At 60.2% G+C, this 54,144-nt stretch carries 62 protein-coding genes and 8 pseudogenes (1 of these 70 only partly in view); 31 read left to right on the plus strand and 39 right to left on the minus strand.

What is annotated here, in order from left to right; all coding sequences use genetic code 11:
• On the plus strand, positions 1-1,398 hold a 1,398-nt coding region (locus NKI38_RS20040; protein ID WP_352659918.1), incomplete at its 5' end, for an autotransporter outer membrane beta-barrel domain-containing protein.
• A gap of 1,318 nt (positions 1,399-2,716) precedes the next feature.
• On the opposite strand, the gene NKI38_RS20045 is transcribed toward NKI38_RS20040, so the two are convergent.
• Entirely contained in the window at positions 2,717-3,199 is a 483-nt protein-coding gene (locus NKI38_RS20045; protein WP_352659919.1) for a hypothetical protein, read from the minus strand.
• 468 nt (positions 3,200-3,667) lie between these two features.
• Between NKI38_RS20045 and NKI38_RS20050 the strand changes: the two genes are divergently transcribed.
• Positions 3,668-4,804, plus strand: coding sequence for an SEL1-like repeat protein (locus NKI38_RS20050; RefSeq protein WP_352659920.1), 1,137 nt, complete (start codon positions 3,668-3,670; stop codon positions 4,802-4,804).
• A complete protein-coding gene (locus NKI38_RS20055) occupies positions 4,805-6,160 on the plus strand; it encodes an adenylate/guanylate cyclase domain-containing protein (RefSeq protein ID WP_352659921.1) in 1,356 nt (451 codons plus the stop codon).
• 198 nt (positions 6,161-6,358) lie between these two features.
• On the opposite strand, the gene tnpA is transcribed toward NKI38_RS20055, so the two are convergent.
• Together tnpA and NKI38_RS20065 are read right to left on the minus strand one after the other, a co-directional pair.
• Positions 6,359-7,168 carry an IS66-like element accessory protein TnpA gene (gene tnpA, locus NKI38_RS20060; protein ID WP_352659922.1) on the minus strand — a complete coding sequence of 270 codons (810 nt, stop codon included), beginning with the start codon at positions 7,166-7,168 and terminating at the stop codon, positions 6,359-6,361.
• Between the two features lie 2,134 nt (positions 7,169-9,302).
• A pseudogene (locus NKI38_RS20065) lies at positions 9,303-9,650 on the minus strand (ATP-binding protein); the annotation flags it as partial.
• Positions 9,651-9,954: 304 nt separating this feature from the next.
• Between NKI38_RS20065 and NKI38_RS20070 the strand changes: the two are divergent.
• Together NKI38_RS20070 and NKI38_RS20075 are read left to right on the plus strand one after the other, a co-directional pair.
• Positions 9,955-10,683: pseudogene (locus tag NKI38_RS20070) on the plus strand (sensor histidine kinase); the annotation flags it as partial.
• Positions 10,684-10,688: 5 nt separating this feature from the next.
• The gene (locus NKI38_RS20075) at positions 10,689-12,587 is read left to right on the plus strand and encodes an AI-2E family transporter (RefSeq protein ID WP_352660002.1); all 1,899 of its coding nucleotides are present in this window, start codon (positions 10,689-10,691) and stop codon (positions 12,585-12,587) included.
• Here NKI38_RS20075 and NKI38_RS20080 read toward each other — a convergent pair.
• Together NKI38_RS20080 and NKI38_RS20085 are read right to left on the minus strand one after the other, a co-directional pair.
• Positions 12,511-13,109 (minus strand): annotated as a pseudogene (locus NKI38_RS20080) (poly-gamma-glutamate hydrolase family protein). The gene NKI38_RS20075 and the pseudogene NKI38_RS20080 sit on opposite strands and share 77 nt — an antisense overlap.
• Before the next feature lie 338 nt (positions 13,110-13,447).
• Complete coding sequence (locus NKI38_RS20085) at positions 13,448-13,780, minus strand: conjugal transfer protein TraD (protein ID WP_352659923.1); 333 nt, start codon at positions 13,778-13,780, stop codon at positions 13,448-13,450.
• A gap of 348 nt (positions 13,781-14,128) precedes the next feature.
• Here NKI38_RS20085 and NKI38_RS20095 point away from each other — a divergent pair, with 348 nt between their 5' ends.
• Positions 14,129-14,332, plus strand: a complete 204-nt coding sequence (locus NKI38_RS20095; RefSeq protein ID WP_352659924.1) for a hypothetical protein — start codon at positions 14,129-14,131, stop codon at positions 14,330-14,332.
• A gap of 391 nt (positions 14,333-14,723) precedes the next feature.
• On the opposite strand, the gene NKI38_RS20100 is transcribed toward NKI38_RS20095, so the two are convergent.
• The 4 genes from NKI38_RS20100 to NKI38_RS20115 all read right to left on the minus strand — a co-directional run bounded on the left by NKI38_RS20100 (position 14,724) and on the right by NKI38_RS20115 (position 16,402).
• On the minus strand, positions 14,724-14,936 hold the full coding sequence (locus NKI38_RS20100) for a hypothetical protein (protein ID WP_352659925.1): 213 nt from the start codon (positions 14,934-14,936) through the stop codon (positions 14,724-14,726).
• A 99-nt stretch (positions 14,937-15,035) separates the two neighbouring features.
• Positions 15,036-15,239: a hypothetical protein gene (locus NKI38_RS20105; protein WP_352659926.1), complete on the minus strand. Its 204-nt coding sequence runs from the start codon at positions 15,237-15,239 to the stop codon at positions 15,036-15,038.
• A gap of 63 nt (positions 15,240-15,302) precedes the next feature.
• Positions 15,303-15,716, minus strand: a complete 414-nt coding sequence (locus NKI38_RS20110; protein ID WP_352659927.1) for a hypothetical protein — start codon at positions 15,714-15,716, stop codon at positions 15,303-15,305.
• Positions 15,717-15,739: 23 nt separating this feature from the next.
• The gene (locus NKI38_RS20115) at positions 15,740-16,402 is read right to left on the minus strand and encodes a hypothetical protein (protein WP_352659928.1); all 663 of its coding nucleotides are present in this window, start codon (positions 16,400-16,402) and stop codon (positions 15,740-15,742) included.
• A 284-nt stretch (positions 16,403-16,686) separates the two neighbouring features.
• Between NKI38_RS20115 and NKI38_RS20120 the strand changes: the two genes are divergently transcribed.
• A complete protein-coding gene (locus NKI38_RS20120; RefSeq protein ID WP_352659929.1) occupies positions 16,687-17,166 on the plus strand; it encodes a DUF3102 domain-containing protein in 480 nt (159 codons plus the stop codon).
• Between the two features lie 27 nt (positions 17,167-17,193).
• Here the strand turns inward: NKI38_RS20120 and NKI38_RS20125 are convergent, their stop codons facing one another.
• Positions 17,194-17,421 carry a hypothetical protein gene (locus tag NKI38_RS20125; RefSeq protein WP_352659930.1) on the minus strand — a complete coding sequence of 76 codons (228 nt, stop codon included), beginning with the start codon at positions 17,419-17,421 and terminating at the stop codon, positions 17,194-17,196.
• A gap of 288 nt (positions 17,422-17,709) precedes the next feature.
• On the opposite strand from NKI38_RS20125, the pseudogene NKI38_RS20130 reads away from it, so the two are divergent.
• Together NKI38_RS20130 and NKI38_RS20135 are read left to right on the plus strand one after the other, a co-directional pair.
• A pseudogene (locus tag NKI38_RS20130) lies at positions 17,710-17,871 on the plus strand (KTSC domain-containing protein); the annotation flags it as partial.
• Between the two features lie 241 nt (positions 17,872-18,112).
• Positions 18,113-18,550: a hypothetical protein gene (locus NKI38_RS20135; RefSeq protein WP_352660010.1), complete on the plus strand. Its 438-nt coding sequence runs from the start codon at positions 18,113-18,115 to the stop codon at positions 18,548-18,550.
• A gap of 62 nt (positions 18,551-18,612) precedes the next feature.
• Here NKI38_RS20135 and NKI38_RS20140 read toward each other — a convergent pair whose 3' ends face one another.
• Positions 18,613-18,756, minus strand: a complete 144-nt coding sequence (locus NKI38_RS20140) for a hypothetical protein (RefSeq protein ID WP_352659931.1) — start codon at positions 18,754-18,756, stop codon at positions 18,613-18,615.
• A 13-nt stretch (positions 18,757-18,769) separates the two neighbouring features.
• Positions 18,770-18,949, minus strand: coding sequence for a hypothetical protein (locus NKI38_RS20145; protein ID WP_352659932.1), 180 nt, complete (start codon positions 18,947-18,949; stop codon positions 18,770-18,772).
• Between the two features lie 60 nt (positions 18,950-19,009).
• Here NKI38_RS20145 and NKI38_RS20150 point away from each other — a divergent pair, with 60 nt between their 5' ends.
• The 4 genes from NKI38_RS20150 to NKI38_RS20165 are packed head-to-tail and all read left to right on the plus strand — an operon-like array spanning position 19,010 to position 20,284.
• A complete protein-coding gene (locus NKI38_RS20150) occupies positions 19,010-19,435 on the plus strand; it encodes a hypothetical protein (RefSeq protein WP_352659933.1) in 426 nt (141 codons plus the stop codon).
• On the plus strand, positions 19,432-19,773 hold the full coding sequence (locus NKI38_RS20155; RefSeq protein ID WP_352659934.1) for a hypothetical protein: 342 nt from the start codon (positions 19,432-19,434) through the stop codon (positions 19,771-19,773). Before NKI38_RS20150 ends, NKI38_RS20155 begins: the two co-directional genes overlap by 4 nt.
• Entirely contained in the window at positions 19,770-20,084 is a 315-nt protein-coding gene (locus tag NKI38_RS20160) for a hypothetical protein (RefSeq protein WP_352659935.1), read from the plus strand. Before NKI38_RS20155 ends, NKI38_RS20160 begins: the two co-directional genes overlap by 4 nt.
• Positions 20,081-20,284: a hypothetical protein gene (locus tag NKI38_RS20165; protein WP_352659936.1), complete on the plus strand. Its 204-nt coding sequence runs from the start codon at positions 20,081-20,083 to the stop codon at positions 20,282-20,284. The genes NKI38_RS20160 and NKI38_RS20165 overlap by 4 nt, the downstream gene beginning before the upstream one ends.
• Positions 20,285-20,316: 32 nt before the next feature.
• On the opposite strand, the gene NKI38_RS20170 is transcribed toward NKI38_RS20165, so the two are convergent.
• Positions 20,317-20,712 carry a hypothetical protein gene (locus NKI38_RS20170; protein ID WP_352659937.1) on the minus strand — a complete coding sequence of 132 codons (396 nt, stop codon included), beginning with the start codon at positions 20,710-20,712 and terminating at the stop codon, positions 20,317-20,319.
• A 665-nt stretch (positions 20,713-21,377) separates the two neighbouring features.
• Complete coding sequence (locus NKI38_RS20175) at positions 21,378-22,259, minus strand: sterol desaturase family protein (protein ID WP_352659938.1); 882 nt, start codon at positions 22,257-22,259, stop codon at positions 21,378-21,380.
• Between the two features lie 76 nt (positions 22,260-22,335).
• On the opposite strand from NKI38_RS20175, the gene NKI38_RS20180 reads away from it, so the two are divergent.
• Positions 22,336-22,875, plus strand: coding sequence for a TetR/AcrR family transcriptional regulator (locus NKI38_RS20180; protein WP_352659939.1), 540 nt, complete (start codon positions 22,336-22,338; stop codon positions 22,873-22,875).
• Between the two features lie 578 nt (positions 22,876-23,453).
• On the plus strand, positions 23,454-23,933 hold the full coding sequence (locus tag NKI38_RS20185) for an SgcJ/EcaC family oxidoreductase (RefSeq protein ID WP_352659940.1): 480 nt from the start codon (positions 23,454-23,456) through the stop codon (positions 23,931-23,933).
• A gap of 552 nt (positions 23,934-24,485) precedes the next feature.
• On the opposite strand, the gene NKI38_RS20190 is transcribed toward NKI38_RS20185, so the two are convergent.
• The 8 genes from NKI38_RS20190 to NKI38_RS20225 form a co-directional block, all read right to left on the minus strand.
• Positions 24,486-25,217 carry an ABC transporter permease gene (locus tag NKI38_RS20190; RefSeq protein ID WP_352660004.1) on the minus strand — a complete coding sequence of 244 codons (732 nt, stop codon included), beginning with the start codon at positions 25,215-25,217 and terminating at the stop codon, positions 24,486-24,488.
• A gap of 4 nt (positions 25,218-25,221) precedes the next feature.
• Positions 25,222-25,929 carry an ABC transporter permease gene (locus tag NKI38_RS20195; protein WP_352659941.1) on the minus strand — a complete coding sequence of 236 codons (708 nt, stop codon included), beginning with the start codon at positions 25,927-25,929 and terminating at the stop codon, positions 25,222-25,224.
• Positions 25,930-26,007: 78 nt separating this feature from the next.
• Complete coding sequence (locus tag NKI38_RS20200; RefSeq protein ID WP_352659942.1) at positions 26,008-26,805, minus strand: transporter substrate-binding domain-containing protein; 798 nt, start codon at positions 26,803-26,805, stop codon at positions 26,008-26,010.
• Between the two features lie 75 nt (positions 26,806-26,880).
• Positions 26,881-28,896 carry a DUF2817 domain-containing protein gene (locus tag NKI38_RS20205; protein WP_352659943.1) on the minus strand — a complete coding sequence of 672 codons (2,016 nt, stop codon included), beginning with the start codon at positions 28,894-28,896 and terminating at the stop codon, positions 26,881-26,883.
• A gap of 22 nt (positions 28,897-28,918) precedes the next feature.
• Positions 28,919-30,445, minus strand: coding sequence for an FAD-binding oxidoreductase (locus NKI38_RS20210; protein ID WP_352659944.1), 1,527 nt, complete (start codon positions 30,443-30,445; stop codon positions 28,919-28,921).
• Positions 30,442-31,560, minus strand: coding sequence for an aminotransferase class I/II-fold pyridoxal phosphate-dependent enzyme (locus NKI38_RS20215; RefSeq protein WP_352659945.1), 1,119 nt, complete (start codon positions 31,558-31,560; stop codon positions 30,442-30,444). Before NKI38_RS20215 ends, NKI38_RS20210 begins: the two co-directional genes overlap by 4 nt.
• 47 nt (positions 31,561-31,607) lie before the next feature.
• Positions 31,608-32,678: a 2Fe-2S iron-sulfur cluster-binding protein gene (locus NKI38_RS20220; protein WP_352659946.1), complete on the minus strand. Its 1,071-nt coding sequence runs from the start codon at positions 32,676-32,678 to the stop codon at positions 31,608-31,610.
• A gap of 53 nt (positions 32,679-32,731) precedes the next feature.
• A complete protein-coding gene (locus NKI38_RS20225) occupies positions 32,732-33,772 on the minus strand; it encodes an aromatic ring-hydroxylating dioxygenase subunit alpha (protein ID WP_352659947.1) in 1,041 nt (346 codons plus the stop codon).
• Between the two features lie 123 nt (positions 33,773-33,895).
• On the opposite strand from NKI38_RS20225, the gene NKI38_RS20230 reads away from it, so the two are divergent.
• A complete protein-coding gene (locus NKI38_RS20230; protein WP_352660005.1) occupies positions 33,896-34,813 on the plus strand; it encodes a LysR substrate-binding domain-containing protein in 918 nt (305 codons plus the stop codon).
• A 428-nt stretch (positions 34,814-35,241) separates the two neighbouring features.
• Here the strand turns inward: NKI38_RS20230 and NKI38_RS20235 are convergent, their stop codons facing one another.
• A complete protein-coding gene (locus tag NKI38_RS20235) occupies positions 35,242-35,571 on the minus strand; it encodes a helix-turn-helix domain-containing protein (RefSeq protein WP_502899341.1) in 330 nt (109 codons plus the stop codon).
• A 44-nt stretch (positions 35,572-35,615) separates the two neighbouring features.
• Between NKI38_RS20235 and NKI38_RS20240 the strand changes: the two genes are divergently transcribed.
• The gene (locus NKI38_RS20240) at positions 35,616-36,329 is read left to right on the plus strand and encodes a hypothetical protein (RefSeq protein ID WP_352659948.1); all 714 of its coding nucleotides are present in this window, start codon (positions 35,616-35,618) and stop codon (positions 36,327-36,329) included.
• Positions 36,330-36,432: 103 nt separating this feature from the next.
• On the opposite strand, the pseudogene NKI38_RS33535 reads toward NKI38_RS20240, so the two are convergent.
• Together NKI38_RS33535 and NKI38_RS20245 are read right to left on the minus strand one after the other, a co-directional pair.
• Positions 36,433-36,594: pseudogene (locus NKI38_RS33535) on the minus strand (IS30 family transposase); the annotation flags it as partial.
• Positions 36,568-36,753: pseudogene (locus NKI38_RS20245) on the minus strand (IS3 family transposase); the annotation flags it as partial. The pseudogenes NKI38_RS33535 and NKI38_RS20245, both read right to left, overlap by 27 nt.
• Positions 36,754-36,755: 2 nt before the next feature.
• On the opposite strand from NKI38_RS20245, the pseudogene NKI38_RS20250 reads away from it, so the two are divergent.
• Together NKI38_RS20250 and NKI38_RS20255 are read left to right on the plus strand one after the other, a co-directional pair.
• Positions 36,756-36,926, plus strand: a pseudogene (locus NKI38_RS20250) (IS3 family transposase); the annotation flags it as partial.
• A gap of 120 nt (positions 36,927-37,046) precedes the next feature.
• Positions 37,047-37,301 (plus strand): hypothetical protein, encoded by a 255-nt coding sequence (locus NKI38_RS20255; RefSeq protein ID WP_352659949.1) that lies wholly within the window; start codon positions 37,047-37,049, stop codon positions 37,299-37,301.
• A gap of 260 nt (positions 37,302-37,561) precedes the next feature.
• On the opposite strand, the gene NKI38_RS20260 is transcribed toward NKI38_RS20255, so the two are convergent.
• Positions 37,562-37,756: a hypothetical protein gene (locus NKI38_RS20260; RefSeq protein WP_352659950.1), complete on the minus strand. Its 195-nt coding sequence runs from the start codon at positions 37,754-37,756 to the stop codon at positions 37,562-37,564.
• Positions 37,757-37,966: 210 nt separating this feature from the next.
• Positions 37,967-38,272: a hypothetical protein gene (locus NKI38_RS20265; RefSeq protein ID WP_352659951.1), complete on the minus strand. Its 306-nt coding sequence runs from the start codon at positions 38,270-38,272 to the stop codon at positions 37,967-37,969.
• 432 nt (positions 38,273-38,704) lie between these two features.
• On the opposite strand from NKI38_RS20265, the gene NKI38_RS20270 reads away from it, so the two are divergent.
• A complete protein-coding gene (locus tag NKI38_RS20270) occupies positions 38,705-38,905 on the plus strand; it encodes a KTSC domain-containing protein (RefSeq protein WP_352659952.1) in 201 nt (66 codons plus the stop codon).
• Here the strand turns inward: NKI38_RS20270 and NKI38_RS20275 are convergent.
• Positions 38,881-39,084 carry a hypothetical protein gene (locus NKI38_RS20275; RefSeq protein ID WP_352659953.1) on the minus strand — a complete coding sequence of 68 codons (204 nt, stop codon included), beginning with the start codon at positions 39,082-39,084 and terminating at the stop codon, positions 38,881-38,883. The genes NKI38_RS20270 and NKI38_RS20275 overlap by 25 nt on opposite strands.
• On the minus strand, positions 39,081-39,263 hold the full coding sequence (locus tag NKI38_RS20280; protein WP_352659954.1) for a DUF3606 domain-containing protein: 183 nt from the start codon (positions 39,261-39,263) through the stop codon (positions 39,081-39,083). The genes NKI38_RS20275 and NKI38_RS20280 overlap by 4 nt, the downstream gene beginning before the upstream one ends.
• A 297-nt stretch (positions 39,264-39,560) precedes the next feature.
• Between NKI38_RS20280 and NKI38_RS20285 the strand changes: the two are divergent.
• Positions 39,561-39,695 (plus strand): annotated as a pseudogene (locus NKI38_RS20285) (ATP-dependent DNA ligase); the annotation flags it as partial.
• A gap of 250 nt (positions 39,696-39,945) precedes the next feature.
• On the opposite strand, the gene NKI38_RS20290 reads toward NKI38_RS20285, so the two are convergent.
• Positions 39,946-40,140, minus strand: coding sequence for a hypothetical protein (locus NKI38_RS20290; protein WP_352659955.1), 195 nt, complete (start codon positions 40,138-40,140; stop codon positions 39,946-39,948).
• Positions 40,141-40,644: 504 nt separating this feature from the next.
• On the opposite strand from NKI38_RS20290, the gene NKI38_RS20295 reads away from it, so the two are divergent.
• Together NKI38_RS20295 and NKI38_RS20300 are read left to right on the plus strand one after the other, a co-directional pair.
• The gene (locus NKI38_RS20295) at positions 40,645-41,292 is read left to right on the plus strand and encodes a GGDEF domain-containing protein (RefSeq protein WP_352660008.1); all 648 of its coding nucleotides are present in this window, start codon (positions 40,645-40,647) and stop codon (positions 41,290-41,292) included.
• Positions 41,293-41,533: 241 nt separating this feature from the next.
• Positions 41,534-41,719: a hypothetical protein gene (locus NKI38_RS20300; protein WP_352659956.1), complete on the plus strand. Its 186-nt coding sequence runs from the start codon at positions 41,534-41,536 to the stop codon at positions 41,717-41,719.
• 332 nt (positions 41,720-42,051) lie between these two features.
• Here the strand turns inward: NKI38_RS20300 and NKI38_RS20305 are convergent, their stop codons facing one another.
• A complete protein-coding gene (locus NKI38_RS20305; protein ID WP_502899342.1) occupies positions 42,052-42,195 on the minus strand; it encodes a ribbon-helix-helix domain-containing protein in 144 nt (47 codons plus the stop codon).
• 292 nt (positions 42,196-42,487) lie between these two features.
• Here NKI38_RS20305 and NKI38_RS20310 point away from each other — a divergent pair, with 292 nt between their 5' ends.
• Both NKI38_RS20310 and NKI38_RS20315 read left to right on the plus strand, forming a co-directional pair.
• Positions 42,488-42,670: a hypothetical protein gene (locus tag NKI38_RS20310; RefSeq protein ID WP_352659957.1), complete on the plus strand. Its 183-nt coding sequence runs from the start codon at positions 42,488-42,490 to the stop codon at positions 42,668-42,670.
• 377 nt (positions 42,671-43,047) lie between these two features.
• Positions 43,048-43,404 carry a hypothetical protein gene (locus tag NKI38_RS20315; protein ID WP_352659958.1) on the plus strand — a complete coding sequence of 119 codons (357 nt, stop codon included), beginning with the start codon at positions 43,048-43,050 and terminating at the stop codon, positions 43,402-43,404.
• 356 nt (positions 43,405-43,760) lie between these two features.
• Here NKI38_RS20315 and NKI38_RS20320 read toward each other — a convergent pair whose 3' ends face one another.
• On the minus strand, positions 43,761-44,822 hold the full coding sequence (locus tag NKI38_RS20320; protein WP_352659959.1) for a site-specific integrase: 1,062 nt from the start codon (positions 44,820-44,822) through the stop codon (positions 43,761-43,763).
• Positions 44,823-44,937: 115 nt separating this feature from the next.
• Between NKI38_RS20320 and dusA the strand changes: the two genes are divergently transcribed.
• Positions 44,938-45,936 (plus strand): tRNA dihydrouridine(20/20a) synthase DusA, encoded by a 999-nt coding sequence (gene dusA / locus NKI38_RS20325; protein ID WP_352659960.1) that lies wholly within the window; start codon positions 44,938-44,940, stop codon positions 45,934-45,936.
• Between the two features lie 16 nt (positions 45,937-45,952).
• Here dusA and NKI38_RS20330 read toward each other — a convergent pair whose 3' ends face one another.
• A complete protein-coding gene (locus NKI38_RS20330) occupies positions 45,953-46,657 on the minus strand; it encodes a TIGR02281 family clan AA aspartic protease (protein WP_352659961.1) in 705 nt (234 codons plus the stop codon).
• A 7-nt stretch (positions 46,658-46,664) separates the two neighbouring features.
• Positions 46,665-46,898: a DUF1289 domain-containing protein gene (locus NKI38_RS20335; protein ID WP_024503316.1), complete on the minus strand. Its 234-nt coding sequence runs from the start codon at positions 46,896-46,898 to the stop codon at positions 46,665-46,667.
• A 197-nt stretch (positions 46,899-47,095) separates the two neighbouring features.
• Between NKI38_RS20335 and NKI38_RS20340 the strand changes: the two genes are divergently transcribed.
• On the plus strand, positions 47,096-48,094 hold the full coding sequence (locus NKI38_RS20340; protein WP_352660009.1) for a nicotinate-nucleotide--dimethylbenzimidazole phosphoribosyltransferase: 999 nt from the start codon (positions 47,096-47,098) through the stop codon (positions 48,092-48,094).
• A gap of 32 nt (positions 48,095-48,126) precedes the next feature.
• Here NKI38_RS20340 and NKI38_RS20345 read toward each other — a convergent pair whose 3' ends face one another.
• Positions 48,127-49,647: a sensor histidine kinase gene (locus tag NKI38_RS20345; RefSeq protein WP_352659962.1), complete on the minus strand. Its 1,521-nt coding sequence runs from the start codon at positions 49,645-49,647 to the stop codon at positions 48,127-48,129.
• 75 nt (positions 49,648-49,722) lie between these two features.
• Between NKI38_RS20345 and NKI38_RS20350 the strand changes: the two genes are divergently transcribed.
• The 4 genes from NKI38_RS20350 to NKI38_RS20365 all read left to right on the plus strand — a co-directional run bounded on the left by NKI38_RS20350 (position 49,723) and on the right by NKI38_RS20365 (position 52,216).
• Positions 49,723-50,343, plus strand: coding sequence for a thermonuclease family protein (locus tag NKI38_RS20350; RefSeq protein ID WP_352659963.1), 621 nt, complete (start codon positions 49,723-49,725; stop codon positions 50,341-50,343).
• Between the two features lie 43 nt (positions 50,344-50,386).
• Positions 50,387-50,998, plus strand: coding sequence for a glutathione S-transferase (locus NKI38_RS20355; RefSeq protein WP_352659965.1), 612 nt, complete (start codon positions 50,387-50,389; stop codon positions 50,996-50,998).
• A gap of 1 nt (position 50,999) precedes the next feature.
• Positions 51,000-51,617 carry a uracil-DNA glycosylase family protein gene (locus NKI38_RS20360; protein ID WP_352659967.1) on the plus strand — a complete coding sequence of 206 codons (618 nt, stop codon included), beginning with the start codon at positions 51,000-51,002 and terminating at the stop codon, positions 51,615-51,617.
• Between the two features lie 107 nt (positions 51,618-51,724).
• Entirely contained in the window at positions 51,725-52,216 is a 492-nt protein-coding gene (locus NKI38_RS20365) for an Lrp/AsnC family transcriptional regulator (RefSeq protein WP_006205209.1), read from the plus strand.
• Positions 52,217-52,244: 28 nt separating this feature from the next.
• Here the strand turns inward: NKI38_RS20365 and NKI38_RS20370 are convergent, their stop codons facing one another.
• The 4 genes in view from NKI38_RS20370 to NKI38_RS20385 are tightly spaced (at most 47 nt apart) and all read right to left on the minus strand, a layout consistent with a single transcriptional unit that may run on beyond the window.
• The gene (locus NKI38_RS20370) at positions 52,245-52,814 is read right to left on the minus strand and encodes a DUF3299 domain-containing protein (protein WP_352659969.1); all 570 of its coding nucleotides are present in this window, start codon (positions 52,812-52,814) and stop codon (positions 52,245-52,247) included.
• Between the two features lie 47 nt (positions 52,815-52,861).
• Positions 52,862-53,380: a GNAT family N-acetyltransferase gene (locus NKI38_RS20375; protein WP_352659970.1), complete on the minus strand. Its 519-nt coding sequence runs from the start codon at positions 53,378-53,380 to the stop codon at positions 52,862-52,864.
• Between the two features lie 25 nt (positions 53,381-53,405).
• Complete coding sequence (locus NKI38_RS20380; RefSeq protein WP_352659972.1) at positions 53,406-54,110, minus strand: DNA alkylation repair protein; 705 nt, start codon at positions 54,108-54,110, stop codon at positions 53,406-53,408.
• Between the two features lie 9 nt (positions 54,111-54,119).
• Positions 54,120-54,144, minus strand: partial view of an NAD(P)-dependent oxidoreductase gene (locus NKI38_RS20385; protein ID WP_352659973.1) — the 3' portion only. It continues 845 nt past the right edge of the window; the window shows 25 of its 870 coding nt (coding positions 846-870); its start codon lies beyond the right edge, outside the window — the gene reads right to left on this strand; its stop codon occupies positions 54,120-54,122.

The raw sequence follows: 54,144 nt of genomic DNA on the forward strand, positions 1-54,144 counted from the left end.
TCGACGCTGTTCATCAACGGCAACGTCACCATGCCGGGTTCGATAATCGCGACGAATTCGCTGATCGACATGACGGATGGTGTCGTCGGCGATGTGTTGACGCTCGGCGGGCTCACCCTCAACGGTGCCAGCATCGGCCTCGACATCAACCAGCAGACACTTCAGTCGGATGAGCTCGTTGCCAACGCGTTTTCGGCAACCGGCGCCAACACCATCATCGTCAATCTGCTCGGCACACCGCAATTCACCCAGCCGACCGATATCCCGCTCATTGTTTCGACCAACGGTCCGGTCAGCGGGACGTTCAGCGTCGCAGGTGTTCCCGGCACACCGGGTTCGCTTTTCACCTACCAGGTCGTAACCGGCCCGAATGGCGGCTTGTTCCTGCGTGCCACGCCGGCCAATTTCGGCATTGCGGCGGCGCCGACCAGTGCCACCAACGCCGGCGCGGTCACGGCGGCAATCGACGCTCTCTACGGCATAAACCGCGACGCGCTCGACGCTGACCTCAACCTCTCGCCCGCATCCGGATCTGGAATGGTGCCGGTTTCGGAGAGCTTCGGGGTCTTTGCCTCCGGCCAGTTCGCCCATACCGAGCATGACGGCTACAACATCAGCGGCGGCGGCTTGAATGGCCCCGGCCCGAGCTTCGATGCCAATGATTTTTCGGCCGCCATCAGCCTGGATTTCAATGCCGCCAAACACTTCCAGTTCGACAATGAGTATGGCCTGAACATCGGCGTTTTCGCCGGCTACGCCTCGACCGACGTCAACCTCGGCGGGTTTCGGGGATTTGATGCCATAGGCGAAGGTACCAACAAGGCCGGCCTGTTCGGCGGCTACGCGCTGTTTCGCAAGGACTACAATTACGCGCTGGTCTCGGCCTCCGGCTTCATCGGTGGAAGCGATGTGACGAACGGCGTGCTCGGCACCACCGGCAGCTATGATACCAAGGGCTATGCGGTGACGGCATCGGTCGGCCATATCTTCAAGCTGGGCGAGCGCACCCGTTTCGATCTGCGTGGCGGCCTGCTTGGCGTTTCGTTCCGTGGCGATCCCTACACCGACAGCGGCGGCAACGAGTTCGGCAAGAGCAAGCTTTCTTTTGGCGCGATCAAGCTCGAGCCCGGCATCTATGGCGATTACACGCTAAGCAACGGCATGGTGATCAGCCCCTATGCGCGGGGCGAATTGCAGCAGCGTTTCGGCTACAAGAACACCACCGAAATCGACACCAGGGAGATCGACTTCGACGATGCCGATTTTTCCGCCGCGCTGTCGACCGGCTTTAACCTGAAGATGTCGGACTCGACCACCGTCAACGGCGAAGTCCGTGGCAAGGCGTCTTCAGACAGTTCCACCATCGGCGCCAAGCTCGGACTGAAGATCGCCTTCTAGCTGGAGCAATTCCAGGAAAAGTGCGAACGATGTTCCGTCCCGAATCTTATGGCGTTTCATTCGGTCCTCCGAGAATCGCTAAAGCTTCAGCAACTTCAGCTTCCTCGCTGAGGACCCGAATGAACGACCTATTGAAACTCACAGAGAAAGCGGCGGTCTTTCATGTGAGTCCATATCCTGCGGCTGTGATGTAGTTTCTGCATTCTGTTGGAGAGAGAAGAGATCGCAGAGGCCTGCCACAGGGTGTCGATGGTTCGCATGGCCTTTGGGCGCAGATGTGCCTTGAGCTTGGACGATGAGTAACCTCATTGCCACTCTCAGGGGTGACGGTAAATTTTATATTTAGGCTTTATTCGTCGATAAGCCGAATTTGGGTAAAGGCCATGATATTGCTTGAAATCGGAGATCCACTCTCTGCCGTCATAGATAGCCATGTGCCCAGCGGGATGTCCATCTATTGGCTGTATAACAACAACGTCGCCAGCTATTGGCATGATTGGATTTGTTTCAAGAAATCCGGCGCTTGTTAGACTCCCTCCATAATCTTTAGCGTAACCAGTTGGGATTAATTTTACTCCACCACTTTCTATTGCCTCTCTTACAGACCTTGCACAATTACCGGTGCTATGCAAAGCACGGCTTTGGGCAGTTGAAATAGCCCTATTTCTATCCCAAGGCATAATCATACTCCCGGGCCGAACGGCATGAGCTAGCGAAGCAATTTACCCCAATACCGGCCCTTTGAAAACCGGAGACATGCAGGGCGATGTTTCCGCCGTCGGGCCATTGATCGCCGAAGTACCTTGCGTGTTTTGTATGCGCCAGCCAACAAAAAGTCTGTGCAACCATCTCCGAGCCATCATCGTCGCACTTCTTCAGCTGTTGCCGCCGAAGTGGAGAATATTACACCCAGACCTTGTTTTTTGGCGGATACGCGTCCGCAGATGTTAGGCTTGACTCGTTCCAAGGGTTCATAAGTGTAGGCATGTGTCTGAACGGCGCCTTTCAAGCTCAGCGGCCGACCCTTCTTGCACGCAAGCGTGAAGATGAAACGGAACATGTGAGGGCCATCAACGCCACGATCGCCGTTCTCGCTGATGGGGCCTTCAGTTCCGGCCAAGCGAAGAGGACCGCGACGATACCCAAGCAACAGCGCGGCTTATGCCCTCATGCGGTGATAGACGCTACGCTCGCTGATATCGAGCAGAGCAATGAAACATTTGTTTTTCCTATCGCAAAACGCTAGCATAAGCAGCAATCAAACCGTGCTGCCATTTCATCAATGCTGAGAATTTCAGGAAGTCTTCTCAATGGCGGCTCAGCCCATGCACCGGCTGAGGTTCGTCCCGATTTTGGCGGTGGCCATATTCGGCATGGTGTCGAAACGCCGAGCCTCGAAACATGGGAACGTGTCTCGCCGCCGACGACCATTGACGGGCTTGTTACACAACTGCAGCGCCAATTTCCCCACATGGCCATTCATGCAACTGGCGGAGTGCGGACAGTCCGCCGCCAGGCTGAATTGATGGCGCAACGGCGGCTTGCGAACCGGACGCAGTTCCTTAGGGTATATCGTCCAGCCCAGCATATCACCGAGATGGATACGTGGGCCACTCAGCATCCTCATGCTACTCAATCGCAAGCTACCGATGCGTTCGAACAGATCATACACAGTGCACGCGGACGTCGGGCCACTGTTAGCAACCACTTGGATGACATCGCCCGTGATATTTCCATCCCGCATGGAAATCATCACCAACAAGGCGAAGTGCAGCGCGCGCTTCGAAACTGGGGTGCGCATGTCATACTGGAGCGAGATGCAACCGGTGGGCCGCATTGGCACTTAGACTACACGCCACCAACCATGCGCAGGCCTTGATCAGGTGCTGCTGGAAGAGCAGCTCAAACTTGGCTGGGGCACCCAACGCTAAATTTGGGCTACGATTTGGCTTACGCCAGTAGTAACCAACCAAATCGGTACATTCGCGATGGCTCAAAGTCAGTTCGAGGAAAAGGCGCGAGAATTTCTCGATGTGCGTGTCGGATAGTTCCCAACAGAATCTGATTACTGATTTCGACCAGGAACCACCGGTCTCCAAGCTGCTGTGGCTTCGATCCACGCCCCGCGGGAGGGCGACCATCGCTCGTGTCGGTGATCGTCGCCTTTGAACCAGTTCGACCCACGCCCCGCGAGGGGCCGTCCGGTAGCTTCGTTTGTCCTTGCTCTTGCATGCAGATGTTCTAATATTCTCGGGCGGGATTTTCGAACATGACTGCAGTCGCAAAATTGATCCTTGTGCTCGGGATTGTTGCCGCGGGTTGCTTCGCTCCTGCTACTGCTCGAGCCGGACAGTTTGAGGACGCGGAAGCGGCTTGGGAGCGTGGCGACTACGCGACTGCCCTCCGGTTATTCCAACCCTTTGCGACCCAAGGGAATGCGCACGCGCAAAATGTTCTCGGGCTCATGTATCTGAACGGGTACGGAGTCGGCCAAGATTTTGGCCAGGCGTTCGAGCTGTTTAAGAAGTCCGCCGAGCAGGGCGCTCAGGATGGACAAATCAATTTAGCGCTTTGCTATCTTGTCGGGCGCGGCACCTCGAAAGACGAAAAGCTCTATATCGTTTGGCTCAGGAAGGCGGCCAACGCCGGCAGTCCCGAAGCAAAGAGTCGGCTGGCGTGGGCTCGCTTCGACGGCATTGGAATGGAGAAAAACGAAGCAGGTGCATTCGCGTTGATAAAAGCCCTTGCAGATCAAGGGATCTCGGACGCACAGAATGATCTGGGTTGGATGTACGAGGAGGGACGGGGAGTGCCGCAGGACTATGCCGCGGCCTTGACATGGTTCAGGAAATCTGCCGAGCAAGAAAATCCGCGCGGGCAACTAAGCCTGGCGCGAGCATATCACAGCGGAGTCGGGACAGACGCTGACGATGTCCGGGCAGTATCATGGTTAGCCAGAGCAGCTGAGCAAGGCTACGACGTCGCCCAGGTCGATCTCGGCACCGCTTACGCGAAGGGGGTGGGCGTGCCACTCGATCAAGTCCAAGCCAGGTATTGGCTAAACAAAGCGGTGGCGCAGGGTAACCCGGATGCCGAGGCCGAACTGGGTTCGCGCTATTTGAATGGCTCGGGGGAGGAGATCGACTACAAAAAAGCGAGCTTCTGGTATCGCAAGGCGGCCGCCAAGGAAAATGCCCTTGCCCAAAATGATCTCGGCTGGATGGCAGAGAACGGGTTCGGGATGCCAAAGGATGACACTGAGGCCGCGCGTTGGTACCGAATGGCGATTGCCAACGGCAATGAAACTGCGAAGCGCAACCTCGATGTTTTGTATCAGCTTGGCCGCGCGCTACATATCGATGAGTCGGAAGCACGCCGATGGTATCGTAGCAGGAACTTCAGGTAGGTGAGTGCCGCGGCGCCCGATCCATTTAAGCCGTTGACGCGACTTTCGCCTTTTCATCACGGCGCTGCCAGACAAGTTGTCAAATCAGCCGTCGGATGGCTGAAGGCATTGCCATCGATCGGCACAACGACTCTGGACGGCCAAAAAGCACGACGGCTGTTCGTCGTGAACATCGTCGCGATCCTTGGATCGTTCGTTACTTTGTTTTTCGTTTTCTTCAATATTTCAAGTGGGATCGAGCTAACGAACCGGTTCGTGGTGCTAACGTTTTTGGCCTCGTTGCTGTTGGCGTTGACGCTATTGGTGTCTCGCTATGCCTACAGCGCCGCAGTGGCCTACCTTCTAGTGCTTGTGTTTGTGTTCACGACTCTTCTGGCGCTTCTCGGGGGGCGCGCGTCGGGTCCACACTACTTCCTGCTTGCGGCAGGTGCGGTTGTCCCGATCTTTGTGGGTAGTCGCCGGCCGTATCTGACCGTTGCCATCGCCGCACTGGCAGCTACGGTGTTTCTTGTGGTCGAATTCACGATGCCATCCCTGGTCTACTCACACCTCGAGTGGCTGCCCCAGATACGGAATCCCTTTGTCGAGTCGCTGGACATTGATCTCGATGACAAGGTCTTCATTCTTTCAATGTTTGCGCTCGAGGCAATACTTGCCGGATCGACTTTCACGGCAACGCGAGTTGCTGAAAACGCGGAAGCCGCTCTAGAACGCGAGCACGCCCGCTCCGAAGCCCTGCTGCAAATGCTGCTTCCGCGTCCGATTGCGGCGCGTCTCAAGGAGACGCCGTCCGGCATCATCGCCGATGACTTCGAAAGCGTGACGATCCTGTTTGCCGATGTCGTGAATTTCACTCCGCGAGCGTCGACAAGACGTCCGGAAGAAGTTGTCAGGTTTCTCGACCGCATCTTTGGTGAGTTCGACGCGCTTGCCGAAAAGCACGGCCTCGAAAAAATCAAGACAATTGGTGATTGCTACATGGTCGCAGGAGGCATGCCAGTTAGCGGTGGCGATCACACCTCGGCGATTGCCGACATGGCTCTCGGAATGATCGAGGTTTCGCAGAAACTTGCGTCCGAGTTTGGGGAAGACGTTTCCGTCCGCATTGGCTTCCATTCCGGGCCGGCAGTAGCGGGCGTCATCGGGCGACGGAAGCCGTTCTATGACGTATGGGGCGACACCATCAACGTCGCGGCCCGTATGGAGTCGTCTGGATTGCCTGGACGGATCCAGATAACGCCGGAGGTCAAGGAAATCCTCGGAAAGCAATACCGCTTTGAGGAGCGAGGTATGGTCGACGTCAAGGGAAAGGGGCCGATGCTGCTGTATTTCCTCAATGGGCGGTCGGACAAGTGATCTTAAGTGCCGCCGTCCACGCTGGAGCCGACTGGACGGGAGTCAACTCCAAATAGATGGTGGGCCTTGCCGGAACCGGTGGAACCGCAATGGAGGCTTGTCTGTGCACTCGGCACTTTGGCACAGCTGCCACAGGAGCGTCGTCCGCGCGTGAACCTGACGGATCCGGGTCAACTTGCGGCGACCCGGCTCTCGGCGTCAAATGTCTGCTCCTCCGCTTTCGAGATGCTCACGAACGGCATCCAGATCGCTGCCGGCGGGCGCGAAGACGCGCCGGCCGGCAGGCAGAACGATCGCCGTCATTCCATCCGGCGGCTGCACGAGGTCACGCAGCAGAAGTGCCGCTTGCGTGCTCTCAGTTAGGTCGACAGGTGCAAGCTTCGCGCGCTTCTTCTGCGCCACGCCGAACTGCACGCGCCAGCGGAACAGCATGCCCGTGACGATCCCGTGCTTGCGCGCGACCTGCGAGACGCTGACACCAGGCTGGTCGCTCTCCAGCGCGATGGCATGCTTTTCTGCGTCGCTGAAGAAGCGCCGGGCAGGCTGCCGGCGGGTTCCCGGATCCGTCAAGCTCGATTCCGCCGCCGTTCCTCTAGCACTAGTGCCAACGACCGGACGGGCGGAGGGATGAAGATGCGCCCGCCAGTCGATTTCGACCTCACCCTCGTCCAGTCGGTCACACCATTTGCGCAGGCTCGTCGGCGAAAGGTGTAGCGCGGCGGCGTATTCGCGGATGCCCATGCCGCTCCAGTTCATCGCCTCGACATGCATCGGCCAGAACGCCTGGACAGCACGGTTGCGCACATCCGTGCTCACCGCAAAGCGCAGCCGGGCGCGCATGTTCTGCCGCTTCGCTCGCGCTTCCAAGCGCTTCTGACGGCGCAATTCCGCCTGATATTCCGCCTGCTTACGCGCCGCGTCGTTGCCGGCGAAGTCGGCGATCCGGCCGGGGGCCAGGCCCACGCCGCTGCGCGCGCATGGCAGGCCCGCAAGCTTCTGGGTGCACATCGATGAGCGGCGTGGCGACAAATGAAACGCATGGCGTCAGTGGTGTGATGGACGCCATCTGAGCTAAGGAGATCGGCCTCGGCGGATGAGGACCGATGCAGACCAGGAACGACGGAACGCACGTTATCCTGCCTGCGGCCGCGCCGATCGACAGACGGCCGGACCGCGCTCGATTGCCTGTGACGATGCTCCGTCAGACCGATGGAAAAGTGCGCCACGACGGTTCGAGCGCTGCACTCATGCAGCCGAAACACCCCGTCGCAGAGCGCGGAAGATTGCACGGCGCATTGGAACCCAACGTTCAAAAGCGGAATCGTAACGCAGAGAATAGACTCGTATATTATCGCAGCCGGAAGGAGTAACGACGATTGGCACGAAGTATCGCCGAACACAACCGATTAAGATGGCAGGATAAAAGGGCGCACTTTGCGCGCCGGCTGGACGGTTGTTTTTCAATGGGTTAGGAGATGATTTCGCAATGTGCGCATGTTTACTGCACATTGCTAGAATCGCGATTTCTCAGCAATTTCCGTAACTTAGTGCAATGTGCGGGAGCTGTCCCGCACTTTGATGAGGGATGGGGCCGGGAAGGGGGCGTGGTCAGAGACGGCGCTGAGACAGCCTCTCGTCGGCAGTAACGAGGTGGTGGATATTAAACGTCGGAACCACCTCGACCTGGCCCGCGGTAGCTCGCCATGGGCGACCGATCCGGCTGCCGGGAGAGAGGCTTCACTAAGGCCCGATAGTCGACGTCGCCAGCGTCGGCCGTAGGATGGCGGCCGAGCGCTGGCTTGTCGGCTGGCGCAATCCTCCGCACTGCGGATGCATAGGCTTCACGGTCCCGATGGAAAGCCGCAGGTAGCGACACGTCCGCCACCAAATCCAAGCGACCCACCGGAGGGGTTCGTCTGGCCCGGCATCCGCCGGCGCTGCTAGCCGAGCAGCCATGCTGGCCCGCGCTGCCAAGCGGCGCTGCATGCTGACACGAATGTGCGAACCGTCGTGTTACGGTCTAATCGGTTTACGTCGCTGGCCTGGTCCATCAAAGCAAATGGGAAAGGTCGCCACGTCTAGATCAACCGCCGCGCCTTGCTCCTCTACTCTGGCAGCGCAGTCGTAGCCTCGACAGCTGTGGCAACGGCGCTCGGTACTTTGCCGCCAGGTCGAGGCAGAGGGCCATCCGATGTTTGCGAGCGCAGATTGAGGCGCACAAGCTAGCTTATGCTGCGTTCGGCAAGCCGTGCATGATATGATGGCAGCAGCGAATCCGACCGAGCCAGCGGGGAGGAGGAAGGGCGCTGCTCGCCGTCTGCGGCTACCCTGCCGTGGGGGAGGCGGATCGCCTAGCCAAGGCTCGGTATCATTTAGAGATCGAGGCGCGCGGTGAGTTCGACTTGGGAGTGTATATGCAGGCTGTACTCCGTTCTACGATGTGGAGGGGATCGGGCGACCGAGGCGCGGTCGGTCCACTGAATGGCTGGTATGCGCCTCAAGTCGGCCGTTCAAAGCTCCTTTGCCGTTGCCCGAAAGCCGACGTCAGCCATGGGAGCTAAGGTCGACGTGGCATCTCCTTTCGATCAAATAGTTCTCTTTTTGGCCAATGGTGGTCGACGGAGATATATATGATGGGACTTTCCCGGTGTGATCCTGCGGTGCAGGACCGATGGCCGTCCGATTCTTCCTCGATCGAGAAGGCCGCACGACTGGCTCGATGGGCTAATTCTAGAGCTCTCGTACAAGGCGCATGAAGTTGCCGCCCACACGGACGGTTTGTTCCGGCTGACCCGACGAAGCAGGACCTCGATGAGCTCTGCCACTTGTCCTGGAACCGAGCTGATGGTCTTGCCCTCGGGATGTTCCCTCTTCGGCCAGAAATGCGGATTGCTGGCGATGATGTCTTCGATGCTTTCCATCTCGACCGGGAATGCATAGTCGAGACCGATGCCGACAGGCGCGGGCCAGCGAGATCGATGAGATATTCGACGTGGTCAGCCAACCGTTCGGAATCTGTGCGCCGCTCGCCGGCATCCGCTGTTCAGCTAAGAATGAGGCCGGCTAGGAGAAGCGGCAGCGGAGAGAAGCGGCAGCGACTGGTTCCACGGGTGGCGGAACTGGCCCGAATGTCGTGCAAAGGCTACGCCGCCCGCGGTATCCGCGACGTGAACGTCGGCCTGGTGATCGACACGCTGGTGCCGCCGGCGTCGCTGATGATCTCCACCTTGGCCTCGAGCTGCTTGACCAGTGCCTCGACAATGGCGGTTCCGAGGCCCCCGCTTGGCGGCTCGCCGGCGGCCTTGCCGGCTCCATTGTCCGAAACCGTCAGCTTCCAGTCGCTGCCATCGGTCTCGTAGGTGACCTGGATCAACGCCTTGGCCTTCTCCAAAGGGAAGGCATATTTGATCGCGTTGAGGACAAGCTCGGTGACGATCAGGCCGAGGCTCACCGCCTTCTGCGAGTCTATCCTGCCGCCCTGCGCCGACAGTGGCGACAGTGGGCAATGAGGTGTGCGGATGGACGTTGGCAGCGGACAAAATGCCCGCCAGCCCGGGCTCCGACGGTTGAATGCCCTTTCGACGATTTGCCACCACCCGATGTCTCCCTGCCAGCCGCCATGATCGGGTATATTTAGCTGGCGTGCAACGTGCGCGGCTTAACGCGCTGTTAACTGGCCAGCAGGCTGGCACGTTGTCGTCATGCGCCGGTTCGATTCAATTCGCGACAGGTGCCTGGCAAACCGATAGAAAGAAAATCAAGGGGAAACGGCCCCTGGATTGGCCTCGAAGCCTATGTTCCACCCCATTGCGAATATCGAAGACGCGCAGACGCTGGCGCAGGCCATCGTCAATACGATCGTCGAACCCTTCCTCGTGCTCGACGAGAACTTTCGCGTGCTGGCGGCCAGCCGCTCCTTCTATCAGACCTTCAGGGTCGACCCCGAACAGACGCACGGCTCGCTGCTCTACGCGTTGGGCGACGGCCAGTGGGACATTCCAGCGCTTCACCTGCTCTTGGAGACGATCATTCCCGAGAAGACCGCCATGGACGGCTTCGAGGTCGAGCACGATTTCCCCAATATCGGCCAGCGCACGATGCTGCTCAACGCGCGAAAGGTCCTTTACGATCACAGTTCAGCCGCGACCATCCTGCTCGCCTTCAATGACATCACGGCGCGCCGCGCCATCGAGAGGGAAAAGGAAGAGCTTCTCGGCCGCACCGAAGACCTGCTGCGGCAGAAGGAGGTGCTGCTGCGCGAGATGGAGCACCGGGTGGCCAACAGCCTGCAGATCATCGCCAGCATCCTGTTGCTGAAAGCCCGCTCCGTCGCCTCGGAGGAAACTCGCCAGCATCTGAAAGATGCCCATCAGCGGGTGCTGTCGGTCGCCGAAGTGCAGCGCCACCTCCACACCTCCACCGGCATCGAGGAGATCGACGTCGTCTCGTATCTGTCGAAGCTGTGCAGCAGCCTGGCCTCGTCGATGGTCGGTGAAGACCAGCCGATCAAGGTCAACGTCACGTGACGATGGTGGCGGCGCTGTATTTCGGGCGCGAAGTGTTCCTGCCGATCGCCATTGCGCTGCTTTTGACGTTCGCGCTTGCGCCCATGGTATCGGCTCTGAAGCGGGTCGGCATTCCCCGCCTTCCCGCTGTCATCGTCAGTGTGCTCGGTGCCTTCGCGGCACTCGCTCTGTTCTCCTTTATTGCTGCATCGCAGGTTAGTGAGCTGGCGCAGAACCTCCCGGCCTACCAGACAAACATCCTGACCAAGGTCCGCTCGCTCAAGGAAACCGGAGCAGGAGGAGGGATCATTGCCAGGTTGAGCCAGGTGATTGAGCGAGTCGGCCAGGAGATCGACCTCCAGGAACCGTCGCCGCCTGCCGCCGACACGCCGAGGCGACAGCCCGTGCCTGTCGAGATCATCGCGCGAGAACGGCCGCTCGAGTTCCTGCAGAACTTCATCGGCCCGTTGATCAGCCCGCTGGCCTCGGCAGGTCTGATCATCGTTGTCGTCATCTTCATGCTGCTGGAGCGCGAGGATCTGCGCGATCGTTTCATCCGCCTCGTCGGCTATGGCGATCTGCACCGCACGACCCAGGCGCTGCAGGATGCCGGCAAACGCATCGGCCGATATCTGCTCATGCAATTGGTCGTGAACATCGTCTATGCCGTACCGATTACGTTCGGGCTTTGGGTTCTGGGCATACCCAATGCGGTGCTGTGGGGGTTGCTGGCGCTGGCACTGCGCTTCGTTCCCTATATTGGTCCGGTCATCGGCGCGCTCTTGCCTCTGTTCCTGGCGCTGGCGGTGGCGCCTGGCTGGTCGCTGGTGCTGTGGACCGCCGCCTTGTTCGTGGCGATGGAGATGATCACCGGCAACGTCGTCGAACCCTGGCTTTACGGCTCGCGGACTGGGCTCTCGCCACTGGCCATCATTGTCGCGGCGATCTTCTGGACCTGGCTGTGGGGCCCGCTCGGCCTGGTCCTGTCGACGCCGCTGACGGTCTGCCTCGTGGTGCTCGGCAGACACGTGCCGCAGTTCGAGTTCCTCGATGTGCTGTTCGGCAACGAGCCGGTGCTCGAACCCCATGCCCGGCTCTACCAGCGGCTGCTGGCCGGCGATCCCGAGGAAGCCACCGACCACGCCGAGGAGATCCTGGAGGAGAAGTATCTGGTCGAGTTCTACGACAAGGTCGCCATTCCGGCGCTTCTGCTCGGCGAGCAGGACCGAATCCGCGGCGTGATGGGCGAGCAGCAAATGCGCCAGGTGGCGGCCAGTGCGCAGACGCTGGTGGCAAACCTCGACGACAGCGCAAAGGAGGAAGCTGACGAGGACGATGACCCGGCCGTGGCCGGGGACGCTAGCGCCGATGCGGGAAAAAGCAGGGAGGCGGCAAAAGAGGCGGAAGGAGAGGGCGAGAACGAGCCCGAACTGCCTGATGGTGCCGAAATGTCGGTGCTTTGCGCCGGCGGGCGCGGCGAACTCGACGATGCCGCCGCCGCCATGCTGGCTCAGGTGCTCGAGGTCCAGGGGGCGACGGTTTCGAAGACGAGCTTTGCCGATAATATGGAACCGGCGAGCATTCGCCTCCTTGAGCTCGACGCTGTCGACACCGTCGTGGTCGGATTCCTCAACCGCGATTCCGTAAAGCACGCCCGTTTCCTGGTTCGTCGGCTAAAGCGCGCCAAGCCGGCTCTACGGGTAGGCATCGTGTTCTGGTCCGAGCCCGGCAGCGACGAAAAGGACACAGCAGCCAGGATGGCCAATGACATCAATGCCGATTTCGTGGCGCATAGCATGGTCGATGCAGTGCGTGGCGCGCTGTCCAGCGAGCCGCCCGTCGCGCTCAAGCTCGCAGCCAAGCGTCGCCTGCGCCGGCGGCCGTCGGTCGCGAAGAAAGCGCCGCTTGCGGTTGCAAGCTGAGGCCGCCGGCGCCCTCACGTCCAGAAATGCATCGATCATCATAAGGCGCTACGGCGGCGATGTTGAGATGGCAGAGTTGTCTTGGGGCCTTCAGCCCAGCGAAGTTGGAGGCAGGCCGCTCACCGGCGGCCGTTGCCTGCCGGCACGTGCGTGGTTTCGCAGCCGCGCGAAACATATGCACAGGCGATGCTCGCATTTTGAACGCTATCGAAGTCGAAATGGAGTATTGCGAATACACGCCCAAGAATGCAGAGGAACGCGTGACGAGGCGGCCGAAGCGCCTGGCGTTGCAGTCTTGAAGGGATAGGTGATACCCCTCTGACCCATGAACGGCGAGTACCCTATCGCTCGACTCGATCAGTTCAATCGCCCGTGGTTCATCATACCGATGCGAGGTGATATGCAGTGCTCGATTGCCCTCGTCTTTAGTCCTCGGAAGGCATGGGAATTGTGGTCGGTCCGCGCGATCGATTCTGCGAGGTCGGCGGTAAGGAATTCGATGCCGCCGCCGTGCGGTGCCACAATGGCGACCAAACCGCCTGCGCCTTGCGGTCTTAGGATGCGATCGCCCGCAAAAAAATATCAGCCGCTATCGTGCAGTGGGAAACACGGGTAGGCAGTCATGGCGTTCAAGCTCTCCGTTCATCCCGTGCAATACGGCGACACCGACGTGTCACTTGCCGGAGCTTGCATTCTTTCGGGACGAGAGCGCAGCCATTCCGACTAATCTTGATCATTGGACGTGCCTAGTAGCGCAGTCTCAGCCTTGAATCGACCGGTGACTTGGCCCGATGCCCTCATCGCTGAAATTACTTCGCTTGCCACATGGGCCGATGATGTTTGCCAGCGGCAGAATGCGGCTAGGTCGATCTAGCCGCGATGCCGGGCGGCGATGCGATATTTGAGGCTCCACGCCGCCCGGCATCGGTCACATTCAGTCCTATGACGGTTGATTTCTCATGCGCGCCTGTTGAACGTTCCGCATCGAATGCCTCTTTCCCCTTTCTGGCCCACAGTTCCCGCGCCCGTCCACCGTCCTCGCTGTTGAGCTTTTCGGCCATCCAAATCATGGCGCCGTAGATGGTGGCGCGGTCGTCGCCGGTTTGGTCCACGATCCGGGCCTTGACGACGAGACCGTCAAGTTCGATGAGCTGCCGTGTACGCTTGCGACGCTCGACCTGCCAGGTGCGCATATCATGCCGAGCCAGAGCTGCTTGCCGGCGATTGTGTGCTGCCCGGTTGTGCCGAAGCGCTGCGAGGGTTGCGCTCAGATGCCGGAGCAGTTCGCCGTGAGCCGCTCGCGAAAAACATCACTCCACGCTTGGCCCATGCCTCACGCTTTGCGATGTCTTTCGTCTCAGTGATTGCGACCAGTGCCCCGGCCAGTTCGTCAGTGCTGCGCTGATCGGCGCCTGGGCGGCAACGCGGCCGACCGCGAAGGTGATCAGTGCCATTCCCGGCCTCGCCAAGCGCATGTGGCGGGAGCGGCACATGGTGCAGCCGAACAACCCGCCCCACGTCGTACCGATGCGGAGGCGCGCATGAGCGCCTATCGCTCAACGTCGGTATGGATCGAGCAGGCCTTGGCTTGCCTCGCCGAAGCCGTCGAGCGGATGCCAGACGATCGTTTCCTGGCCGAGCACCTAGCCGCGCACAATGAGCCGCGCTCGCCATCCGTCGATATGGTCGCCACGGTTTTGGAACGTGAATGGTGGCGCCGATTTCCGGAAGGCCGGGACGAATGAGGGTCGTCCTACATATTGCTGCAACGCGGCGCCGGCGGTCTCGGCTTGTGCGGTGTCGTCTGGCGCGTCGGCCAGTCTGCGCCGGAGCGACTTGCCAAAGAGTTGGCGATTGGCTTGATTGGAATGGTTGGCGTGGCAGCCTGCCGCTTCACCAAAGCTGCAGACATCTTGGCCACAAGGTCTCTAACTTCCATAGGCGTCTCCTCCCGAGAAACGCCCGCCCGCAATTTATCGATAGCACAGTCGCCAGCCCGCCAGCGTTAAAGTTTGACATGGCGGCAGATGACCGGGGGGCGAGGTCCACAATCCATGCAGCGTCACCGGTGGGCACCGCGGTGATTTCCGGCGGACCGGAGGAATGAGACGCCGGCCAGCTTCAACCTACGCGAAGTCATTCATTGCTGTTGGGGGGATCCATCAAGCGGTCCGTGGCCTCGACCAGAAACCGCATCCTTCTGCGGAGCGCAATATTCGCGGCCAGCATTTCTTCTGTTCGTTTAAGCGCGATCTCAGTCCGGTTGATGCGCTGCTTTGCGCTGGCTACTTCCGACGTCAAAATATCGGCAGTCGTCGCGTGGCGGTGGTGCTCGATGCTGTTATCCATGATTTGGTAACTCATTGCGGACCGGTTCGTTCCGTGAGGAGGGGGTACGGGTCTACCGCTCCGTCACGACCTGGCCATAGACCGAAGTTGACTTGGTGCTCACATGCCGAGCGTTTGCGTGCTTCCGACAGGTCGAGCAGCCTCAGCGAACAACTCCGCCGCTGCCTGGACCTTGCCGGCTGCGTCGTCGACCTTGTCGAAGCGCATCAACATTCGATCATGAAGCATCGTCAATCGCGCGGCATGGTAGAGCCCGCTACTTTTCCGACCGTCCGAGTCCAAAGGCTGAAACAGCATCGTCATGGCGAAACCTCTCCCTCCGACGCCCGGCACTCGCAACCGCAAGGCCGGGCCGTAGGCCTGCGATCAGTAGTCGCTGTTGTCGTTCTGGATGACCACGTGACGGTGACGATGGAGAGGACGATCGACCGAGCCGGTGATCATCACGGAGCGATGATGCCTCCGGCCCTGATCATAGAACGCCACCTGACCATGATGGCGGCGATGGAGACGATGTCCGTCCCGATTGTAGATGACAGCGTTGTCATCGTTCCAGTGGTGACGGTGATGTCGGTGGGTCTGGATGACGACGTCCTGTGCGGATGCGACCGCAGGTGCTGCCAGGGAAAGCGCCAAGGCGCCAAGAATGATTGCGGTTTTCATTCCGAATTTCTCCAAGAAACTGAGACGCCCTTCGCTGAATAAACTTTGGGCAACGACTTTCGTTCCGCGGCCGGCGCAGCCGCTAAGTGCCAGAATGGCGGCCAGATAAAGCAGCACTCCCAGTCTGGCCACCCTGGGCATCAGATTGGCGCCGGATTGATCCCGGCAGCCCTAAGCCGCGCACCGAGCTTTGCTCGAGTTCCACATGCAGCCTTGTCACCGCCGATGCATTTGTTATTCGCATCTGACCAGTCGAGCAGAGCCGTGTTGATCCAACTACCGGGTGCGCGCTGGATCCCATAGGGGGTAGGTGTCGCACCGGAAGCAACGGCTGTTGCAGCCGCGGCGCCTTGGCCGTGCGGCGCGCGCTTCCAACCGCTGATGATCAGGCAGTTCTTCATGTATTGGTCTTCAGCAGCCAAGTTGCCCAGGGCATTGCCGATTCCCGCTCCCGCAACAAAGGCTGGTGATCCGATCGCAAGATAGCCTTGGTCTACTGATCCTTTTCGCATCTCACACTGAGCATGTGCAACGTCGAAACTAGGTCCGTATCCAATTTGCATGTAGTCGGCTTGATTGCTTGTTTGGCAGCCAAACAGCGGTACAATGGCAGCGAGTGCCATCAACGTTTTTTTTTCATCCCCCAGCCCTCCCAAGGCCTTTAGATCAGCATCTCCTAAAGTGATTATTTCCGCAAGGGATGGCCGTTGTTGTGGTGAATTACCGTCGGTCAAGGGCCTGAAAGGGATTATTTGAAGCCACAAGAGATATACCCGGTTATCATTTCCTGCATCGGCGACCAAGATCTGACAGACACCGGCTTGCTGGATGGCTTTCGTATAAGCCGCGACTTATGCAATATCCGCCACGTTCTCCCAAGCGAGGCGCGGCATGCCGGCACGGACAGACCCTCTTCCTCGCGATATCCCCTCCGGCATGGTCGTCGATCCTCGCGTGAAAGCGCTGTGCCAGGAATTCGACGTCAGAATTGTCAGCAAATCGGCCTACCGCTTCCGGGAGAGACCCGAGCCGTCCCACGATCCGGCGGATCATCGATCGCCACGGCGTCGAGCATGCTCGCCTCGTCATGTGCATCCTTGCTGAAGGGCAGGGCAACAGCCCCCTGATAGACGAAACCTCCCTGACGGCGATCTCTGACCTGCTGCGCGCCTGTCCCGACCTGGTCGAGCAACACACCACGGCGCTGCTTGAGATGTTCGATCTGATCCCGCTCGGGCCAATGATGGCGCTTGCCCATGAGCTCCGCGGCATCGTTCACCAGGGCCATGCGCTCGCGGGCATGATTTACATGATGGCGCGGCAGCGGCAGGGCGGCGCCCCACACGTCGACAATCGCATCCGAGCGAGCGAGGCCGCAAAGGGTCGATCAACTGGTGCTCGGCTCTCCGAAGATCGCAAGCTGGCGATCGGGCGCCAGTTGCTTGAGTCAAAGGCATCATTGCCGCGTGGTCATTTCGGGCCTTGGCTGGACAAGCAGGAAGGTCTTTCCCGCCATATGGCGCATCAGTGTATGGCACTGGCGAGGGCAAGGCAGGGCGATTGTTGACGCGCTTCGAGCGAACAACACACGCAGTCACTTCTTGCAATCTGGAAGCTTCTTCAAGGCATCGTTCGCTTCCGCTTCGGTCTTATATGTGGCCTTCGTAAGCTCTTTGACGAGGGTTCCGTCTGGCTTCTTTGTCACCACCTCGCACTGCTTCGAAACGGCATCCTTTGCGGCCCAATATTGGGTAGTGTCTGCAAATGCGGAGGCTGGAAATTGAATGAGCAGCGCTATAGTTGTTGCGATTTGGCGTACCATTTTTGTACTCCCTTTGGATCAAATATTAGAACGTGCGGCTTTGGGCTCTGTTCCCTTGAAGCACCCTGCGTTCACGCTCGCCACAGGCGGGCGCCAGGACGTGCGGGCGCTCCGGCGCTGAGGACAGCAGGCTGGCATCGATGTGCGCTGGCGATATGCCCAAGGCCATTTTAGCAAAGTCTGAAACAAAAGCGGGTCGAAACCGTTTGCAAGGTGCCAGACCGCACACCCTCTGGCACCTTCAGACCCTCCCGCCGGCTTCGGCTGGCGGGCTCTTTTGGACGTTCCATGCCGTCGACCTCGATACGCAAGTTTGACTATGACCCGAACACCAGGATTCTCTCAGTCTGGTTTGTCGCGAGCGGGAAGCATTACGAGTTCTTGGACGTACCGCTTGAGAGCTTTACCGCGTTCAAATCTGCCTTCGCCAAAGGCCGCTATTTCAACGAGCGCATCCGCAGATCGCCATGCCTCAAAAGACCCTCGCCGAAACTCTGGCCGACCGCGAAACGGTCTACGTCAATTGCGGACATCCCATATGCTGCAAGTCGACCAGGCTCGACGTCGCGGCGCTTATCGATCGGCTCGGGCCTGGTCACGGCTCGATGCACGACGATCTGGTCGGGGTCTTTGGTTGCTCGCATTGCAAGGCCACCAGCGAGTTTCCTGGTAGCCCTTGTCGAGCAGGTGCATGGTCAGGATTTTCTCGACCATCGACGACACCGACCGCATGTCGTCTTTGGCGAGGCCAAAGGCAGAGGGCTTTTCATATCGGTTGGTCAAGTCTACACCATCGGTCGGGCGAAAACGCTGGTGGGGCGCCATGAAACCGATCGCGATGGCAATTCCGTTACTCTTGCTCGTGGTGCAGGCTCAAGCGCAAGAGCGCAGGGATATCGCCGGCCTGAGTTGCGCCGAAGTTCAGGCACTACTGAAGCAGGACGGCACCACCGTCATTCGCTACCGCTCCATATTCAACCTCAGCCTGACGCGCTACGACCTCTATGTCAGCGGGCAGAAGCAATGCGGTCCTGGCGAGGTGGCTACTGGCGCAGGCGTGCCGACGACCGACACAGATTATTGCCCGGTCCATAAATGCATTGCGAGCAATCTCTTCGTGGCAAGGTAGCCGGCCAGGTCGAGCCAATGATCGCCGAAAGGTGGCCGGGCTTTTCTTTGACAAATTAGCTGCTAAAGCAACAGGCTGAAGGCGCCCAGGCCGGCCACCAGGAGCGAAGCAGCCATGCCGACCATATCCCGTTGCCGATAGCGCCAAACGGCGCTGGCGAGCATCAGGACGGTCACGGCGACAATGTAGAGGGTGACCAAACTCACGGCTTCCTCAGCCTCACGCGACCGGGTTGAACAATATCGAAAGCGGGAGCACTGATCCCAAGGCATCGACGCTCAAAGCGATCCAGTCGGCCCTCGAATCGGCCGGCGTCGAGTTCATCCCCGAGGACGGCGCCGGCGCTGGCGTCGACAAGCCCGCCTGCTTCGCGAGATCGGCTTGGGTCAGTCCAAGCATGGCGCGGGCACCACGGATTTGCTGAGTCCGCTTGATATTTTCTCAATCGGAGTAAACACAATGCCGAACACCCATGTTCCGGCGGCCGGCGAAGCTATGCCCGCTACCAACCTGAACCGCCGCCTCCTATTGGGCGGGCTAACTGCCGCCGCGGCTCTTGCCGCAACGCCGATGGCGCATGCCGGCGTAAACAAGCGCCAGGCCGACCCGCTCGCCGAAGCGATCGCCAAATATCGTGCCGGCATGGTGGCATTCGCCGCGATCCCGAGCGACGACATCACCTTCGAAAACGAGGAAGCGCACGTGATGGCCACCTATGGCCCGGCACACGACCGGCTCTGGAGTAACTGCCCGCCGGCGATCAGTCTTCGCGGTGTGGCGGAGGCGATCCGCTTTACGATCGAGTCGCAGTCGATTTGCTGCTCGAGCTCGGAGAACACGCTAGAGGCCGCGCTGGCCTTCCTCGAGCGGGAGCACGGCCTATGACCGACGAGGGAGACGCCAAGCTGCTGCGCCGTGTGGCCGAGTTCAAAGCCGCGGACGATCGGCGGCGACATGCTACCGCAAGGACTGCGGACATCGAGGCGGCAATCGACCGTCTCGGATCGCGGGTTCGCAAGGCAGAGAAAAAGGAGGCCAAGAAGGCCGCGGCGGCGGTCCGCGCGTTCGATCGCGTCATGAAGACCCGGGCAAGCAGCCTGGAGGGTCTACTCGCGAAGGTGAAGGTACGGCGCCGCTGGAATACTGATGACGAGGCCAGCGAAGTCCAGATCCTCAAGAGCCTCGTCGCCGACATCAGGGCGATAGCAGGCGATGCATCATGAACGCCCACACGCCTGTCCTGAAGCCCTACGGCATGCCTGTAGACGTCGACCCGCGGCAATGGCGCCAGTCGGTCGAGCAGCGTCTCAACGACCTCCTGGACCGCGCCATGAGCCTCATCACCGCGCTCGACCTTATGGAGGTCGATTGCGATCTGGAGGAGACGACCGACGACGAGCCATCACTTGGCCAGTGTGACGACCGCGAGCAAGACGCCTGCGACGACGAGGAAGGCGGCGACGCCGAGCCGGACCACGATCGCGAACAATGGGGCGACGATCTGACTGATCAGTCCGTGCTGGTGCGGCTATGACGGGAAACATCGCCATCTACATGGAGAGAGCCGAGCGCCTCGAGTCCATCGTCCCGACGGTCGATCCCGCGAACGGCGATATGATCGTTGTGTATCGGACGGAAGACGCCAGCGGCGGGCGCTCGTTCCGCATGTCGCCCGAGTTGGGCGCGGAGTTCCGGTCCTATTTTGCCGAGATGATCCGCCAGAAGGCAAACTGATCAACGTGCAAATTGCATCTTGGCCCGCTGCCTCACGGTGGCGGGCTATCTGCTGGATATCGGAGCGGGAGATTGCTGTTACCAATGCCGAGATACTGACCAAGGAACAAGCGACAGTCGAAGGTAGCTTGGAGGCGTTCCCGGTGTCCGTCGTAATTGATGACTTCAAACCCAAATACGCATTGAGTGTCGTTCAAATCGCCCACACCCGAAAGATAGCTCTCAAGGGTATCCAACCGAGCGCGGTCGGCAAAGTGAACTCGCAGCGTCTGTGAACCTTTGGCCGGAATGACACTATCGCCCTCCTCGAGGTCGAGACGCAGGTTGCCGCTGAAAGCTGACTTAATCGCCCCTGCAAACTGGAATTCGCCACTTACCCTGCCGATCGACGCCGGCCGATTTCCCTCATTCTCGGCAAGGAAGCGCATGTACTCCTTCGTCGATGCCATTGGATGTATTGTTACGAAAGACGTTGCGAATCCGAACCAGTCGCGATGAGCGTAGACGGCCACCCCCCCCGCCAACAATGACGCCCAAACCGCCGATAGTCGCAACCATGGCGCCGAAGTATTGCTTGGCGTAGTCGAGTAGCTTCGCCGGCTTCGGCAGCCTTGGCATTCGATCCCCTCCCATGTCGCGTCCATGTCGCACGGACTAGCGGATAGTCGCAGGAAACCCTTGGAAATCAACGGCGCGGTTTGCAACATGACGCGACATGGCATCAGCCGCCGAGGTGCAATCCCGAGCACCTAAGTTGCTGATTTGTTTAAGAGAAATTTGGTAGCGGGAGAGCGCTACCGCCTTTCCCCCACTCGGAGAGCATGCGATATTTTCTAAAGTGTCGGGCGTGATGGGCGTGTCTCGGTGCTGCACAGACCGGCAGGGTATTGGAGAGTCTGGCCCGAAAAGCTATCACGACGCGAACGGCAGCTTTGCGCCGCACATCGGTCATTCGACCGTCGTTCCACAAATACAAAAGCGGTCGTTTGCTGCAGCAACCAACCGCCAAAAAAGATTTGGAACAGAGGGCCTACGATCAGCGCTGAGATCTCACTTATCTAAAACGTGCTCTGCTTGTTCAAGGCTTTCCTGACTACGAGCGTCGGAAGGGCAAGGCCAGTACTGACGGAATCTGCTGATAGTGGGGAAGGTTTGCGTCCGGAGAGACGCCCAGGTCCTGTGGTGCAAGGCCCGGATGGAAAACGAAGGTGCCAAAAATCTGGTCCCAAAGTGTCAGGGTTGCGCCGTAATTCTTGGCCTCATTCACGTCCGCAGAATGGTGGTAACGATGCACTTCCGGACCAACGAAGATGTAATTGGCCCATCCCAGGCGCAGATCAACGTTGAAATGGCTGATGATGCCATGAAAGGCATTGATAACGAGAAAGATCAGAACCGCGTCGGTTGAGTATCCCATGAGCCAGATCGGCAGAATGATCGCAAACGCCTGAACGAACACTGCGTTGAACGGATGCGAAACAGCGTGCATCAGCAGATAAAGCCGTTCCGGCAAGTGATGCGCAGCGTGGATACGCCAGAGCAACCCTCCCAGTGGCCCCCGCAGTTCATGCATGCCTCGGTGGATGTGATAATTCATGAACTCGAAGACGACGAACAGGACTGGCAATTGAATCCAGAACGGCCAATCACGTGCTGGGCCACCGGTTTTGCTGGAAATGGTGATCGTCAGCATCGCAAGTACCGCGGAGACCAATGCCACGGTCGCCCCGGACGATACGATATAGGCAAGGTCCGGCAACAGTGTTCGCCAGGTCATCGACCAGCGTTTCTGCATCGGCAACGTCAACTCGATAACCAGATAGGTCAGCAAGAGTGGCAGGGTGATCAATATCCAGGCGGGGCGCTCGTCCACGCCCATCGCCAGGAACCGGTTCAACGCGTAGATGACCCAGATCCACGAAACCGGGTACAATCCCCAGCGGATGAGCCGCCGAGTTATATTCTCGATACCCATGTTCGATCCTCCTTGAGTTTTCAGACAGGTGTCTGATAAGTTCGAGAGAGGTAACGGATTTGAGCAGAAGAACCAGATGAGCAGTCATCTTTCCGGACAGGTGCAGACCAATGTGTCCGATGATCCGCGCGCCGTGCGCACGCGCGCCACATTGAAGGAGGCCCTGATGCACTTGTTACAGCAGGGTGATTGGTCCGAAATCACTGCAAGCGCCATCTGCCGTCGAGCGGGCGTTGCGCGCTCCTCCTTTTACGAGCATTTCGACACCAAAGCTGACCTGCTGGACGAAATCTTTTCCGATATATTGGGTGACATAAAGCCTTCAACGCGGCCAAGCGAACCGTTGGCGACGCTGAACTGGCTGGTTTCGCACGTGGGCGCAGCACCGGACTTTTTTGCCGACGCAATGGCGGGCAAGCGTGGGGATGCTTTACTGCCCCGGTTTCGGGCGGCGCTTAAAGTGCGGCTCGAACTGGAGCTGTCTCTCCGCGGAGTGCAGGATGCCTCGGCAAAAGCTGCCTATATCATTGGCGGATCGATGTCCTACCTGGCGGAAGCAAAGGGCTCCAACGTGCGCGAGACGGTCCAAAAGATGGCAATGCGCTTGCTCGTATGACTGGATTGGAGTGTGACGCGGTGACTATTGCAACAGTGTTGTGCAAGCATGCGGCGCCACGTTAAACGGGGGCGTGCCTGTTGAGAAAATGTTTCCGGTTCTGACGGGTCTGATCAGTGCAGCAGCGGCCATGCATTGAAGCAAGTGCCGCGCGAGCCTCAGGCTCCGGCAGACATCGCACTCGGATCCATCCATACTTCTTCCCAGGCATGGCCTTCCGGATTAATGCGACCTCGGGCACAGCACCTGGCCCGGCCGCAACCGGGGCATGTCGACCTCAATCAGACTCAGAACTTCCGGTCCACCCGGCTGCGTGATGTCGATGGCCTTCATAGCACCTTGCCGCGTTCAAACAGAGAGCCGTCGGCGGCTGTCCGAGCGGACGCGCGTGGCAAACTACCGGCAAAGGCGTACTTCCGCGTGATTGCGCAGTTGCTAATATACTGATAGCTTTCAAGTTCTAGCGTTGATCGGTGCCCTCGTCGCACCGGTCATCTCTTTTAAGTCCGCTGTACACCATGGCGACCAAACGTTCGTAGCGCAGTTAGCGTCCGTATCCTCCAAAGGTACCATCAGAGATGAAAAGATTCATCACAGTGGCCGTCGCCTGCGTGGCATGTGCTGTCGCACAAGGCGCGCAAGCCAAAACGTCGATGAGCTGCAAGACGGTCAACAAAGCCCAAATCGCCGCGCTGTTCGATCGCTGGAACAACTCGCTGGAAACGCACGATGCGGCCAAGGTCACCGCTAATTATGCTCCTGATGCAGTGTTGCTGGCGACCGTTTCCAATCAACCGCGAACGGGTCCTGCCGCAATCAAGGATTATTTCGTCCATTTCCTCGAGCGCAATCCCCACGGCACCATCGATAGCCGCACGATCCATATTGGCTGCAACACGGCGTATGACGTCGGCACCTATACCTTCGCGCTTTCCGGAAGCACGTCAGGCACGACCGAGACCGTCAAGGCGCGCTACTCCTACATCTACGAATTGCGCAACGGAAAATGGCTCATCGTCCACCACCACTCCTCGGCGATGCCGGAGCCAGTGAAGTAGAAGCGATGTAAGTGCCATTACATTTCCATCGCAAATCGGGCGAGTGGCAGGGGGATCCTGTCATCAAAAGCTCCTCAGCACCGTGGCAATCTCCTTCCCGACGCGATCAAGTATGCGGGACAATGCCGCGTAAAAGGATTGTGCGCTTTCGTCCTTAGCCACCCTATGTCGTTCCTGCGTGCCGATCTTTGTCGCCGTCGCATCGTGACGGTGTTCTGGCATCGATCCGCGCGACATGCCGAAAACGCGCGATATCGTCGATCCCTACGAGCACATCGACCGCATCAAGGTGAAGACGCGGGATGTCCGATAAAGCTGCAGCGGTTGGGGGCAGATCACGTCGATGCCCGCAGGCGTCTGAAAGTCCGCTATTGAAATCCGAACCTCTAAGCGTCGGTCGGCTCGCGGCCCCGAGGCTGCCGGTCTGCAACGCGCCCATCTCGGCCATCCAGGACCCCGTAGCCGCTGCCTGGAAGCGGACAGCGAAGTTCAGTTCGAGGTTGTGTTAGAGCGGAAAGCCGGTTTTTCAGATCACCTCTCTTATTAGAGGCATCACGAAATAATAGGAGATCGATTTGGTTGCGGCGCGATCAAATGTCGGCCAGAGGAGGTCTCGTGGCGCATGAGAAAACGCTCCGTGGAGCCGATGATCGCGATTAACATCAGATTGATCACCAGATAGAGCACACCGGCAATAGCAAAGATCTCGAAGATGGCGAAGGTCTGGCTCATCAGCCGCTTGGCATAACCGGTTATTTCGAGCACCGTGATTGTCGAGGCAAGGCTGGTCCCCTTGACGACGAGGATTAGCTCATTGCCATAGGCTGGCAGCGCCTGGCGGATGGCGAGCGGAAACTCGATGCGCCGAAACCGCAGCATGCGCGACATGCCGCACGCCTGGGCCGCTTCGACGAGACCAACCGGAACCGACATCAGTCCGCCGCGCAGGATCTCAGATGTGTATGCAGCCGTGTTCAGCGCAAGCGCCAGAACTGCGCAGCGCGATCCGTCGCTGATCACCCACCACAAAGCCGCGCTGTCCTTTATCAGGGAAAGCTGGCCGAGCCCGTAATAGAACAGGAAAATCTGCACCAGCAGCGGCGTCCCACGAAAGACATTGGAATAATATTTGGCGAAGCCTGACAGGAAGCGGTTCGACGACAGCCGCATCAGCGCCAGTCCGAGGCCCAGATTGAAGCCGATCAGCACCGAAACGAACGTCAGTGCCGCGGTGACCAACAGGCCCTTGAGCAAGACAGGAACCGCAAGCTGGATGAGATCCATCATACTACTTTCTCGTCCTCACCCTGAGTAGGCGTTCGATGCCGTCGAACCCGGCCTGGCTGACGAGCGTAACGGCCAGATAAACCACAGCCGCGATCAGGTAGAAGATGAACGGGTGGCGGGTGGAATTTGCGCCAATGAAAGAAATGCGCATCAGCTCCTGAAGGCCGACCACCGAGACCAAAGCCGTGTCCTTGATCGTCGTCTGCCATACATTGTTGATGCCGGGCACTGCGATGCGCAGCATCTGCGGCGCGATGATGCGGCGAAATATCCGGCCACCAGACAGCCCGAGCGCGCGAGCGGCCTCGATATGCCCATCGGGGATCGCCCCCAGGGCCCCGCGCACGACCTCGGTCGAATAGGCGCCGGAGATCGCGCCAATGGCGATGACCGCGATGACGAACGCGTAGCCGCTCTCCGCGACGCCGGCATAGCCGAAGGCAGTCACAACCTTGGTCACGAATTCAACCGAACTGAAAAACAGGAGGTAGATGATCAGCAGTTCGGGCACGCCGCGCACCAGCGAGGTATAGGCATCAACGAGCAGTGAGAGCGGAAATATCCGGGCCCATTTGATCAGGCCACAGACAATGCCGATCACCAGCCCGGCGGCCATGCTGACAAGACCCACAAGGATCGTTATCGACGCGCCACGCAGGATGGCGGTCACCCAACCCGCTTCCCAAACCTGCCAGAGACCGAATTCCATCTGAGTTGACCTAGTGTCTGTCGTGCCAATGAGACGCATGCGCCGGGCTGTCCTGGCGCATGCGCGAATTCCAAGGCGTTATTTGCAGGGCCGGGAAATGTCCGTCTTGAACCATTTCTGGCTTGCCTTGCCGACCGAGCCATCCGCGATCAGCTCGCAAAGCGCCTTGTCGATCTTGGCCTTGAGTTCGGTGTTGTCCTGCGCGATGCCGACGCCGATGCCTTCACCAAGCGTCGGGTCGAAGGTGCTCTTGATCTCAACGCCGACCAGCTGGAAGTTCTTGCCATCGGGCTTGTCCAGAAAGTCCTGCAAGGCGGACTGATCCGCGAAAGCCGTGTCGATACGGCCGCTCGCCAGGTCGATCTGCATTTGGTCGAGCGTGTCATAGGTCTTCAGGTCGGCATTGGGCGCACGCTTCTCGAGGAAATGCGCGTGGGTGGTGCCAGCCTGCACGCCGACCTTCTTGGCGTCGAGCGACTTCAGCAGCGTGTCGACGTCGGTAATGGCGGCCAGATCAGAACCCTTGGCCGCGACGAACATGTTGGCTAGTTCGGCATAGCCGACGCTGAAATTGATCTCCTTCTTGCGATCGGCGGTGATCGACATGCCCGAGATGATGACGTCGAAGCGCTTGGCCTTCAGCGCCGGGATCAACCCATCGAAAGCCTGCACGACAAAATGGCACGTCACCGCAAGTTTGGTGCACAGCAACGCACCGACATCGGCATCGAAGCCGGTGACGTTGCCGTTGGCGTCGGACATGCTCCATGGCGGGTAGGCACCTTCTGTTCCGATGGACAATTCGCCTTCGGCCGCCAATGCGCTTCCCATGCTTCCCGCCAGACATGCGAGCAGCGTCAAGACTTTCAATTTCATGTCAGTTCCCCTTGTTGTTGGTCTTCATTGCCGTTGTCCGGTGCGAACCGGACGCTTCGAGAATGCGGGCTTCCCTCACAGTGTCCGCGCCAGGAATTGGCGCAGACGCTCCGAACGCGGGCTGCCGAACAGCTCCGCTGGCGCACCCTCTTCCTCCACCTTTCCCTGGTGGAGAAACAGAACTTTGTGGGAGACCTCGCGCGCGAACTGCATCTCATGCGTCACGAGGATCATGGTGTTGCCTTCCTCCGCCAGCTGACGGATCACCCGCAGCACCTCGCCGACCAACTCGGGATCGAGCGCCGATGTCGGTTCATCGAAGAGGATGACTTTGGGACGCATCGCGAGCGTGCGCGCGATCGCGGCGCGTTGCTGTTGGCCGCCTGATAACTGGCCCGGATAGTGGGCGTGCTTGTCGGCGAGCCCGACTTTCTTCAACAAGGCGTGCGCATGTTCGACGGCCTTGTCGCGAGGCTCCTTCAGCACGTGCCGGGGCGCTTCGACGATGTTCTCCACCACCGTCATGTGCGGCCACAGATTGAAGTTCTGGAAAACCATGCCGACGCGGGCACGGATGCGTTCGACCTGCGCCATATCGGCAGGCCCAAGACGGCCGTTCGACAGCGGCTTCATCTTGATGAGCTCACCGTCGATGGCGACCTTGCCGCCATCAGGCTGTTCCAGAAGATTGATGCAGCGCAGGAACGTGCTCTTGCCCGAGCCCGACGAGCCGATCATGGAAATGACTTCGCCGGCATGGGCGGTGAGGTTGACGCCCTTCAACACCAGAAGCGAGCCGAAGCTCTTGTGAAGCTCATCGATCTGCACGGCCGGCGTGGCGATGTTCGCCTCGTCGGCGGGCGCCGTATCGGCCGCCACGGCGGGAACGGCTGGCGGCATCTGTTCGCTGCTGAGGGCCTCGTCCTGGGTTACCTCGACAGTCCGTAGATCCGCCAGCGCCCGGTCGAAATAGCGCAGACTGTTGGACAGGCAGGTGCGCCGCCAGTCCGGATCATCCGGAATGAAGGCAGCGCGCAGCGTGTCCCGGATCCGCTTGCCCAGTGGCGAATCGAGTTTGCCGAACTGATACAGCCAATTGTCGGCCTGCACCGCCTCCATGACGGCGGGGCCGTCCAGCGTGCCGCATTCGACGACAAGTGGCAGCACACGCGCATTTGGCATCGCCTTGCGCACGGCGTCGGAGAGGTAGCCGGTCGCTGTCGCCGCGATGCCAGTGCCGGTCCTGGCGCCCGGGCCGGTCAGCACCGTGGCCAGCGCCGGCCCGAAGATGGATTTGCCCCAGCCAAGCCCGGCATGCTCGGAACTCGTCACCGAAAGCAGAGCCGGATAACCGTAAGGCCCTGCTCCGGTGTGCAGGTCGAAAACGATCGCCTGGCGTGCCGCGCCGGCAAAGGTCTTCAGGATTTCGTTTAATGTGCGGTTCGACCAGACTGGGCCGCCACCGCCGTAGAACATGCCGTCGGCGAACTCATACTGGCCGGCCTCGACGATCGCCGCCAGCCCGGCATGCCCAAGCCTCTTGCGCGCAACTGCGAGCTTCTCGTCGGCCGCTACCCGGTCCGGCCCTTCCCATTCGCGATAGGCCACGGCGTCGTGCAGGCCGGCATAACCGTTATTGACCGGAGTGCTCGAAGACCAGTCGATGAAGTTGCGGTTGAGGTCGACATTGTCTTCGTTGACGCGTCGAGACCACGCCGTACCCCAGGGATTGATGAGGTGGATGGCAAGGATCGCCGTGTCGTTGGGCAAGCGCCGCAGGTTGTTCTGGCCGAGCCAGGCGGTCTGGCAGGTCGAACCGAACGGACCCTCGACACCATGCGTGCCGGAGATGAGCACGGTCAGCTTGCGCGCATCGCGGCGGCCAAGCAGTGCCACATCCGTCGCCAGTGTCTCGCCATCCGGGCCGTTCAGCGGATGGACATATTCAGACAGTTCCGCGCCCGCCCGCTCAGCGGCCTCGCGAAATCCCTGACGCAGGGTGGCGAAATCAAAGGCATAGGCTGGTGCCGGCTCATCATGGCGCATGGTCGATCCCACGGGACGGCTGGCGGTTGCGGTCAATCCGTTCATTCCCTGTCGTTCCACCGTGGGGCTATTCATCGTTGTGATCGCTCGCGTTCTGAGGTGGCAATCGGCGCTCCTTGCCTGAAAGGGATGGCCTGGAGGACCGGACGAACCAGGCGTCGGAGGGAAGCACCTTGTCGGGGTTCATGATCGACCGATCGTCCAGCGCTCGTTTCACCCGTTCCATCGCGAAGAGCTTCGTCGGGTCAGCCGTCGCCAACAAGGAATGGATGCGTTTCGACCCAACACCGTGCTCGGCGGAAAAGGAACCGCCAATCTCCCTGAGTTGTTGATACAGGACGCCCTCGACAGCCTCCGCCATGTCAGACGCCAGCGGACCCTGACGATTGAGGATGATATGCAGGTTCCCATCGGCCAGATGCCCGAAGACATAGGGTGCCAGACCCGGTTCGATCGCCGCAAGACCGGGCAGGATTCTGTCTAGATAGGCAGGAATTTCCGACAACGGCACCGACACGTCGAAGGACGGCGCATGGGGATGGACGCGATAAAGCACGCTGGTGTCCTCGCGCAGCCGCCACAGGTCGTCTTCCTGCCGCCGCGAACCGGCAATGATGCCGGTGGCTTCGGGATAGCGTTCCATCACTTCCGAATAGATGCGCTCGAAATCCTCGCGCAACGCCTCTTCGCGCGCGCCGCCAAGCGACAGCAGCAGGAACAGCGGCTGATCGAGCGGCACGCTGGGTTCGGACCATTCATGCGCGGCGGCGGCCAGGCTGAAATACGAGGTCCACATCGCTTCCGCCGCGCGCAGATGCCCGGCATCCGATTCAAGCGCCAGACGAATGGTCTGCAGAGCCGCTTCAACCGACGGCAGGCCGAAAAGGGTGGTGGCGGTGGCTCGCGGCGAAGGGTCGAGCTTGACGACCACGCGGGTGACGATGCCAAGCGTGCCCTCGGCGCCGATGAAGAGATGCTTCAGATCGTAGCCGGCGGCATTCTTCACCACCCGGGTCAGATCGGAATAGACCGATCCGTCGGCCAGGACGGCCTCCAGACCAAGCACGCGGTGGCGCATGACACCGTTGCGAAAAGCCATCACGCCACCCGCATTCGTGGACACCATGCCGCCGATCGTCGCCGAGCCGCGCGCGGCAAGATCGATACCGGGCTCCAGCCGGCGCTCAAATGCGGCAGACTGCAAAGCTTCGAGGGTAACACCGGCACCGACGACCGCCACGCGTTCGACGGGATCGAGCCGCTCGATCCGGTTCATGCGTGCCAGAGAAAGAACGATCTCGCCCGGCCGCGAAACGCTGCCGCCGACCAGGCCGGTCCGCCCGCCCTGCGGCACGATGGGAATATCGTTCTGGCGGCAGATGCGCACCACCTCCGCGACATCGTCGGTCGATGAAGGCGCAACGATAATGCCGGCGCCGCAATCCATCTCGTTCGAATCAAGCTCGATCGTCCCGGCATCGTCACCAGTCCGCACATTCGACGCCCCGACGACATCGCGGATCGCGGCGACAACCGACAGCGGCACCGCTTGCTCGATGCAGTTCGTTTGGCTGGGAGATGCGAGGCCGCTCATCGCGCTGCCAATCCCTGAAGCGCTGTAATCAGCCGGTCGTTGTCAGCCGGCAAGCCAATGGTAGCGCGCAGATATTGCTCGTAGCCGGCTTCGCGCCACGCCTTGACGATGATCCCCTGCTTCAGGAGACCCGCGGCAAGGCTCGAACTGTCGCTCTTGCAGTCGAAGAAAAGGAAGTTTGTCTGCGACTGCGCAACCCCGAAGCCAAGGCCGGCAAGCGCGGCGGCGGTGCGCACGCGCTCGGTCCTGATGCGGCCCGCCGACGCCTTCCTCCAGCTTTCGTCGGCGAGTGCCGCGATGGCGGCGGTCTGCGCCGCCGCATTGACGTTGAACGGCGTCTTGGCGGCTGCGATCACTCTTGCCAGTTCGAGGCCGGAACAGACAGCATAGCCAACGCGTAGTCCCGCCAGGCCATAGGCCTTCGAAAATGTCCGCAGCACTACATGGTCGATGCCGCTGTCGCGCAGGGCCTCGATGCCGTCGGGCGCGCCGGGATCGGCGAATTCGAAATAGGCCTCGTCTAGGACAAGAAGCGTGCCGGGCCGCACGGCGGCGATCAGCCGTTGCAGGCTCGGATGGTCCAGACCCGGCCCGACCGGGTTCCAAGGCGAGGATATGAAAACGATCCGTGGCCCGGCGGTGATCGCGATCTCGAGGGCGGCAAGATCGAACCCCATTTCGGGTGTCATCGCAATCTTGATGACATCGGCACCGGCCGCCAGCGGCTCTATCTCATGCAGGCCGAAGCTCGGTACCGTGACGACTGAGGCGCCCGGCACCAGGACGGCGCGCGCGATGGCGGCGATCATCTCCTCGGAACCATTGCCAGCGACGATCAGGACGGGATCGACCGCCAGTTTTTCGCCAAGCGCCGACCGCAGTGCCGCGCAGGCCGGATCGGCATAGCGCCATGGCTCGAAGGATGAGGAGGCCAATGCGGCCATGACGGCGGGAGAACACCCCTCCGGGTTCTCGTTGCTGGCCAGCCGCGCGATGTCGTGGCGGCCACTCAGCGCCCGCGCCATCGCGATGTTCATGCCGGCATTGTAGGGCGGCAAGGCGGCGATATGCGGATTGAGCGGCAAGCTCGATGCTGGTTTGACCGACTGTTCCAAATTCCGACTTCCGTTTCCCCGCGCCCATGCGCGGCATCACGATTTTGTCAAATATCCAGGACGACTGATCCGCGCGGCTTGGAGCAGCACAGCAGCACTTCGCCTGCCCCAAGCTCGTCCAGCGGCTCTTCGAAATAGGCGACGTCGCCCGAGACCAGCCGCGACTTGCATGTGCCGCAGATCCCGGCTCGACAGCTGAATTCCGGCAACAGACCTTGATCCTCGGCAAAATCGAGCAGCGATGCCGCCGAGCCATCCCAGACAGCCGTCAGGCCCGACTTCTGGAATTCCACGGTTGTCGCTTCCCCTGCAGGCTCGATCCTTGCCGGCTGCGCCGGAACCGCGGGAATCTGCTCGGCATCAGGCTCGAGCACCGTCGCGGGGCCGAAGAATTCGTAGGCAATGCGATGCTTAGCCACGCCAAGCTCGCGCAGCACGGCGTAGATCGCCTTCATAAACGGCGGTGGACCACAAAGGTAGAAATCATAGTCATCAATCGGCAGCAGGCGCTGCAGCACGTCCCGCGAAATCATACCTTCGCTGTGGAAGCGCTGCTCGGCCTTGTCGCGCTCGGACGGGGACCGGTAGCAGTAGTGCGCGCTCAGGCCAAGCCGTGTGGCTACAAGGCCGGTAACCTCGTCGCGCAACGCATGCACGTCGCCGTTCTCGCAAGCGTGGATGAAGATGGCGCGGCGGTCCGGCATCGAAGCCAGCGCATGCAGCATCGACACCATCGGCGTCAGCCCGACACCGCCGCTGAGCAGCACGACCGGGCGGTTGCTGGCCTTGTCGAGCACGAAATCGCCGCGCGGCCCTTCGGCCTGAAGCACATCGCCCACCTCGATCCGGTCATGCAGGAAGCACGAGCTTACCCCGTCGGGCAGCCCCGGCGCGGGTGCTGCTTCACGCTTCACGCTGATCCGGTAGCGCGTGGTGTCTGGGGAACAGGAAACGCTGTAGTTGCGCAGCACATATCCCCTTTCGCCGGCTGCCTCCCGCGATGCCGGAATCCGGAACACCAGAAACTGGCCCGGCTCGAAGCCGCGCCAGTCTTGTGGGTTGACCGGCTCGATATGGAACGACGTGATGATGGCGCTTTCACGCACCTTCGCGACCACTTTCAGGTCGCGAAATCCGCTCCTTGCGATGGTGTCGCGAGCGGTGAATGCGTTCATTCGGCAGCCGCCAATTGCTGGCTCTCGCTGGCGATCAGCTTGGCCAGGTTGCGGCGAAAGCGCAGCGGCCCGACATCAATCTTGAGATCAAGATTGGGCGTGCGCTTGTTTGCCATGCCTTTGTGGACGGCATTGAGCACGGTACGGTCCTCGTCGAAGGCGCCGCGCACGGAGGTGGCGAACTGGCGCGAAACCTCCAGGTCATCGGGGGCGAAATTGCGCATCTGGAACCAATAATATTTCGTCTGGTTCTCATCGACCGGCGTCATGAAGTTATAGCTGTCCATGAGGAACACGTCCTCGTGGAGCGGCTTGCCCTCGCCGCCGGTACGGGCCGGTACGAAGATCGCCTTGATGATGGCGTTGGAGGGGTAGCGCACCTCGTAGTGCTGCTTGCGGTCGCAATTGCCGGAGAATTTGAGGAAGGGCGCATAGAAGGGCGCCGGCGCGGCATCAACAACCCAGCGCCACACGGTCACGCCGTTCGCGCCCACGGTGGTTTCGAGCGGCGCGTCCTCCATCGCCTGAACGCCGCCGAAGGAGGACTGGTGGACCCACGACACATGGGAAGGATCGAGCAGGTTGTCGGTCATGTAGAGATAATTGCAATCAAGCAACATAGACTCGCCGCGGTTGACACCCCAGGCAGGATCGCCCCAATGATCGACCTCGAAAATCAGCGCGGGGTCGGCCTTTTCGGCTTCGCCCATCCATATCCAGAGCAGGCCGTAACGTTCGGCAATCGGATAGGAACGAACGCATGCAACATGCGGTATCTTTTCCGCGCCCGGGACCCGAGTGCAGGTCCCCGTGCTGTCGAAGGTCAGCCCGTGATAGCCGCATTCGACAGTGTCGCCCTTGATGCGGCCCATGGACAGCGGCAACTTGCGGTGCGGACAGGCATCCTCGAGCGCCGCCACCACGCCATCGGTCCGGCGATAGAGGACAATATCCTCGCCAAGAATCCGGGTCGGCACCAGCCTGTCGGCGACCTCATGGTCCCATGCGGCAACGTACCAGCAGTTTCGAAGAAACATGGCGTCCTCCCGAGCTTGTGAACGCCTAAACGAATATCTTGCGGGCTCGGGACGACATAGGGCTTGCATCTGCGTTCTATTTTAGAAAAACTAAATCAAGCTGACCCCAGGATCGTTGCCCAGGTGAACAAGACGCCCCCGCTACGTGCGATACAGGCCTTCGAGGCTTTCGGCAGGCGTGGCAGCGTGACGGCGGCGGCCAACGAGCTCGGCGTCTCCGTCGGCGCGGTCAGCCAGCAGATACGCAAGGCCGAAGACGCCCTGGAGGCGAGGCTTTTGGAACGGCGCGGCAGAAGTGTCGCCCTTACCGCGCTGGGCCGCGTTTACCACGCAGCGGTTTCCGTCGGCTTCGAACACATTCGCGAGGCCCAAGATGTCATCGAACGGGCCCGCTCCGCGGACACTTTGACCATCTCCTGCCTGCCGTCGCTGGCCAGCAAATGGATCGGTCCGCAGCTCCTGGATTGGCAGCTCGACCACCCCGGCGCGACTGTGCGGCTGGTGGGCGCCGAGACAGAGCCCCGGCTGGACGCCGAACAGGTCGACTTCCGTATTTCCTACGGTACCAAATATCGTGACTTCGAGCACTACACCGAACTGTTCACCGATTGGGTGGTGCCGGCCTGCTCGCCGACGCTGCTGGCGAAACATCCAGTCGGCAAGCCCGCCGATATTCTCGATCTGCCGCTTCTCAGCATCGAATGGGCTCGCGACCACCGCTCGCCACCGACATGGGCGGAATGGGCCGAAAGCATCGGCGCGGTGCACCGCAGAACATCCGGCGAAGTAGCCTTTTCCTTGTCGAGCGCGGCGATCGATGCGGCGGCCAACGGAAGGGGTTTTGTGCTGGCGCAACTGTCAATGGCTGCCGACGATATCGCGTCGGGCAGGCTCGTCGCCCCGTTCGACAAGCGGATCAGGCTGCCGGAACCTTATTTCTTGGCTTGGGATCGGGCCATTCTGGAGAAGCCTTTTGGCCCTGAGTTGCGAGCCTGGATTGTTTCGATTTCCAAACGACTGGGCGCAACCTTAGCGGGATAGTCGAACACTGATCTGGAGACGCATATCGGGGTCTGGGCACGGATGGTTCGGCAGCCGAATCGCGCGCATCAGCGTCTTGAAGATCCAGACATTGTGGTCGGCTGACTGATATGCAGTAAACGACCGTTATACCGTCTTCGCGTCCGAACACGATGTTCGGAATCAAACGTCCGGATAACGTTATGCGCGAATGGCACAGTGACGACGGGCTACTTTGTCGAAACATCTTCGACCACGAAGCGCCTAGGTGCGCAGTCCCGTGGACTGCTTCAGTTTGCCCCAGAAATCTCGATCAAACTCCGCTTTTCGCGCTTCTTTCGCCGCTAGCGGTCGGTCGGCTCTCGGCCCCTTAGCAGACTAAAAGTCCGGCTTATCCGATCCCGACAACGCTTCGGAAACACTCCATCGCAGAACGGCTGTTGGTTGTGTCAGTTGTCGTCCAGTCGACGGGCGAGGCGCACGCCTGGTCCCCCTCCATTCTGTGAAATGAACTCGATTCCTGCGGCCTCGAAGGCGGCACGAATAGCCTGAAGCGTTTTGGATTTGAGATGATCGCCTTGTTCCAGACGGGTAATCGTTTGCGTTGCAACGCGCGCCACTTCGGCTAACTCACGTATGCCCCAGCCAAGAGCTGCTCGAGCCATCCTGCACTGGATTGGGTGTATTTCATCACGAGGTGATGATTCTTGTTGCCCGTTCACGTTCCAACCTGTAGTCTTTAACCGCACAAAAAACGGCCGGAAAAGGTGCTCGAACACCAATTCCGACCTAACCACAACCTTAGCTTCAGGGAGCTCGGATCATGGCTGATTCCGACAATATCACGCCTTTGTCATTCGTCACCCGCAGGAGGGTACTTGGTGCAACGGCGATTGCAATCTTAGGATGGGAAAGAAGTGCTTTAGCCGGAAAGGCGCCGGAAACAGTTGTACCTTCCGATCCCGCGCTGGCGATTGGGCGAGAATGGTACAACGCTCACAAACTGACCGAGCGCCTCTGCGATCAAAGTGCGCACATGGAACGCACGCTCGTGGAGGCCGTCGGCTACCCTGGCGCGACCGTCCAGTTGCCCGGTGGCGAGAATGTAACGATCCATTCCGTCGGGGCACTCCGCGAGTTGCTCGGCGCTGACCCCGACGCCGATGACGTTCGCGCCGAGGCAGAAGCCCGTTTGGCGACTCATCAAGTACGCTGGGATGCCGCCGCAAGGCGAATTGGCTATTCGTCTGTGACAGAGGCGGAAAGGAAGGCATCTGATCGAGCCGAAGAATTGCTCGAAGCCTTGGCTGCCGCACCTGCGACCTCCCTTACCGGCTTAGCGGCCAAATTGAATGCTGTGCTCCTTGAGAGCGAGGTGCGGGAAGGAGGCGCAGAGTTTCCCTGGCCGCAGATTCGCTCAGCGTTGGATGATGTCATGCGGCTGGGCCAAGCAGGCGCGCTCGCGTCGGCAGATCGAGACTGTTTTTCGTCCGCGCCCAGACCGACGGGACCCGGAAAGGGAAGGGTAGGGGTTTAGCCCTAGCCGTCCAAGGCGGCGGCGCGGAAAAGGCGGCTGAAGCGTACACATCGGCTACCTGATCCCAAGTCAGCGAACGGCGTAGCTCTTCGGGCAAGGTGAGTATAGGCTGCGACACTCCGGCTTCGGGCGCAGCATCTTCGCTGCTCAGCCCCGCGGCGATCGCCCTCCAGTATCTAATCTGTCCATCGCGCCCCGCCACAGGCGGCCGCTCTGGTGAAGGTAATGGCGCTCCTCCAGACCTTGCCGATCGCCGCTTTCGAATGCTCATCGCAACCTCCACTTCAGAGTGTTGCGACGACAGCGAGAAGAAGCTCTCCATCGCAGCGTTGTCCCAGCCGTTGCCCGACCGGCTCGTAGAACAGGTGATGCCGTGGTCGGCCATCAGTCGCTGGAACTGCTCGCTCGTATATTCGGCGGATTCACGCGTCGCTCAAGACCGAGCGGACAGCCCGCAAGGTCTACAGGACGAGAGATGATGACGCGAGGGCGGATGTGTTCGATTACATCGAGCGCTTCTATAACCCTCGGCGAAGGCACTCGACGCTGGGCTATCTGAGCCCTGTCGAGTTCGAGGAACAAGCTATGCTAGCTTAACCTCGTGTCCGAAAAACAGGCAGCAGACCAATCCAACTCGTACATCGAAAATCAACTTGATGGGCCGATTCTTGCAGTCCATAGATTTGCAATTGTCTTTGGTTGGGGCGAGGGTCAATCATGCAAACAGCAGCCGGATTGCTTGCAGCACTTGGCGACAGCATTGAGGTTCTTAAGGCCCATCTCGCAACAATGGACGAAGATAAGCTGGAAGCGCTATTGGCGGTCATGCCGTCAAAATCGATAGTCGGCAGTGCCGAGATGGTGATGCTCATTCATCTCTATCGGGAACTCCAAACCCGCCAGCCCGACAGTAACGTGCTGCCTTTTCCGGCTACCAAGCCATGGGGGTTGGAGCTAAATGGCCAACGGTAGCAAACGCCCGCCCGCAGCACCCCGATAAAAAATTCACGAAACTAAAAAGCCCCGGCGCACGGCGAGTGCACAAGGGCCTTTTTGTGGCATGTACGCGGTACCTAGCATGTCCGCTTATGAAATGTCGGCGCTGCCCAGCCGTAGAGGAAATGGCCGACACGGGTTGGCACTTTTTGGGTAGACGTGCCGGCCACTTAGGGCCCCCGCGTTGAATAGGCTATTGGCACATTAGCAATCCTGCAACTAAAGCCGAAAGGCTGCTAAGATGCCCTGCCGTAGCGGCGCTCAATTGCTTCGGCGATTCGCTCGCAAAGTAGCTCCCCCAGATCAAGTGTTAGGTGGAGATCGAGGCGATCGCCTGGTGCATTTACCACCGTAACTATGAACCGATGATCGGCATACTCGGCGCTGTCGAGAACGTCGTTGACGATGAAGGCCGTCGTGTCTGGTGCCACGGATTCGACTCCTTTGCACAACAATACATGGCATCTCGCCCCGAGTTCCAGCGGCTTATGCTTCGGTCGATCGTGCCAGATCACTTGCCGCAGATCGCGCATCTCGACTAACTGCCGCACACAGGGCGCTTATAGAAATTATAGGCATCGTGATCGGGCGGCGGCCACGCCGGGAACCAGGGATCGGGTTGCCGAGGTCTGAAAGCTTCGTCATGTCGGCTTGTCCATCAGTACAGTTTTCCGCTTCGCAGGTGAGTACGGCGTCACCATCCGCACGGTGTCCATGTTCACTGTTACAGGCACGCCAACATTCACCGTGACCAGATCACCATCGATGTGAGTAACGTCGCCGATAAGCTCGATTGGCTGACCCTTCTTCACGTTTGTAGTCCGGTCGACGATCGAGTGAGGAAATCCATAAGAGGTGATCGAGACGCTCACCCGGTCTTCGGTGACGCGCCTGCGCACAGCAGCAGCGATTGCGACCTCGTCGCCAACTTTAATGCCCTTCGCCATTCGCTGATTCTGGAGCGCAAGAACGCCCCGTCAATATAAGCGGAACATAATATATCCCAGCAGCTTGTTTCGGAATGGACGACCAGACGACGCCTGAAAAGATAGTGCCGACCCCGCCGCCACGATGGCAGAACAAAAGGGCATGTTCCCGTGGGTCGGCCCAATGGCGCAAAAGGACTGGCGCAAGCTGCGGTGTGTAAGAGAGTCCGCCGCTCCGCGCACGCCACTTCACCCTCTGAACGCCAGCGTTCCTCGTAAGGGCTCGCGACGGGCAGCGATTGCGTCGGCGCATCAATCGGCGTCGGGCGAGTTCCGCCACAGCTTCGAAAGATTGGATGCCAGAAGTTCGCGAAAGGAGAAGCGCATGGTGACGACGGTCAGCACGATGCGAACTGGTGATGCAACCAACCCCTCCGCCACCCGTTGGACGCCATGCCGTCGACCTCGATACGCAAGTTCGACTATGACCCGAACAACAGGGTTCTCTCGGTCTGGTTTGTAGCTAGCGGGAAGCATTACGAGTTCTTAGACGTACCGCTTGAGACCTTCACCGCGTTCAAATCCGCCTTTGCCAAGGGCCGCTATTTCAACGACCACGTCCGCAACCGCTACGCATTCCGGCTGGTGACATAGAGCTCCAACTCCAACGGCTCATGTTCGGGCTGATCGTGCCAAGCGACCTGGCGGAAGTCGCGCATGTCGAGTCGCTGGCCGCATACCGGGCAAATCATGAAATTGTCGCGCTCGTCAGCCGGACCGCCGCCGTGCTGCTTGCCAAGGATCGGCGGCCCAAGGTCGGATAGCTTGGTCATCTATTGCCCAGCGCTTTTGCTTCTCGTTCCAGCGTCTCCCGATCATTGCCGTACTTTTCGATGAGTTCCCTGACCTCCGGTATGGTGAGGCCAAATTTACTTGCGAAGTAGCCGACTTCATATTCCTGGCCGCCAGGCACCCGGTCGCGGAAATCACGTTTGCTCTTGTCGTCTGCCATGGGCATCGCCTCCTCTTTTCACACAACAGAAGAAGTTCGCCAAGGTTCCGCTCGCCGACTGGCGGTGTCCCCTCTAATGCACGCAGTAACGGTTGATTCAACCATTGCTGGTATAGTGTGGGATGTGGGTGGCGGCTCCGACAGTTCGGCGGGCACTGAATGCCGAAGCCGCCTGCGCAGTCCGGTTGGGGTTTGACCGCGCCGTCCTATTCTGGGACAGCGCGGTCAACGATTCGTTAAAATGTTCCGGAACTAATTAAGTGCGTGCTAATTGAATCGCGGTTCGCGAGTCAGTGCATGCGTTTGAAGTTCATCCCCCCGTTGATGCCGACCTTGGTGGAGAAGCCTCCAGAGGGCCATGATTGGATTCACGAGGTCAAGTTCGACGGCTACCGATCGCAGATGATCATCGATGACGACGGAACCAGGATCATCATTCTGGTCTTCCCTCACGTGATGGCTTTCCATCGACCGCGCTTTACAAGACGTAGGGAAAATAGGATTATTGTCCTCGGGCGGGCGACTCTCAAAAGGTGTCGCAATGGCTCACGACCGCCTCACCGACGGTTTTGTAAGGCCGCCAGGGTGTTGACTGGGATTGCAAGGTTCTTATGGGCGGAACCGTTCTCGATGCGAGGAAGACTTCGTTCCCGCCCGAACGTCGCTTCGCGCTAGTTTAAGTTTAGGTTAGACCCGGCGGAAGCCTGCACTTTCTGCGCGCTTCGTCGAGCGCCTTGGCTGCGTCCTTAACCACTTGGTGTTTCATGATCTTTGCCGCCGTATTGAGCACGCGGTCGATACAATCGTCGTCCTCGTCTGCGACGGCTACACCGATCATAGTCGCTGTGGCCAGGAGGATTGCAGCAGCTAGTTTCATAACATCCTCCTTTCGAGCGGCATCCATCAACCTAGAGCCGGGCTAATTCGTTTGGTTCACCCCGCGCCAGTTGAGCCGTTGCTTCGATTCTTATTGTTGGGCGCAAACCCTTAGCATCAGCTAACGCTCTTCAGCCAAAACTGGGGCCAACACCGGATTTCGGGCCGCCTTCTGTCGCCCAGAGACGCCGGCGGTTTCTTCGATATCACAGATATTCCGGACGTTCGAACCACAACGCATACTTGCTTGGCACGTCACGCGGAGCGTCTGTGTCTCAAAGACCAGAGTGATTTTATACGACTTGGTAACGGCCTGTTCAGCGCCAATGGCTACAGAAACTATATGACGCCGCGCACCAAGCGTATTCTGGGCAAATCAATAGTCGTGACGATAATTGCAGTCGTCGCGACCTTCGGCCTGTCGTTTACGGCCAGACTCGCATTGCAGATGCCGATCGACTGGCTGAGTTGGGTGGAATGTACGTTCATCCCCATTTTCATTGGTATGCCCGTCGCTTCCTACATCTTCAACCAGGCGGAAACGATCCAAGATACATGTGACAAGTTGGAGAAGTCGCATACGGCCCTGAAGGAGGCGCACGAGAGGCTGACCTTCGTAACGAGCCACGATCAAATGACGGGCCTCCTCAGCCGCGGTGAATTCATCGCAAGGATGGACCGAAGGCGCGACGAAGGAGAATACGACACGCTTCTCCTGATCGATCCGGATCACTTCTCCTCAGTCAATGACAAGCATGGACATTCCAAGGGTGACGAGACTTTGCTTCGGATTGCAAAGGCGCTCGTCTACACGACACGCCCCGGCGACTCCATCGGCCGCCTTGGTGGCGAAGAGTTCGGGGTCTTGCTGCGAGACGTGCGCAAAGAACGCGCGATTACAATCGCGGAGAACATTCGTCGGCATATCGAGGGGCTTCCCTGGATCAAAGGGCAACAAGACGGGGTGAGGGTGACTGTCAGCATCGGAGGTGCAGAAATCCCTCGCGATGCAGATCCTCAGGATGTCCTACGCGCTGCGGGGCGCTGCCTTTTTGAAGCGAAACAACGGGGGCGGAACCGCGTTTCGTTCGACCATCAGTCATCCTGGTCGCAAGGCTTGGCCGTTCATATCGCCGCATTGCGACCACTATAGACAGACGCGCGTCCTGCATGAGGTTCTGTTAAAAGCCATGCGGGAAGTCACCGGGAAGGAAGTCGAGTTCATCCGGTGGAACACCACAGGACCGGTTAAATCGCCTACGGCTGGATAGCGCCTACTTCCGTACGACCATTCCAGCAGATCGGCGTCAACGCCGCTTGGTTTCATTGTGTGACTTTCCGTCCCAACCAGCATACCATTTCCCTTGGTGGCTGCCGCGAAGGGACGAGCGAATATGGCCTTTACTGTCATCTGGTATGGACGACAGGGCATCGTCGCCAAGGAAATGTTCGACGCCGAGAAAACGGCAAAGGATCATGCAATTTCCATGTTTCAGACCCGGAAGGGCGACGATGGAATCGTGTCCGTTGAAATTCGCAAGGAAAACGGCACCGTCGTTTTTAGCCATGCGGAGAACTAGAAAATTGCCCGCCGACGGCGCGATGTGGGCAGGTGCAACCGCGACCGGAAGCCGACGTTCGGATAGCGTCTCGTGCCGCCCGACTCTCGCGAGCGAGGGAGCAGCAAATACCAGACCTAACCGGCGCCGTTGCCTAAGCGCCGGCTGTAAGGTTGTGCGCTCTGCTAATATATAGGCGAAGCAAAGCCAATTCGGCCGTACAGGCGGTTCTGATCCGGCCATGGTATCAGCATCAGCAAAGACCGGAGATGTTGTTGCAAGGATCGTGACAGCGCAGCAGCATCGCGCCAGTTGAGCGCGAACGCGAGCAGCGTCAGTCGTCGGCCCGGTTTTCACTCAGCCTTCAGTACCTGGTGTCTGATCAACCAGTCACGAATGATCAATCGGACAGCTTCAGGCCGCGAAACATCATGCTCGGCAACAAATTGATCGACGCCCGCGAGCATGTCCGGTTGAAGGCGGACCATGATCGGCACGCCCTTTCCAGTTGGGACTGGTCCCCGCCGTTTCCTTGATATCACGGTTTCTTGCATAAAAACCGTGATATCAGAATTCCCGTTCTTGCGGAAGCGCCAGAGCTTCATACAAACCGAATTGGAGAAGATCCCATGTCCGGGCAGCCGCCGAAGGTATGCCCGCTGCCACCCTGAATGGCCGCCTGGCCCCGCTGGGCGGGCTATCTGCCGCCGCGGCTCTTGCCGCGATGCCATGGCACAAGCCGCCGCTCACGATCCACTCCTAGACGCCATCAGCGCGTATCGTGCTGGCATGGCCGATTACAACGCCTATTCACCGGACGACACCGACGCGGCCGACGCCTACGCCGAGCAGAGCTATGCTCCGCCCTTGGCTGTGCTCGGGGAATGGGAACACCGGCAACGACCCGTGAGGGCGCTGTGGAAGCGCTTCGGCTCATTGCCGAAGAGAATTCCGCCTGTTCGTGGGCAGTGACATCGTGGGGCCGCTGCTGGCGGCTGGGCTGGCCTATTTCGAGGGACAGTCGTGAGCGCCCCGAGTGACAACCTGAACGACCTCGAAGGCGACATCACCAATCTGAAGACGCTGATGGGGTCATCTTCGCGGAAGCAGTTCAAAGCGACACAGATGCCAAAGTCCAGCAGCTTCTGTGGATAGCCCGCGATCTGGCCGAGCAATTTGACCGAAACCGCTTCGGCCTGCCACCGCAAGGTGATGAGCGAGCGCAAAGCAGTCTGATCAAATTTCCCGACTGGAATAATGGCCCGCTGCCGAGAGGTGGCAGGCTTTTGCGGACGGGAACCTTACCCAGTCGCTGGTCGTTGAGCATTTCACAGCCAAGGAGTCTGAAGATGGCCGATGACCAAAACGAAGCCGCGACGCCGAGGCCGACGCAGCGCGAAGCTCAGGAAGCCTTGGAGAAGCAGGTCGCTCAATTGAAGCGGGAAATCAACAAAATCAATCGGACGCTGGCAGAGCGCGCCGAAGAGGCCGTCGAGGAAGCCACAGGTTGGTATGAAAGCGCTGCCGATCGGGCGGGGCGCACAACTCTAGCGCTTAGGAGCGGGGCTCAATCTGTTTCCGGTGCCGTCCAGGACAATCCGGGTACGGCGTCGACTCTCTTCATTCTCGGCGCTGCGCTTGGCCTGCTACTAGGCTTCACACTCTACGCCAATGAGCCCCGTCGGGATCGTTGGTTCTATAAGTAATTGTCTGCAGCCAGAGCCTAAACAAATGTCGATCCGCCGCCAGATGTGCGGCAGGCTCCGTCACCAAATCCCGCTGCCTCACGTGGCGGGCTTTGCCAATGGATAATCACGTTTGTGTTAGCCGAAACGTTACCCGGCCAACGACCATCGCTTGGTTAACGCAGAGGCAACGCTGCCTAACTATAACTAATTGAATGTACTGGTGCCCCGAGCCGCCGACCCTCGGTTTACAAAACCGTAGGTCGTTTTACCGACGGAAGCGATCGAGGCTCTGTTTTATAGGCGCACGTCCGCGGCCATCCATCGGAGGCGTTCAACGCCCCGAGATTGCGGTCTGATACCGCCACTCGCGTCAACTACGCAGCCTTCGCCGCTTGGAGAGTGTGAAGCATTTCCGGCTTGAGGTGAGTATAGCGCCGCAACATCGTCCAATCCTTGTGCCCCGTGACCAACGCTACCTGTTCAATTGTGAACCCAGCTTCAAAAAGGCGGCTCGTTCCTTCGTGCCGCAAGTCATGAAAATGAAGGTCGTGGATGGCCAGGTCAGCGCACCCTCGACGGAAGGCGGTGCCGACTGATCTATGATTGAACGGGAAAATTCGATCGTCGTCATTGCTGCGCTTTGCCCGCTGCTCCTCAACAATGGCCCACGCGTCGTATCCCGTTGCCGCGAATAGCGGTATGCGCTGATTGTTGCCGTTCTTGTTTCGAGGGTCTTTCCGGTCACGGATGAGAAGCATCCGCGTGCGAGATTCCAAGTCGGACCAACGCACCTTGCAGATTTCCTCCTGGCGCATCGCGGTTGCGACGGCGAAACGTATGATCTCACTAACTGGTGCAATTTGACGAGGGTTTGCATCGAAGTGACCGATGAGCCTGTCGAGTTCATCCTGCGTCGGCCGCCTGTCGCGCTGATGGCCCTTCCCAACCAGGCCAAGCCTCTTCAGGGCGATACGCGCGAGATCAACCGGTTCGACTTTGACGGGCAGGCCGTGAACCGCAGCGGCATGAGCCAGAATGAGTTTTACAAAGCCGATGTCGATACCGAGAGTCATCGGTCCGGCACCTTGGGCGGCCCGGTCGCGACCAAAACGAATGAGCCGTTCGCGATCAAGGGCTGCGATATTGCACTTGCCCAGATGTCTTCGGAGCATATCGAGGGCTGCGGCCTTGGAGCGGCGAGGGGACTTGCCTACATCGCACATGTCGTCGATATGAAGGTCGATGAGTTCGCCGAAGGTTTTCAGGCGCGCTATACGGGACTTGGTCGGCGTCTCGCCGCGATCGACTTGGCGCTCGGCGTCCGTTGCCCAGCGTCGTGCGTCGTCTCGGCGCAAGAAGGTCTCGCTGACGTAGCGACCTTTGCGACGGACTTGGACACGCCAGGAACCGGACGAGAGCTTTGTATAGGTGGGCATTTTTTCGTGTGCGCTCCGTGTGCACTGAGAGATCGAAACGTGGCGAAAAGGGTCGTATTCTGGAGTAAATTCGTGTGCACTCGGCAGGTTCTAACGATTTGATGTTAAAGAAAAAATGCTGAAAAATCAAGGCTATAGACTGGCCGTGGCACCCATGATGGATTGGACGGACCGGCATTGCCGGTTCTTCCATCGCCAGTTGACGAGCCATGCGCTGCTCTACACCGAGATGGTAGTGGCCGATGCCGTCATCCATGGTGCGCGCGAGCGGCTGCTTGGCTTTGACGACGCTGAACATCCGGTCGCGCTGCAGCTCGGCGGCTCCGCTCCGCAAAAGCTTGCGGAGGCGGCGCGCATTGGCGAGGCGTTTGGCTATGACGAGATCAACCTCAATGTCGGCTGTCCATCGGACCGTGTTCAGTCGGGTACGTTCGGCGCCTGCCTGATGAAGGTACCTGACCTCGTCGCCGGCTGCGTCGCGGCGATGAAAGCGGCTGTGAAGATCCCCGTCACGGTCAAATGCCGCATCGGCGTCGACGAGCAGGATCCGGAGCCGGCCCTCGATGCGCTGGCGGATGGTGTTTTCGATGCCGGCGCCGACGCGCTGTGGGTGCATGCGCGCAAGGCGTGGCTGGAAGGTCTGAGCCCCAAGGAAAACCGCGACATCCCGCCGCTCGACTATAACAGGGTCTATCGGCTCAAGGCCAAAAAACCAAATGAATTCATTGGCATCAATGGCGGCATTCAGTCTATCGAAGAGGCGCAGGCGCATCTCGATCATGTCGACGGCGCCATGCTTGGCCGTGCCGCCTATCATACGCCCGGCATTCTGGCCGGCGTCGATGCCGCCTTCTACGGCGTCCAGCCCGAGGCGTTCGATTTCGCCGCGCTGATCGATGCCATGGCGGACTATGCGGCTCGCCATATCGAGCAGGGCGGGCGGCTTGGCCATGTCACCCGTCATATGGTCGGCCTGTTCCATGGCCTGCCCGGCTCGCGCCGTTACCGCCAGATACTGTCCACCGACGCGACCCGGCCCGGCGCCGGACCAGACGTGCTGAAGACGGCTTTCGCGGCTGTCGAGTTCAGTGGAGTGGCGGCCGAAGCGGCCTAAGTCCGGGAGCCGGAGTTCAGTCCCTGAGGATCATGCGGTCGCCGCGCACGTCGAAACCCGAGAGCGAGCCAATGAAGTTCATACCGAGCAGGCTCTGGCTGAGCATGCCGGGTGCAGCGATCATCACCGGCATGTCCCTGCGGACGATACCGCCGATCGCCAGCTGATCGGTTTTCACGGCCGCGGCGCGCGCCACGCCGTTGGCGGTCGAAACCGGTATGGTGTAGTTGAGCGCCGCCGGATTGAATCCGGCGGCTTGCGCGTCTTCGGACGTCAGCACGGTGCTGGTCGCGCCTGTGTCCACCACGGCTCGGACCGGGTTGCCGTTGACCAGGATGCGCGCTTCGAAATGGCCATTGTTCGCCTTGTCGAGCGTCACCGTGGCGTGACCGTCTTCGACGCCGAGCGCAAGCGGGCTGCCGGGAACAAGGCCCGCGGTCACGCGGCTGGCGACATCCTGCAGCTCATAGCGATACTGGTAGCCGGCGATCAGCGCGAGCACGATGGCCGCCCAGGCGCCGAGGTTGCGAGCCATGGCGCCGAGGGGCCTGCCCGAGCGAAGCAGGCCAGCACCGATCAAAGCACCGAAGGCGCCGAGCCAGATCAGCCGGCTGAAATCATAGTTCTCCACGCCGAGCGTGCTGCCGGCGGAATCGTTGAGCATGAGCAGTACCGCTCCCACCCCGATCGCGGCCATCAATATCCAGAACAACCGGCTCATCTGCGCCTCACGAAAGCGCGTCGCGTTCGCGCGCCATGCGGGTGCGACGCGTTTCCCGGCGCGGCCGGCGTTCGACCGTTTCCAGCCGAGCCGGCAATTCGGCCATGACGCTGCGGCGCGTTTCCGGCGTCATTCCGATCCAGGCGCCGATTTCCTCGCGCGTGCGACCGCAGCCGAAACAGAAGCCGGTTTTCATGTCGATCGAACAGACCAGGATGCACGGGGATTCGATGGCCGTCATGACTTTCTCTTGGGTTTCCAGCCGGAACCCCTTGTTCCATCTCCACATGGTGCAACGGCAAAGCCAATGCAAGCCCTCGCGATTGCGCCCTTCGCGGCCAGCTTTGCGCCAAATGCAGGACCATGATCCAGGAGGTTGTGCCCACGACGCAAGGCGGCTATGCCGCTCACCTACTCCAGGGAATGATCGCCAACGAGATGACCAGCGCGCTGCCTTTCGATGATTTTCGCAACCTGCTGGCCAATCTGCCGGCGGCCGACACGACAGCCGAGGCCCGTGTGCGCACGCTGTTTGCCAAGGCCGACAAATCAGGCAATTCGCTTGGCCGCATCGAGGACATCGCCGCGTGGCTGGCTGCCTGGAGCGGGCGGGCTCCTCCCGCGGTGACAAGACCGCTGATGGCGGTCTTTGCCGGCAATCACGGTATTGTCAGGCACGACATTTCGCCACGGCCGGTAGCGGCGACCGCCAACGCGGTCGAGCTTTGCGCGGCTGGCGGGGCTGCGATCAACCAGATCTGCATTGCCAACGATCTCGGGCTGAAGGTTTTCGATCTTGCCCTGCACATTCCGACCGCCGATATCGCCGAGGAAGCCGCACTCGACGAGCGCGGCTGTGCCGCCACCATGGCCTTCGGCATGGAAGCGATCGCTGGCGGTACTGATCTGCTGTGCCTCGGCGATCTCGGCGTCGGCAACTCTACCGTTGCTGCAGCCCTGTTTGCGGCGCTGTTCGGGGGCAGGGGCGTCGACTGGGTCGGCTCGGGGTCCGGTGCCGATGCGGCGATGCAGGCACGCAAGGCAGACGTGGTCGATGCGGCGCTGGCCTTTCACGCCGGCCACCTCGGCGACCCGCTCGAGGCGCTGCGCCGGGTCGGCGGCCGTGAGTTCGCAGCGATTGCCGGCGCCATCCTTGCCGCCCGCATGCAGAAGATCCCAGTGCTGCTCGACGGGCTCGCCGCGACGGCCGCCGCAGCGGTGCTGCATGCCGCCAATCCCGCCGCGCTCGACCATTGCCTGCTGGCCAGCCTGTCGCCAGAGCCCGCACACGCCCGCGCCGCCGAACGCCTCGGCCTGCGCCCATTGCTTGATTTTGGCATCAGCCATGGCGAAGGGGCAGGGGCGGCCCTTGCCGCGGGTCTGGTCAAAGCCGCCGCGCTGACCAGTTCGGGCATGGCTGCTGCGGTGCGCGGCTAAGCACCGGGCACACTGCATCTCAACGACTTCAACTACCGCCGCCGAGCTGCTACCGCCGCCGTCGGCAGCGCGGGCAGTTCCTCCATCACCCGGCTCAGCGGGAAGATGGCGATCGCCTCGGTGCCTTCGCGCAGCTTGGAATGAAGTTCGAACTCACCGCCATGCATGGCGAGCAGCCCTTGCACGATCGGCAGGCCAAGTCCGGTGCCTTGCTCGGCGCTCTTGATGGCGATCGAGCCCTGGCCGAAGGCGGAAAGGACGATCGGGATCTCGTCTTCCGGTATGCCCGGTCCATTGTCCTTGATCGAAATGTACTGTCCGCCGCCCGCCGTCCAGCCGACGCGAACACGGATTTCACCTCCGGTGGCGGTGAATTTGATGGCATTCGACAGAAGATTGAGCGTGATCTGCCGCACCGCCCGCTCATCGGCGAACATGCGCGGCAATTGATGCTCGAAATCCTGGACGACGCGGATATCCTTGTTGCGCGCCCTCAGCTCCATCATGTGGCAGCAGTCCTCAACGATGCTCAGCAGCATCACCGGCTCTTCATTGAGCTGGTAGCGGCCGGCCTCGATGCGCGACAGGTCGAGGATCTCGTTGATCAGGTCGAGCAGATGCTGGCCGGATTCGTGCACGTCGTGGGCGTAGTCGCGATAGGTGGGATTGCTCATCGGCCCGAGCACTTCGTTCGACATCACCTCGGAAAAACCGAGAATGGCGTTGAGCGGCGTGCGCAGTTCGTGGCTCATCGAGGCGAGGAACCGCGACTTTGCCAGATTGGCGTCTTCCGCCCGGCGCCGCGCCTCGTCCGACATCGATTTCGCCGTCTCAAGTTCGGCGACCAACGCATCCTTTTCGGAGCGGAACGACAACATCATGAGGGACGAGCGGTTGAGATGACGGGCCACATAGGCGAAGAAGGGCAGCGACACGACAAGCAGCCCGGCCATGATCGCCTCAACCGGCATCCATAGTTTGAACCCAACATAGGCGTAGAGCGCCACGGGAGCTGCAAACGTCGCCAACAGCGCTCCGCGCAGTGACGAAGTCATCACCGCGGTCGCCGCCATGGCGAACAGCATCACCACGGCCTTGACCAACTGGAATTGATCGACCTCGCAGGCGCCGCAGCCAAGCCAGACGAACCAAGCCCAGCCGAGGCCGCAAAGGAAGTGTCCGATCAGGAATTCCCGTCGTGTTTGCAAAGGGTTAAGCTCGGAAGCTTCCGTTCGCTCGATGCGCCGCGCCATGAAGGCGACGATGGTGTAGCAGGTCAGCGTGAACAGCGCCCAGAGCCCGACCTCGTTGCCGACGCCGGCCAGCCGGCCGGCAGCCGCGATCACCAGGATGAGAAGCGGGATGGCGATGGCGCCGCTTGTCATTGCGCGGGCGTGGAGCTTCAGCAGTTCGCGATCGAAATCGGGATTGCCGGCCTGCTGCGAAAGACGGTCGCGCGTCTTGCGCACCGCGCGCGCCACATCGTTGTTGCGATGAGGTTTCCTGCGGTCCACAATGAACTTGTCCGCTGTGTTCGAGCGTTGCAAGGGCATCAAAACTTCAATTTATGCGAGCAGCGGTTTCCAAGTGTTAAGCTACGTTCGAATGATTAACCAACCGTTTGCCATATGAGCCGATCCTGGTCGCCGAGGCCGCGCCGGCGATACGTCGCGCCACCCAGAAGCCTGTGGCGCAGGCTGGTGGATTACGGACTTACCGTCATCATTCTCGGGTTGCTGATCCTGCTGGCGGCCCGCCTCGACCGAGTGGAGACACGCAAGACGCAAGGCGTGGCGATCATCAACGACGGCGATTCGATCACGCTTGGTGCCGAGCGCATCCGCATGCGCGGCATCGATGCTCCGGAATATACGCAGACCTGCCGCAGGAATGGCGCCGACTATCCCTGCGGCACGCTTGCGCGTCAGTCGCTTGTGCGCCTGATCGCCGGCAAGCCCGTCTCCTGTACCGGCTGGCAGCGGGATCGCTATGGCCGGTTGCTTGGAGACTGCACCGCCGGCGGCAAGGATCTCAATCGGGCGCAGGTCGAGGCGGGCTGGGCGGTTGCCTATGGCGACTTCGAGAACGAGGAAGCCACCGCCCGTGCGGGAAAAACCGGCATCTGGGCAGGTACGTTCGACCAGCCGCAGGACTGGCGCGACAGCCACCACGGCGAAGTCGTCGAGAGAAAACACGGCACACTGGCGTCGATCGGCGACGCTGCGCGCGAGATTTTTCGATTCTGGTGATGCCCATTCTGTAACTGGATCGAGAACGAATAGGAGGATGGAGATGAAGCTCTTCGACGGCGGCCGGGCGCCCAATCCACGGCGGGTCCGCGTTTTCCTGGCCGAAAAAGGCATTACGGTTCCGCAGGTAGCCGTCGACATGGGTGCGCTGGAACACAAACAGCAGGCGATCAGCTCTCGCAACCCTTTGCAACGCCTGCCGGTGCTGGAGCTCGACGACGGCACCATCATCACCGAATCCGTCGCCATCTGCCGCTATTTCGAGGAACTGCATCCGGAACCTGCCCTGTTCGGGCGTGGCGCACTCGGCAAGGCGCAGGTCGAGATGTGGCAGCGACGGATGGAATTCAATCTGCTCACCTGCGTGGCGCAGGCCTTCCGCCACATCCATCCAGCCATGAAGGAATGGGAAATCCCGCAGATCCCCGAATGGGGCGAGGCCAACAAGCCGAAGGCTGTGCAGTTCCTCAGGCTGCTGGACGGCGAGCTGGGCAATCGGGAGTTTATCGCCGGCGACAGCTATTCGATCGCCGACATCACCGGCCTGATCGCCGTCGACTTCATGAAGCCGGCACGCATCCAGGTACCGGATGAATGCGCAAATGTGTTGCGCTGGCACCAGGCCGTCTCCAGCCGACCGAGCGCATCAGCCTGACATGACCGCCGAACTCGACAGCTTCACCGCCACGGTTCGCGCTTGCCGCATCTGCGTGGAAAACCCCGTCGGCAAGCCGTTGCCGCATGAACCGCGGCCGGTGCTGCGGCCATCGTCCAGCGCCCGTATCCTGATCGCCAGCCAGGCGCCGGGGACCAAGGTACATCTGTCAGGTATGCCATTCACCGATGCCTCCGGCGACCGCCTGCGCAGCTGGCTGGGCGTGACGAGCGACGAATTCTACGACATCGAAAAATTCGCTATCGTGCCGATGGGCTTTTGCTTTCCCGGTCAGGACGCCAAGGGTGGAGACCTGCCGCCGAGGCGCGAATGCGCGCCGGCTTGGCGCACGCCTTTGATGGCTCTGATGCCACGGATCGATCTTGTGCTGACGATTGGCAGCTATGCGCAGTCCTGGCACATGGGTGCCGCACGCCGGCCCTCGTTGACGGAAACGGTGATGGACTGGCGCGCTATCTGGGAGAATTCCGTTGGCCGCAAGGTGCTGCCGCTGCCGCATCCGTCGTGGCGCAACAGCGGCTGGCTGAAAAAGAATCCATGGTTTGAAATGGATTTGCTGCCATTCCTGAGATCGGAAATCCGCTATCGCCTTGATTGATCTTTCAGCAAGAAATCACTCGCTTTTCCATCAATTGGCAGAATTTCTTTCTTGTGAAAGGTCGAAATAAGGGGGACTATAGCCAATCTATTCCCCGAGGGACAAAAATGGACCGCCTTGATAGAAAAATTCTCCGCCTTTTGCAGGAGGACGCGACACTCGCGGTCGCCGACGTCGCCAAGAAAGTCGGGCTATCGACGACGCCTTGCTGGCGGCGCATCCAGAAGCTTGAGGAAGAGGGCGTCATCAAGCGGCGCGTCGCCATTCTCGACCATGAAAAGGTCAATGTGCGCGTCACCGTCTTCGTGTCGATCCGCACCAATTCGCATAGTCATGAGTGGCTGAGGCGCTTCTCGGAAGTCATCCAGGAGTTTCCCGAGGTGGTCGAGTTCTACCGCATGAGCGGCGACGTCGATTATCTCCTGCGCGTCGTGGTGCCCGACATTGCCGCCTATGACGCCTTCTACAAGCGGCTGATTGCCAAGATCGAGATCCGCGACGTGTCGTCGTCCTTCGCCATGGAGCAGATCAAGTACACCACCGAAATCCCGCTTGACTACATGGTGCTGGACAAGGAGTCGGGCGCCAACGCCGCCTGAGCTTGACCCTCGTGCAAGGTTGTCCCGTTTAGTTCTTCTTTTTGTTGAGGAAACTCCAGGGCGAGTTTACTGGCAGCGTGACGGCGTCCGGCACGCTGTCGACGGCCACCACCTCTGCCTTGCGGACGCTGTATCCCGACTGGATGACGCTGACGCCATCGAGGATGAATAGCTGGCTCTTCTCCATGTTCGGCTTCATCGCGCCTGTGACCGCGACCGGCTGATAGGCCTCCGACATCTTGTAAGGGTGAGACGGCGTGACCAGAACGATCTGGTTGGGCGGCGGCGTCGGCATGTGGCTGCACGCACCCGTCCACGGCACCAGCAGGAACTGATAGACAAGGTCGCCGTCGCGATCGACGGGCAATGCGTAGCCGGCCAACTGAATGCTTTTGTCCTGCAGATCGAGGGACAGCGTCTCGCCGTGGTCCGGCAATTTTGCCGCGATCATCGGCAGGCCGACATTTTCAGCGGCCGCCTGTGCCGTAGGCCGCAAATCCTTCCAGAATATATGCGCGGTCTCGGCTGAGGCATCACCGACCGCGGACACAAACAACGCAGCTGCGAGCACTATGGTTGATCTGACATGGTTGCTCATCGGCCGCCTCCTTTGAATCTGGAGTAAAGACGCCGCCGCCAACGGCGTCAACGCTCGAGCCGCATCACATGTCTGCGAGAGCCGGCCATGCCGATCTCATGGAACCCGTGAGCGGTGAACATGTCGCGAAACCCCATGAAGCGGTAGCTCGGCGATGCCTGGTCGACCGGATAGGCCTCGATCGTGCTGGCGCCCTTGGCAAAGGCGTGATCGATGGCAGCGTCAAGCAGCGCTGCCGCCAGCCCGCCGCCGCGCAGCGCCCTCGGCACATAGAAGCAGACGATCGACCAGATGCCGCTCTCGCCATCGTCCTGTTGAGGCGACAGCTTGCGGTAAGTCTGGCGCGGCGCAACCGAGCACCAGCCGACGGTCTTGCCGGCGAGTTCGGCAAGAATACCGACCGGCGTACCGGCCTCGACAAGCGCCATCATGGCCCGCTTCAACTCAGCGTGCTGGACATGCTCGCGGCGGCCGGGCAGAGGCCGCCAGGCCATACACCAGCAATATTTCGGACCGCCCTGCGCTTCGAAGAGGCCCTCGAAATCGGCGCGCGTCTTTCGCGTCACCACGGTGAACCGGACTTTGCCTAGGTCAATCTTCTCTGGCGGCGATCCGCTCGAGCGTCTTGGCATTGGTCAGTTCTCGCACTGCGTCCTTGCCGATCCAGCGCGCTGTCTTGTCTGGGGACATAGCGAGCTTTTGCGCCATGGCAAGGGCGGCGCCGTGCATCTCCATCGAGCGCTTTCCGATCGAACGAAGCGCCCAGTTTACAGCCTTCTTCACGAAATTGCGGCTGTCGGTGGCATGCGCCTCAATGATCGGAAGGAAGTCCAGGAAGGTCGCCACGGGCTCTTTCTTACGGTGGACGACCGACCAGGCCATCATGGCAAAGGCCGTGCGTCGGACGAACTCGCGCTCGTCCGCCGCGAACTCCTCGATCAATTCCTTCCAGGCGTCGGTGTCGACGAAGAGGTCGGAGACGCCGTCGACGATATCCCAGGAATCGAAAGACGCCGCCCATCGTCTTGCATCTTCAGCAGAAAACCGCTGCGGGTCAGCCGTGACGGAAGCGATGAACTGCGCCTCCATGATGCCCGTGTCCCACAGCTCGAAGGCGCGCTCGTGGTTGCGTTTGATCTTCCTGGCAATCTGCCGCTGCACGCCGTGCGAAATGCCAAGTGCGCGCTCGATCTTGATGCCGTAGCGCAACATGCCGAGGCGGTTCTCCTGCGAGCCGATGGCGCGCAGATGAGTGACAATTTCTCCGGCACTGGATTGAGGCGAGAGCTCTGCCACCGCAGGAACCTATTTCTCCAGGCGCGCCAGCAGC

It is taken from the genome of Mesorhizobium sp. M0621, assembly GCF_040320745.1.
In the GTDB taxonomy this organism is placed as follows: Bacteria; Pseudomonadota; Alphaproteobacteria; order Rhizobiales; family Rhizobiaceae; genus Mesorhizobium.

Coding starts and splice junctions, on each gene's coding strand:
- NKI38_RS20045 (WP_352659919.1), bottom strand. CDS start 3,199: ATGCGCACCCCAGTTTCGAAGCGCGCGCTGCACTTCGCCTTGTTGGTG.
- NKI38_RS20050 (WP_352659920.1), top strand. CDS start 3,668: ATGACTGCAGTCGCAAAATTGATCCTTGTGCTCGGGATTGTTGCCGCG.
- tnpA (WP_352659922.1), bottom strand. CDS start 7,168: ATGTGCACCCAGAAGCTTGCGGGCCTGCCATGCGCGCGCAGCGGCGTG.
- NKI38_RS20075 (WP_352660002.1), top strand. CDS start 10,689: ATGGTGGCGGCGCTGTATTTCGGGCGCGAAGTGTTCCTGCCGATCGCC.
- NKI38_RS20085 (WP_352659923.1), bottom strand. CDS start 13,780: ATGCGCACCTGGCAGGTCGAGCGTCGCAAGCGTACACGGCAGCTCATC.
- NKI38_RS20095 (WP_352659924.1), top strand. CDS start 14,129: ATGAGCGCCTATCGCTCAACGTCGGTATGGATCGAGCAGGCCTTGGCT.
- NKI38_RS20100 (WP_352659925.1), bottom strand. CDS start 14,936: ATGGATAACAGCATCGAGCACCACCGCCACGCGACGACTGCCGATATT.
- NKI38_RS20105 (WP_352659926.1), bottom strand. CDS start 15,239: ATGACGATGCTGTTTCAGCCTTTGGACTCGGACGGTCGGAAAAGTAGC.
- NKI38_RS20120 (WP_352659929.1), top strand. CDS start 16,687: ATGTGCATCCTTGCTGAAGGGCAGGGCAACAGCCCCCTGATAGACGAA.
- NKI38_RS20125 (WP_352659930.1), bottom strand. CDS start 17,421: ATGGTACGCCAAATCGCAACAACTATAGCGCTGCTCATTCAATTTCCA.
- NKI38_RS20135 (WP_352660010.1), top strand. CDS start 18,113: ATGGTCAGGATTTTCTCGACCATCGACGACACCGACCGCATGTCGTCT.
- NKI38_RS20145 (WP_352659932.1), bottom strand. CDS start 18,949: ATGCTTGGACTGACCCAAGCCGATCTCGCGAAGCAGGCGGGCTTGTCG.
- NKI38_RS20150 (WP_352659933.1), top strand. CDS start 19,010: ATGCCGAACACCCATGTTCCGGCGGCCGGCGAAGCTATGCCCGCTACC.
- NKI38_RS20155 (WP_352659934.1), top strand. CDS start 19,432: ATGACCGACGAGGGAGACGCCAAGCTGCTGCGCCGTGTGGCCGAGTTC.
- NKI38_RS20160 (WP_352659935.1), top strand. CDS start 19,770: ATGAACGCCCACACGCCTGTCCTGAAGCCCTACGGCATGCCTGTAGAC.
- NKI38_RS20165 (WP_352659936.1), top strand. CDS start 20,081: ATGACGGGAAACATCGCCATCTACATGGAGAGAGCCGAGCGCCTCGAG.
- NKI38_RS20170 (WP_352659937.1), bottom strand. CDS start 20,712: ATGCGCTTCCTTGCCGAGAATGAGGGAAATCGGCCGGCGTCGATCGGC.
- NKI38_RS20175 (WP_352659938.1), bottom strand. CDS start 22,259: ATGGGTATCGAGAATATAACTCGGCGGCTCATCCGCTGGGGATTGTAC.
- NKI38_RS20180 (WP_352659939.1), top strand. CDS start 22,336: ATGAGCAGTCATCTTTCCGGACAGGTGCAGACCAATGTGTCCGATGAT.
- NKI38_RS20185 (WP_352659940.1), top strand. CDS start 23,454: ATGAAAAGATTCATCACAGTGGCCGTCGCCTGCGTGGCATGTGCTGTC.
- NKI38_RS20190 (WP_352660004.1), bottom strand. CDS start 25,217: ATGGATCTCATCCAGCTTGCGGTTCCTGTCTTGCTCAAGGGCCTGTTG.
- NKI38_RS20195 (WP_352659941.1), bottom strand. CDS start 25,929: ATGGAATTCGGTCTCTGGCAGGTTTGGGAAGCGGGTTGGGTGACCGCC.
- NKI38_RS20200 (WP_352659942.1), bottom strand. CDS start 26,805: ATGAAATTGAAAGTCTTGACGCTGCTCGCATGTCTGGCGGGAAGCATG.
- NKI38_RS20205 (WP_352659943.1), bottom strand. CDS start 28,896: ATGAACGGATTGACCGCAACCGCCAGCCGTCCCGTGGGATCGACCATG.
- NKI38_RS20210 (WP_352659944.1), bottom strand. CDS start 30,445: ATGAGCGGCCTCGCATCTCCCAGCCAAACGAACTGCATCGAGCAAGCG.
- NKI38_RS20225 (WP_352659947.1), bottom strand. CDS start 33,772: ATGTTTCTTCGAAACTGCTGGTACGTTGCCGCATGGGACCATGAGGTC.
- NKI38_RS20240 (WP_352659948.1), top strand. CDS start 35,616: ATGGCTGATTCCGACAATATCACGCCTTTGTCATTCGTCACCCGCAGG.
- NKI38_RS20255 (WP_352659949.1), top strand. CDS start 37,047: ATGCAAACAGCAGCCGGATTGCTTGCAGCACTTGGCGACAGCATTGAG.
- NKI38_RS20265 (WP_352659951.1), bottom strand. CDS start 38,272: ATGGCGAAGGGCATTAAAGTTGGCGACGAGGTCGCAATCGCTGCTGCT.
- NKI38_RS20270 (WP_352659952.1), top strand. CDS start 38,705: ATGCCGTCGACCTCGATACGCAAGTTCGACTATGACCCGAACAACAGG.
- NKI38_RS20275 (WP_352659953.1), bottom strand. CDS start 39,084: ATGACCAAGCTATCCGACCTTGGGCCGCCGATCCTTGGCAAGCAGCAC.
- NKI38_RS20280 (WP_352659954.1), bottom strand. CDS start 39,263: ATGGCAGACGACAAGAGCAAACGTGATTTCCGCGACCGGGTGCCTGGC.
- NKI38_RS20290 (WP_352659955.1), bottom strand. CDS start 40,140: ATGAAACTAGCTGCTGCAATCCTCCTGGCCACAGCGACTATGATCGGT.
- NKI38_RS20295 (WP_352660008.1), top strand. CDS start 40,645: ATGCCCGTCGCTTCCTACATCTTCAACCAGGCGGAAACGATCCAAGAT.
- NKI38_RS20300 (WP_352659956.1), top strand. CDS start 41,534: ATGGCCTTTACTGTCATCTGGTATGGACGACAGGGCATCGTCGCCAAG.
- NKI38_RS20310 (WP_352659957.1), top strand. CDS start 42,488: ATGGCCGATTACAACGCCTATTCACCGGACGACACCGACGCGGCCGAC.
- NKI38_RS20315 (WP_352659958.1), top strand. CDS start 43,048: ATGGCCGATGACCAAAACGAAGCCGCGACGCCGAGGCCGACGCAGCGC.
- NKI38_RS20320 (WP_352659959.1), bottom strand. CDS start 44,822: ATGCCCACCTATACAAAGCTCTCGTCCGGTTCCTGGCGTGTCCAAGTC.
- dusA (WP_352659960.1), top strand. CDS start 44,938: ATGCTGAAAAATCAAGGCTATAGACTGGCCGTGGCACCCATGATGGAT.
- NKI38_RS20330 (WP_352659961.1), bottom strand. CDS start 46,657: ATGAGCCGGTTGTTCTGGATATTGATGGCCGCGATCGGGGTGGGAGCG.
- NKI38_RS20335 (WP_024503316.1), bottom strand. CDS start 46,898: ATGACGGCCATCGAATCCCCGTGCATCCTGGTCTGTTCGATCGACATG.
- NKI38_RS20340 (WP_352660009.1), top strand. CDS start 47,096: ATGACCAGCGCGCTGCCTTTCGATGATTTTCGCAACCTGCTGGCCAAT.
- NKI38_RS20345 (WP_352659962.1), bottom strand. CDS start 49,647: ATGCCCTTGCAACGCTCGAACACAGCGGACAAGTTCATTGTGGACCGC.
- NKI38_RS20350 (WP_352659963.1), top strand. CDS start 49,723: ATGAGCCGATCCTGGTCGCCGAGGCCGCGCCGGCGATACGTCGCGCCA.
- NKI38_RS20355 (WP_352659965.1), top strand. CDS start 50,387: ATGAAGCTCTTCGACGGCGGCCGGGCGCCCAATCCACGGCGGGTCCGC.
- NKI38_RS20360 (WP_352659967.1), top strand. CDS start 51,000: ATGACCGCCGAACTCGACAGCTTCACCGCCACGGTTCGCGCTTGCCGC.
- NKI38_RS20365 (WP_006205209.1), top strand. CDS start 51,725: ATGGACCGCCTTGATAGAAAAATTCTCCGCCTTTTGCAGGAGGACGCG.
- NKI38_RS20370 (WP_352659969.1), bottom strand. CDS start 52,814: ATGAGCAACCATGTCAGATCAACCATAGTGCTCGCAGCTGCGTTGTTT.